Genomic DNA, 55316 nt, shown 5'->3' on the forward strand with positions numbered 1-55316 from the left:
AGGCCTTTACGGCCAGCTTTCTGATTGCGTGGTTTGTTAAATACGTAATCGCCTTTACAAAAGCTCGCCATCTCTCCATCGTCACCCCGGCCTTGAGCCGGGGTCCCGCTGCCTGATCCGGCGCAAGAAACAGCGAGACCCCGGGTCAAGCTCGGGGTGACGGGAATATTCCTGAATCGCAGCGAGCAGAACACGCGCTCCGAGCAAGGAGTAAGCTTAGCGAACGGGCCGGTATCGACAAGCTCAGCAGCCTCTCAGGATGAGCGGGTCAAGACAGTCCGGTTCCATCCTGCGCTACCGCTTGCGGCCCTGATGCCGGATGTTCGCAGGCCGGCCGCGGCGTTTCAGCTCGCGCGGACCACGCGGGCCGCGCCCCGGCCGGCCGGCATCCGATCCCGATCCCTTGCCGTCGGGCAGTTCGAAACGGAGCGCACCCGACACCGGATTGGCCTCGACCAGGCGGAGCGAAAGGCGCTGGCCGAGCGCGAAAGCAGCGCCGGTTTCGTCACCGACCAACTGCTGGCGGGTTTCGTCATAGCGGAAATATTCGCGGCCCAGGTCGCGCGCCGGGACCAGCCCGTCGCCGCCCACCCCCTCGATCGTCGCGAAGAAGCCGAAGCTCTGTACCCCGGTGATCCGCGCGTCCATCACCGACCCGACATGCTCGGACAGATAGGCCGCGACGTAGCGGTCGATCGTCTCGCGCTCGGCCTCCATCGCGCGGCGTTCCAGCCCGCTGATGACCTCGCCGATGCGCACCATTTCCGCATCCTCGGGCACCAGCCCGCCCGGCCCGAGATCGTAGGCCGCCACGAGCGCGCGATGCACGACCAGGTCGGCATAGCGGCGGATCGGCGAGGTGAAATGCGCATAGCTTCCCAGCGCCAACCCGAAATGGCCATGATTGGCGGGGCCGTAATAGGCCTGGGTCTGGGTGCGCAGCACCTGCTCCATCACCTGTGCGCGATGATCCGCCTCCACGACCTTGCCGAGAATGTGGTTGAACGTCGCGGGGCGGATCACCTGGCCGAGTGCGAATTCGATGTCGAAGGTCTTGAGATAGTCCTTGAGCGCGACGAGCTTCTCACGCGACGGCGGTTCGTGGATGCGATACATGACGGGTGCCTTTTTCGCCTCCAGCGCCTTGGCGGCAGCGACATTGGCGGCGATCATGTAATCCTCGATCAGCTTGTGCGCGTCGAGGCGCTCGCGCGGCGCGACCGACAGGATCCGGCCCTTCTCGTCCAGTACGATTCGCCGCTCGGGCAGGTCGAGGTCGAGCGGCGCGCGGGCCTCCCGCGCCTTGTTGAGCGCGTGCCAGCAGTCCCACAGCGGGGAGAGAATGTCTTTGAGCCCCTCCCCTTCAGCGGAGGGGTTGGGGTTGGAGTCATTCATCTGACGCGGCGCTGCTGGCACCGCCCCATCCCCATCCATCACCGCCTGCGCGTCCTCGTAAGCGATGTTGGCCACGATCCGCACCACCGCCCGGCTGAACCGCCAGGATTTGAGCGCCCCCGCCGCCGACACCTGCAGGTGACAGGCCAGCGCCGCGCGATCGACGCCCTCCTTGAGCGAACACACGTCCGCCGACAGGATTTCGGGCAGCATCGGCACCACGCGGTCGGGGAAATAGACCGAATTGCCCCGCTTGCGCGCCTCGCGGTCGAGCAGCGAGCCGGGGCGGACATAGAAGCTGACATCGGCAATCGCGACGATCGCGCGCCAGCCGCCGGGGTTGCCCGGATCATCGTCGGGCGCGGCCCAGACCGCATCGTCATGGTCACGCGCATCGGCCGGGTCGATCGCGACGATCGGCAGCGCGCGCAGATCCTCGCGCCCCTCGCCCAGCTCGCGCGCCGCCGACTCCCCGGCCTCCGCCAGCAGCTCGTCGGAAAAGACGTTGGGAATGCCGTGCTTGTGGATCGCGACCAGCGAGAAGCTGCGCGGCGCGAACGGATCGCCGAGCCGTTCGACGACCTTGGCCGTCATGCGTGGCGGTCGTCCCGCCCGTTCCGCAAGCACCAGGTCGCCGACCTCGGCGCCGCCCAGGTCGGAGATCGGGAAGTCGCGGCGCTCCTTCTTCTCGACGCCTTGCAACCAGTGCTTGCCGCCTTCGGCATGGACGACGCCCAGCATCAGCGCCTCGCCGCGCGCCAGCTTCTTCATCGGGTGCGCGATCCAGCCCTTGCCGGCTTCCTCGGTTCGTGCCAGCACCCGGTCGCCCGGCGCCAGCGCCGAACGCCCGCGCTCGCGAATGCGTACTCGCGGTTCGGGCACGCCTTCGGCTTCCCAGCGTTCGGGCATCGCCCACACATTGCCGCCGTCGTCGACATCGACGATGCGCAGGACCGTCACCTTGGGCAGCCCGCCCATTTTGTGAAAGGCGCGGCCGGGTGCCACGTCGATCAGCCCCTCGTCGCTCATGTCCTTCAGCAGCGCCTTGAGCGCGATCTTGTCCGGCCCACGCAGCGCGAACGCGCGCGCGATCTCGCGCTTCCCGGCCGGCTGGTCGCTCGACGCGATGAAATCCATGATCTGCTGGCGGGTCGGCAGGTTGCTGCGGCTGGACATATGCCGCTAGTGGCACAGATGGCCCCTGATCCACAGTCCAGATTGTCAGCAATTATTTGTATGATAATAGAGGGCATGTGACCCACGACCTGCTCATCATCGGCGGCGGCATCAACGGTTGCGCGATCGCGCGCGAGGCGGCGTTGCTCGGGCTGAAGGTGCTGCTGGTCGAGCGCGACGACCTGGCCAGCCACACGTCGTCGGCGTCGACCAAGCTGATCCATGGTGGGTTACGCTATCTCGAGCAATATGAGTTCAAGCTGGTCGCCGAGGCGCTGGCCGAACGCGAGCGACTCGTGGCGATCGCCCCGCACCTCATCCACCCGATGGCGTTCGTGCTGCCGCATGAGCACCAGTTGCGGCCATGGTGGATGATCCGGCTGGGGCTGGTGCTCTATGACCGGATCGGCGGCAAATCGACGCTGGCCAAGTCGCGCGGCCTGCGCGCCGCCGACATCGCCTATCGCGCGCCGCTCAAGCGCCCGGGCAAAGGCTTCGTCTATTCGGACGCCTGGGTCGACGATTCGCGCCTGACCCTGCTCAACGCGATGGACGCCGCGGCGTGCGGCGCGACGGTGCAAACCCGCACCGCGCTGGTCAGCGCACGGCGCGAAGGCGAATTGTGGCGTGCCGAGCTGTCGGATGGGCACGGCGTCACGGCACGCGCCATCGTCAACGCCGCCGGGCCGTGGGTGGCGAGCACGCTTGCGCGGCTCGGCGTCAATGCTGCCGCCGGCGTGCGGCTGGTCAAGGGCAGCCACATCGTCGTGCCCCGCCTGTATGACGGCGACCACGCCTATATCCTGCAACAGCCCGACCGGCGGATCGTCTTCGCCATCCCCTATCTCGACCGCTTCACCGAAATCGGCACCACCGACGTGCCGGTCGACGCGCCCGAGGACGCGGTGATCGACGGCGACGAGATCGATTATCTGTGCGCGGCGGTGAACCGCTACTTCACGCGCCAGATCACGCCGGCCGACGTGACCTCCACCTGGTCGGGGGTGCGCCCGCTCTATGACGACGGTGCCGACGCCGCGTCGGAAATCACCCGCGACTATGTGCTCGAACTCGACACGAGCGGCCCGCCGCTGCTGTCGGTATTCGGCGGCAAGATCACGACCGCGCGCCATCTCGCCGAGGAAGCGATGGGCAAGCTCGCCTCGACGATCGGCACGACCGTCCGGCCGGTGTCGCGCACCCGCCCGCTGCCCGGGGGCGACATTGGCAGGTTCGACACCTTTCTTGCCGACATGCGACGGCGCTACCCATTCCTGGGCGATGCGCGGTCGAATCGCATGGCGCGCGCCTATGGCGCGATGCTGATCGAGATGCTGGACGGCATCGACAGCGAGGCTGCGATGGGCCGCGATTTCGGCCACGGCCTGACCGAGGTCGAGTTGCGCTGGATGCGGACGCGCGAATGGGCGCACGACGCCGCCGACGCGCTCGATCGCCGCAGCAAGCTGGGACTGGTGATGTCGCCGGCGCAGCGCGCCCAAGTCGACGCCTGGTTCAACAGCGCCCCGCTATAGGCGGCCATCGCGCCGGGTGCCAAGCGCCCCCGCGTGGTCCCGGCGGAGGCCGGGACCGCTCACCACATCGCACACCACTGCCAGCGGCCCCGGCCTGTGCCGGGGCGACGATCAATAGGCGCGGGCGATCAAGATGCGCTCAACCGCTGGCTTGCCGGTGAAGATGCAAATGCCGCTGGCCGGTTCAGCATCGCTCGGCACGTTGCGCGCCGTCAGCTTCAGCGCCTTCAGCCGCTCGACCACCTGCGCCAGCGCCGCGCCGGTCGGGCGGCACCAGCTCACCTCGACCCAGCCGGGATAGCGGTTGCCCTCGGCGAAATGCGCCTCGATCCCGGCAAAGTCGGTGACGTCGCGGCGGATGTTCGCGTCCATCCGCGCGCGGGCTTGCGAATGGAGCGAATGCTGGACATCGGCCAGCATCGCCGCCGCGCCGCCCACAAAATCGCCGCGCGCGAGGATCGCGCTGTCGAGCTTGCCGTCGTCGCGATACAGCCGGTCGCGCCGCACGACCGACACATTGCCGCCCGCCACGTCGCGCCCGCCGACCTCGACGATCACCGGCGCGCCTTTCTTGACCCAGCCCCAGCGCTTGACCGCGGCCTTGGCCGGCCGCTGGTCGAGCAGCGCACGCACCGGCTCGCCGAACGCCGACAGCGCGGCCAGCTCGGCCTGCAGCTCGCGGCAATAGGCGAGCACCGCCTCATCCTCCGGCCCGTCGCGCAGCATCGGCACGATCACCACCTGCCACGGCGCGACGCGCGGCGGCACGCGCAGGCCGTCATCGTCGCCGTGCACCATGATCAGCCCGCCGATCATGCGGGTCGACATGCCCCAGCTGGTCGTTTGCGCCAGTTCCAGCTGCCCTTCGGCATTCTGGAAGCGGATATTCTGCGCAGCCGAGAAATTGGTGCCCAGAAAATGGCTGGTCCCGGCCTGCAGTGCCTTGCCGTCCTGCATCATCGCTTCGATCGAATAGGTCGCGACCGCGCCCGGAAAACGCTCATGCTCGGGCTTTTCACCCGCGACCACCGGCAGCGCGACGCACTCCTCGGCGAAGCTGCGATAGACCTCCAGCATCTTCATCGTCTCTTCGCGCGCCTCGGCTTCGCTGGCGTGCGCGGTATGCCCCTCCTGCCACAGAAACTCGCTGGTGCGCAGGAACATGCGGGTGCGCATTTCCCAGCGCACGACATTGGCCCATTGGTTGATGAGGACGGGCAGGTCGCGCCACGACTGGATCCAGCGGCTGAAGGCCGCGCCGATCACCGTCTCGCTGGTCGGGCGGACGACCAAAGGCTCCTCCAGCTTGGCGGCGGGGTCGGGCACCAGCCGCCCGTCCTGCTGGATCAGCCGGTGATGGGTGACGACCGCCATTTCCTTGGCGAAGCCGTCGACATGCTCGGCTTCCTTCTCGAAATAAGAGAGCGGAATGAACAGCGGGAAATAGCAATTCTCGTGCCCCGTCGCCTTGATGCGATCGTCGAGCAGTCGCTGGATACGCTCCCAGATGCCATAGCCCCACGGCCGGATCACCATGCAGCCGCGCACCCCCGATTCCTCGGCCAGGTCGCCTTCGGAAATGACGGCTTGATACCAGGCGGCGAAATCGGCCTGACGGGTGACGGGCAAAGCGTGCTTGATCATGCCCGCGGGGATTAACGCCATGGCCGCGCGGGGCAAGCGGGTTGTTCGGTCCGGCCGATCCGCCTAGGGGTTGTTTTAGCACGCTGAAAAGATGCGGACCCGGCCCGCTCAGCAAAGCTGAACTAGAGTCCCAAGGCCCAGACAATGCCCGCCGACCGCATCCTGACCGGCCTTGGCCTGCGCCTGATCGCGGTCCTGTGCCTCGCCACGATGGGCGCGCTTATCAAGCTGGTCGAGCTGCGCGGCGCGCACCTCGCCGAAATCCTCTTCTTCCGCCAGCTCGCGTCGCTGCCGATCGTGCTGATCTTCATCGCGGCGGGGGCGGAAGGTCTGCGCGGCATCTCCACCCGCCGCATCGGCGCGCATGCCGGGCGCACGATCGTCGGGCTGAGCGGCATGGTGTTCAATTTCCTGGCGGTGATCGTGCTGCCGCTGGCGGAAGCGACGACCTTTTCATTCACCGTTCCGATTTTCGCGACGATCCTGGGGGCGCTGGTGCTGCGCGAGCCGACCGGGGTGCATCGCTGGGGCGCGGTGATCGTCGGCTTCATCGGCGTACTGATCGTCGCACACCCGGGCAGCGCGGGCGGGGTCGCTGCCAGCGACGCGGCGATCGGGCTGACCGCGGCGTTGCTCGTCGCGATCGTGTCGATCCAGCTGCGCCAGCTCGGCCGGACCGAAGCCGCGGGCACCACGGTGTTCTGGTTCTCGCTCCTGTCGCTGCCGCCGCTTGGCATCGCCTATGCAATGGTCGCCGCGGCGCACGACACGCTGACCTTCGCGATCCTGGCCGCGATCGGCATCGTCGGCGGCATCGGCCAAATCGCGCTGACCGCGGCGCTGCGCTTCGCGCCCGTCTCCGCTGTCGTGCCGATGGATTATTCCAGCCTGATCTGGTCGACGCTCTATGGATGGCTGATCTTTGCCGCGCTGCCCGGTATCAGCACCGCGATCGGCGCGCCGATCATTGTCGCGAGCGGGCTCTACATCGTGTGGCGCGAACACAGGTTGCGGCGGGCAACGACGCCGCCGGTGGGGGGATGAGGGTGGAATCACACCGTGCCTTACCCCAACCGCTCATCCTGAGTAGCGACTGAGCCCTTCGACGCCGCCTGCGGCGTCGCTCAGGATAAGCTTCGGCTTTGCCGAAGGCGAAGGCGCGTATCGAAGGACACACCCGCGCTCTCGTCCTTCGATACGCCGCCCTTCGACTGCCTGCCAAGGCAGGCGCTCAGGACAGGCTTCGGCAAGCTCAGCGGCTACTCAGGATGAGCAGTCGGGAAGCATTGGAAAAAGTGACAGCCCTTAGAAACCGACCCGTCCTAATTCCGCCGCCACACCAGCATCAGATTATTCGCCGGCATCTCGAGCAGTCGTTCGCGCGCCAGGCCGTGCTGGTCGGCCACCGCGTCCATCGCCTCGACCGCGCGCAGGCCCCATCGGGGGTCGCGCGACCTGAGCGAGTCGTCGAACGCCAGGTTGGACGGCGCGGTCGGCACATCGGCGCGCGTGAACGGACCATAGAGAATGAGCGGCGCGCCCGGTGCCAGCACGCGCCCCGCGCCCGCCATCAGCCCCAGCGCGGCTTCCCACGGCGCGATATGGACCATGTTGGCGCAGAAGATCGCGTCCGCCGCCGCGGTCGGCCAGACCGGCGCGGCGGCGTCGAGTTCGAGCGGCGGCGCGACATTTTTCAGTCCTTCGCACCATGCCGCGATCGATGCGAGCGCGGCTGGATCGGGATCACTCGGCTGCCAGCGCAGGCCCGGATAGCGGCCGGCCAGATAGGCGACATGCTCGCCACTGCCCGAAGCGATTTCCAGCACCGTGCCGCCGGCGGGCAACAGGTCGGCGAGCGCATCGGCGATCGGCTCGCGGTTGCGCAGCGTCGCGGGCGCATGCTTGCGCGCCTCGGTGCCCGCTTCGGCGGCGATCCAGGGCAGCGAATCGGCCATTGCCGGCCTATTCCGCCGCTTCGGCGGGCGCGGGGTCCTTCCAGGCCAGCACCGGCTTGCGCGCAGCCTGCGTCTCGTCGAGCCGGCGGCGCGGCGCGAAATGCGGGGCGGACTTGAGGCTCGCATCCCCCGCCTTGGCACGCAGCACGACCGATCGCAGCGCGCCGATGAACTGGTCGAGCGCCGCCTTGCTCTCGGTCTCGGTCGGCTCGACCAGCATCGCGCCATGGACGACCAGCGGGAAATAGACGGTCATCGGGTGATAGCCCTCGTCGATCAGCCCCTTGGCGACATCCAGCGTCGAAAAACCCTCGGCCAGGTTCGAATCGCTGAACAGCGCCTCGTGCATGCAGGGGCCCGACGCCGCGAACGGCGCGTCCATCACGTCCTCCAGGCTGCGCAGCACATAATTGGCGTTGAGCACCGCATCCTCGGCGACCTGCTTCAGCCCGTCCGCGCCATGGCTGAGGATATAGGTCAGCGCGCGGGTGAACATGCCCATCTGGCCATGGAACGCGGTCATCCGCCCGAAGCTGTTGAGCCGCCCGCCGAAATGTTCGTTCGAGAACTCTTCGGCGCGCTCTTCCTCGATCAGGTGGATGTACCCGTCCTTGGTCCGCGCCGTGTAGGGCAGCGGTGCGAACGGCGACAGCGCCTCTGACAAGACCACCGGCCCCGAACCCGGCCCGCCGCCGCCATGCGGGGTGGAGAAGGTCTTGTGCAGGTTGATGTGCATCGCGTCGACGCCCAGGTCGCCGGGACGCACCCGCCCGACGATCGCATTGAAGTTCGCGCCGTCGCAATAGACATAGCCACCGGCGGCGTGCACCGCGTCACTGATCCGCTTCAGGTCACGCTCGAACAGGCCGCAGGTGTTGGGGTTGGTGATCATCACCCCCGCGACATCGGGGCCGAGCCGCCGCTCGAGCGCATGCACGTCGACGCGGCCCTCCGGCGTCGCCGGAATATCCTCGACCGTGAACCCCGCAAAGGCGGCCGTCGCCGGGTTGGTGCCGTGCGCGCTCTCCGGGACCAGGATGACGCGGCGATTGCCCTCGCCGCGCGCTTCCAGCGCCGCCTTGATGCACAGGATGCCGCACAATTCGCCATGCGCGCCCGCCTTGGGACTCATGGCCACGCCATGCATCCCGGTCAGGTCGATCAGCCAGAAGGCGAGTTCGTTGATGACGCCCAGCGCGCCCTGCACGGTGTCGACCGGCTGGAGCGGGTGGATGTCGGCAAAGCCGGGCAGCCGGGCCATCCGCTCGTTCAAGCGCGGATTGTGCTTCATCGTGCACGATCCCAGGGGAAAGAGCCCCAGATCGATGGCGTAATTCTGGCGGCTGAGCCGGGTATAGTGGCGCACCGTCTCCGGCTCCGACAGGCCCGGCAGGCCGATCGGCCGCGCGCGGTCCAGGCCGCCCAGGCGCGAGTTCACCGCACGCTCGTCGGCCAGGTCGACGCCGGTCGTCTCGGTCGATCCGATCTCGAAGATCAGCGCCTCGTCCAGCATCAGCGCGCGGTTGCCGGTATAGGTCGCGCTGCCGGCAGCACCGCCATCGCCGATCGCCGGGCGCCATCCGCTTGCGTTGATCGTCATGCCAGCACCTCCGTCAGGCCCGCCACCAGGGCGTCGATGTCCTCGTCCGTGACCGTTTCGGTGACCGCGACCACCAGCCCGTGGTCGAGCGCGTGCTCGTCGGGATAAAGCCGGCCCAGCGACACGCCGGCCAGGATGCGGCGTTCGGCGAGCTGGCGGACCAGCGGTCGCGCCGTGACGGGCAGGCGCACGGTGAATTCGTTGAAGAACGCATCATTGACCAGCTCGACACCGGGCACCGCGACCAGCCGCTCGGCCACCTGCACCGCACGCGCGTGATTGATCGCCGCCAGCCGGCGCAGCCCCGCCTCGCCCAGCAGCGTCATGTGAATCGAGAAGGCGAGCGCGCATAGCCCCGAATTGGTGCAGATGTTCGACGTCGCCTTTTCGCGCCGGATGTGCTGCTCGCGCGTCGACAGCGTCAGCACGAAGCCGCGCTTGCCATCGGCATCAACCGTCTCGCCGCACAGCCGCCCAGGCATCTGGCGCACCAGCTTTTCCGAGCAGGCGAACAGGCCGACATACGGCCCGCCGAACTGCAGCCCGACGCCCAGCGACTGGCCCTCGCCAACCACGATGTCCGCGCCCATTTCGCCGGGAGCGCGGATCGCACCCAGCGCCACCGGCTCGGTCACCACCGCGACGAGCAGCGCCTTCTTCGCATGGCACGCCGCCGCGAGCGTGGTCAGGTCACCGATCCGGCCGAGAATGTCGGGATACTGCACGACCACGCACGACGTATCGTCGTCGATCCGTGCGATCAGATCGTCAGTGTCGGGCATGGGATCGAGCGTCGGGACGGCAGTCACCACGTCGTCGCCGGTAAACTTCGCCATCGTCCGCGCGACCGAGACGTAATGCGGATGCAGCCCGCCCGACAGGATCGCCTTGGCCCGCCGGGTCACCCGGCGCGCCATCGTGATCGCCTCCCAGCACGCAGTCGACCCGTCGTACATCGACGCGTTGGCGACGTCACAGCCGAACAGGCGCGCGACCTGAGTCTGGAACTCGAACAGCATCTGCAGCGTGCCCTGCGCGATTTCCGGCTGATAGGGCGTATAGGCGGTCAGGAATTCGCCGCGCTGGATCAGGTGGTCGACCGTCGCCGGGACATGATGGCGATAGGCGCCGCAGCCGAGGAAGAAGGGCACGTCGCCCGCGACCAGATTCTTCGCCGCCAGCGCCTTCATATGGCGCTCGACCGCCATCTCGCTGGCATGCATCGGCAGGCCGTGGATCGGGCCGTCGAGCTGGGCTTCCGCCGGCACGTCGACGAACAGGTCGTCGATGGTGGCCGCACCGATGGTGGCGAGCATGGCGGCGCGGTCGGCCGGGGTCAGGGGCAGGTAACGCATATGATTTCCCGTTGCTCCGGCGGAGGCCGGAGCCGCAAGCAGCGGGCGCGTGCTTCGATGTCGAAGCAGCCCCGGCCTCCGCCGGGGCGACGCCGGATCACAGTTTCGCGACGAACGCCTCGTATTTGCCTTCGTCCATCAGCTCGTCGAGCTCGGACGGATCGCTCAGCGTCAGCTTGAAGAACCAGCCGTCGCCCTCCGGATCCTCGTTGACCAGCCCGGGATTGTCCTCGAGCGCCGCATTGCCCTCCAGCACGGTGCCCGACACCGGCGCATAGACGTCGGACGCGGCCTTGACCGATTCGACGACCGCAGCGTCATCGCCCTTGGTGAATTCCTTGCCCTCCTCGGGCACCTCGACGAACACCACGTCGCCCAGCTGGCCCTGGGCGTAATCGGTGATACCGACGGTGGCGACATCGCCGTCGACATCGATCCACTCATGGTCTTCGGTAAAGTATCGGCTCATATGGGCGGGCTCCTCAACGAACGTAACGATGGGGGACAAACGGCATGGCGACGATTTCGGCGCGGTGCGACTTGCCGCGCTGGGCGAGGGTCACCATCGTGCCGGCAGCCGCAAGCGCGGCGGGCACATAGGCCATCGCGATCGGCTTCTGGACCGTCGGCGCGAATCCGCCCGACGTGACGCGGCCGATCGCGCGGCCGTCGGCGTCGACGACTTCGGCGCCTTCGCGCACCGGCTGGCGCCCCTCGACGACCAGGCCGACGCGTTTGACCGCCGCGCCTTGCGCCAGCTGCGCGGCGATCCGCTCGGCACCGGCAAAGCCGCCCGCCTCGCGCCGCTTCTTCGACAAGGCAAAGGTCAGGTCCGCCTCGACCGGTGTCGTGTCGGGATCGAGGTCATGGCCATAAAGCGGCAGGCCGGCCTCCAGCCGCAGCGAATCGCGCGCGCCCAGCCCGATCGGCTTGACCTCCGGCTCGGCGCACAGCGCATCGGCGAGCGCCACCGCGGCATCGGCCGGCACCGAAATCTCGAAGCCGTCCTCGCCGGTATAGCCCGAGCGCGAGACGTGCAGCTCGACGCCCTGCCAGCGATACGTCGCGGCCTGCATGAAGGTCAGCCGCTCGACCGGCGCGCCCTCGACCGCGACCGGGACCAGCCCCAGCCGCGCCAGCGCATCGACCGCCTTCGGCCCCTGCAGCGCCAGCAGAGCGTGCTCGTCCAGGTGATTGAGCGTGATCTCGTCGGGCAGGAATTCGCGCAGATGGGCGATGTCGTCCCATTTGGTCGCGCCGTTGACCACCAGGTAGAGCGCCTCGCTTGTCGCGTCACCCACTTCGCCGTTCGCTTCGAGCGAAGTCGAGAAGCGTGTCTCGACGCTGCTCGACACGAACGGGGACGAAGCCGGGGTCAGCCGCGTGACCATCAGGTCGTCGAGCACGCCGCCATTTTCGGCAAGCAGCAGCGTGTAGCGCACCCGCCCCGGCTTCAGCGCGGAAATGTCGCCGGGCACCAGTGCCTCCAGCGCCTGCGCCGCGCCCTCGCCGGAAATCACCAGCTGGCCCATATGCGATACATCGAACAGCCCGGCGGATTCGCGCGTCCACAGATGCTCGGCCATGATGCCGTCATACTGGACCGGCATCTCATAGCCCGCGAACGGCACCATGCGGCCGCCGCGCGCGCGGTGCCAGGCGTCGAGCGGCAGCCGGTCGAGCGCGACCGCCGCGTCGTCATCCGCATCCTGAAGGTCGAGATCGCTCATCGGGCACATCCATGCAGGCAGGAGGACAATCGACACAGTATCCCTGCCGCCGCTGCGGCCCGGTCTGCATCGCCCCCTCTGTCACGGAACCTGAGAGCTTTCCCCGGGGCGAGTACCCGGGTTACCCCTTCGGTGGCCCCGGATCGGGTCCGGGGCGCTTTCCAGAGTGTCGATTTGGTCCGCGCGGTCCCGTCTGCCTGAGAGATTCCGGGGCGGTTGCTCCTTCGGCGGCGCCGTTCCCGTGACCGGTCACGACACGCTCTCCCGCGCGGCCCATGCCGGTTGCCCGCCATCGACGGGCTTACGCATGACGCGGCGCAGCAACCGAGTCAATCTGGCATTCGCGGCAAATCCGGCGACGTGGCGCAAACCGCCGCGCGGCGGCGCTCAGCGCGTGACGTTGTAGCGCAGCTGCGCCTCGGTCAGCTGAAAGCCGACCAGCGCCTCGAACGTCGCGCTCAGCACCGCCTGGCGCACCGCCGGCGTGCTGAGCGGGTCGATCGCCGCATCCTGATCGCCCGCGCGGCGGCGACGGGTCAGCTCGGCGCGGACTTCATCGGGCAGGGTGGCGGCGGCCGCGTCGATGACGGCGGTTCCGTCTCCCTTTGCGGTTGTGCGTGCCTCGCCGGGCGCAAAACGCAGCGTCACGCTGCCGACCCGCTTCGACACCACCTGCGTGCCGCCGCGGACGACGCTCACGAAATAGGGCAGCGTCACGTCACGCGCACCGTCTGCGTTCTGGCGGCTGCCCTGGACATCGAAGGTCAGGCGGCTGACGATCTCGTTGCCGGTCTGACCACATTCGGCGCGGACATTGGTGATGATCGCCGTCACGTCGATCGCGCGCGAATCGGTGCTGCCCGCAGGATTGAACAGCGTGATGTCGCCGGTACCCGCGGGCACCGCGGCGATCGGGCAGGCCGACCGCACTGCCGTGACGCCCACCCCGCCCTCGACTTCCAGGTCGCCGGTGCGCCGGCAACCGCCCAGCACCAGCATCGCGGTGAGGGCACAAAGCGCAATCGGGCGGAACTTCACTGGCAGGAACCCTCATCAAACTCGGCGCGGAATGCCGCAACACTGGACAGGCCGGGGGCGTCGGCACCCGGCCCGGAACGGGGCGCACCATAGGAACCGCCTTTCGCCCACGCAAGCAATCGCGTAGACGCTGGCCCATGACGACCGACGCCAAGCCGCAACTCGACCTGCTGATCGCCGCGCCACGCGGCTTTTGTGCCGGGGTCGACCGCGCGATCCAGATCGTCGAGCTGGCGATCGCGCGCTACGGCGCGCCCGTCTATGTCCGGCACGAAATCGTTCACAACCGCTATGTCGTTGAGAACCTGAAGGCCAAGGGCGCGGTCTTCGTCGACGAGCTGGATGAAGTGCCCGACGGCGTCACCGTCGTCTTTTCCGCGCATGGCGTGCCGAAGGTCGTTCCCGCCCAGGCGGAGGCACGCGGGCTGTCCTATCTCGACGCGACATGCCCGCTGGTTTCCAAGGTCCACCGCCAGGCCGAGCGCCTGGTCGCCGCCGGCCGCCACATCGTCTTCGTCGGCCATGCCGGCCATCCCGAAGTCATCGGGACCTTCGGCCAGGTGCCCGACGGCCGCATGTCGCTGGTCGAAACGGTCGAGGATGTCGAGGCGCTCGACGTGCCCGATCCGGAAAACCTCGCCTACCTGACCCAGACCACCCTGTCCGTCGACGATACCGCGGCGATCTGCGCGGCGCTCCAGGCGCGCTTTCCCGCGATCCTCGCGCCCAAGGCCGACGATATCTGCTACGCGACGTCCAATCGCCAGGCGGCGGTCAAGGCGATCGCCTCATCATGCGAGCGTGTGCTGGTTATCGGCGCGCCCAATTCGTCCAACTCGCTCCGGCTGGTCGAGGTCGCCGAGCGTGAAGGCACGCCGTCGCGGTTGATCCAGCGCGGCGCCGATCTCGATTTCGCCTGGCTCGACGGGGTGCGAACGCTGGGGATCACGGCCGGTGCGTCCGCCCCGGAGATCCTGGTTCGCGAAGTCGTCGATGCGATCGCGAGCCGCTTCGATGTGACCGAGCGCGAGGTGGAAGTGACGCGCGAGGCGATCGCGTTTCGGCTGCCGCGCGGGCTCGAAGCCGCCTGACGCGCGTCGCAGCGCCGGATGGCCGTCTATACGCATGTGTCCGCCGAGGCGCTCGGCGCGTTCCTGACCCGATTCGATGTCGGCGATCTCGTCTCGGCCAAGGGCATTGCCGAGGGGGTGGAGAACAGCAACTACCTGGTCGAAACCACGCGCGACCGCTTCATCCTGACGCTCTATGAAAAGCGGGTGTCGGCGGACGACCTGCCCTATTTCCTGTCGCTGCTCGATCATCTGGCGGCCAAGGGCCTGCCGGTGCCGCCGGCGATCAAGGACCGTCGGGGCCAGGCGATTCATGAACTGGCCGGGCGTCCCGCCTGCCTGATCCGCTTCCTGAAGGGCGTGTCATTGTCCCACCCCACCCCGGCCCAGGCACTGGCGGCGGGCGATGCAATGGGGCGGATGCACGCCGCCGTCGCCGACTTCACCGGCGATCGCGTCAATTCGATGGGAGAGCCGACCTGGCGCGCGCTGTATGAACGTTGCGGCATCAGCCTGGATGAAATCGCGCCGGGGCTTCACCACGATCTCGGCTTCGCGATCGGCGACCTCGCAGCAACCTGGGATCGCGATGGGCTTGACCGCTGCGCCATCCATGCCGACCTGTTTCCCGACAATGTCCTGATGCTGGGCGACGCGATCACCGGGTTGATCGACTTCTATTTCGCCTGCACCGACATCCGCCTGTACGACCTGGCGATCATGCACGCCGCCTGGTCGTTCGACGCCAGCGGCACGCACCACGATGCGGCGGTCGGTGATGCACTGATCGCCGGATACGCCCGACACTTCCCGCTGAGCGGGGCCGAGCGGGCAGCGTTCAGCGACCTAGCGGTCGGCGCGTGCATCCGCTTCACCCTTTCGCGCGCATGGGACTGGCTCAACACGCCTGCCGATGCGCTGGTGACGCGCAAGGACCCGCTCGCCTTCTGGCGGCGGCTGCGCGTCTATGATCCGAACCTCGCCGGCCTGACCCGGACGCTCGCATGACCGAGTTGCCGCTGGTCGAAATCGCCACCGATGGCGCGTGCAAGGGCAATCCGGGTCCCGGCGGCTGGGGCGCGATCCTGCGGTTCGGCGACAAGGAACGCGAGCTGTCGGGCGGCGAGCCGCTGACGACCAACAACCGCATGGAGCTGATGGCGGCGATCGAGGCGTTGCGCGCGCTCAACAAGCCTTGCCGGGTCAAGCTGACCACCGACAGCCGCTATGTCATGGACGGCCTGACCAAATGGATCCACGGCTGGCGACGCAATGGCTGGCGCACCGCCGACCGCAAGCCGGTCAAGAATGCCGAACTGTGGCAGCAGCTGCTCGCCGCCGCCGAACCGCATCGCGTCGAATGGCAGTGGGTCAAGGGGCATGCCGGCCACCCCGACAATGATCGCGCCGACCGGCTGGCCAGCGACGCTGCACTGGCGGTGGCGGCCGGCAGGACATCGCCGGCGCGCGGATGATGCGGCGATCGGAGTGCGCGCGGGGTCGAAGCCGGCGCCGCACCCTCGACACGCCCAGGGACCTTCCATATCAGCAAAGCGTTGCTGCTGCGATGCAACACACGGAGTCTGACGGGCAATGACATCCTCACCGGGGCGCGAACCGATTACCCCTGTTATCCTGTCGGGGGGATCGGGCACCCGGCTATGGCCCTTTTCCCGACCGGAAATGCCCAAGCAGTTCCTTGCCCTCGACGGCACCGAGACGATGCTCCAGGCGACCGTCAACCGCGTGCCGGTCTCCGCCGGCTTCGCGGCACCCATCGTCGTCGCGGCACAGGGTCATGCGCCATTGGTCACCGCCCAGCTGTCTGCGATCGGCGTCGACGCCGCATCGGTGATCCTCGAGCCGGTGGCGCGCAACACCGCGCCGGCCATCGCGCTCGCGGCTCTCGCGGTCGACGGTGACCCGATCCTGCTCGTCATGCCGTCCGACCATGTCATCCGGGATGTCGCCGCGTTTCATGCCGCGATCGGGCGCGCGCGCGACCTGGCCGACGATGGCTGGCTGGTCACGTTCGGGATCACGCCCGATTCGCCGCAAACCGGCTATGGCTGGATCGAGATCGGCGCGCCGCTGGGCGAAGGCACGTTCCGCGTGAACCGCTTCCTCGAAAAGCCGTCGCGCGAGCGGGCGGACGCGATGCTCGCTGCCGGTGGCCATGCCTGGAACGGCGGCATCTTTCTGTTCCGGGCAAGCGCCTATCTGAACGCGCTGGATGCCCACGCGCCCGACGTTGCGGATGCCGCGCGCCGGGCAATGGCGGTGCCGCGCACCGATGGCGCGCTGCTGCACCCGGATGCGCATGCGATCGCGTCGGCGCCGTCGATTTCGATCGACTATGCAGTGATGGAAAAGGCGCCGCAGGTGGCGGTGGTTCCGGTCGGCATGGAATGGAGCGACGTCGGCAGCTGGGACGCGCTGCACGGCATCAGCGCCTGCGACGACGCCGGGAATGTGTGTCGTGGCGATGTCGTGGCGATCGACAGCCGCGACTGCCTGGTGCTCGCCGGGGGCGCACGCGTCGCCGTTCTCGGGGTAGAGGGGCTGGCGGTCATCGTCGACGGCGACGACATCCTGATCCTGCCGCGCGCACGGTCGCAGGACGTGAAGCGCGTGACCGATGCAGTCGCGGACCGACCCGCAAGGTCCAGCCCGACCGGCTGACCGGCGAATCGAAGATGGCGGTCAGTCGCCCTCTTCGACCGGCGCGCCAGGACCGTTTTTCAGGACGGACTCGATCGCATTGCGCGCGCTGGCCTTCGAGGCATAGCCCTCGGTCCACCAGATCAGTTCCGAATTATACTTGAACTTGGCGACGAACTCGCCGGCCTTGTTCTTTTCGATCACGAACTTGTGCGCCATCGCATCGCCCCCGATTCATCGTTTCGGCACGGGAAGGATCGACGCAATCGGCGCCGACGTCAACCGGCGGTCATGCCGACGCAGCCGCCAGCCGGGCGGGTAGATAGGCGCTGGCATCGACGTCGCGCACCAGCGGTTCGGGCGTCGCGTTCAGGATCAGCGCCTTGGCAAGCTTGGCCGCCGCCGGCGCGGTCTGGATGCCGAACCCGCCCTGGCCCGCAAACCAGAAGAAGCCGGGCCGCGCGTCGTCAAAGCCATAGACGGGCAGCCGGTCGGGCGCGAAGCTGCGCAGCCCCGCCCAGCGGCGCTCGACCGCCGCGATCCGCCAGTCGACCGCCGCCTCCAGCCGGTCGATCGCCACTGCGACGTCGATCTCCTCGGGCGCGACGTCGCGCGGCCGATCGGGGATTTCGTCGTGCGGCGACAGCCAGATGCGGCCGCCGGCTTCGGGCTTGAAGTAGAATTGGTCGCGTACGTCGCGGATCAGCGGCATGTCGGACGGCGCCCCCGGCTCGACCCGCAACTGCGCCAGGGTCCGTCGCAACGGAGCGATGCCGACCGGCGGCACGCCGGCCAGCGCCGCCACCTCGTCCGCCCATGCACCCGCTGCGTTGACCAATATCCCCGCGGCGACCGTGCCCCCGGTCGTTTCCAGGTGCCACATCGCGCCCGCCCGCGCGGCCGCGATCAGCCGCGCTGAAGTCAGGATGTGCACCCCGTGCCGGCGCGCGGTGCGCAGATAGGCCCCGTGCAGCCCGCCCACATCGATGTCGCAGCAGCTTGGATCGAGCAGCCCCAGCCGCCAGTCGGGGCGCAGTCCCGGCACGAACGCGGCGGGGTCGACCGATTGGAAAATGAGCCCGACGTCGGCGAAGGTCGCGACCATGGCGTCGATCAGGGGCGCGTCGGCCTGTCTGCCGATGAAGAGTTCGCGGCGCGCCGACAGGAAGCCGGCATCGGCAACGTCGGCGGGCGGATCGCGCAGCCAGGGCCCCGACGCGGTCGTCAGCGGTTGAACCCCCGGCCCGCCATAGGTTTCCGACCAGAACGCCGCCGAACGGCCGGTCGCGTGATAGCCCGGCTGATCCTCCGCCTCGATCAGGACGACTCTTGCATGCGGGGCCAGTTCCGCCGCGACGCTCGCCCCGGCGATCCCGCCACCGACGATCGCGACGTCGAATGCCGTCATGCCATCACCGCGACGGAATCAGCCCCGGATCGGGCACGCGCGTCGAGGAACAGGTCGATTTCCGCCAGCGCGCGATTGCGCACGGCGTCGACCTCGCGCAGGATTTCATGCGCGGACTCGCGCCCGAACCGCACCACCCGATTGTCGGGCAGCCGCGCGGCGGTCGCGTGGGCCGCGCGGGGATCGACCAGCTTGTCGTGGTCGGCGATCAGCATCAGCGTCGGCACGCGGACCCCGCCCAGCATCGCCGGATCGCGCAGGTTGCGGGTCGATGCGAACGCTTCGATCACCCAGTTCCAGCTCGGCGGGCCGGTCAGCAGCTCCGGCTTCTCGGTCTGCCACCAGATCTCGTCGGCATAACGATCCGCATCGTCGGTCAGCAACGCGGCGCGGGTGTCGGTGGTATAGGGCTTCTCGTTGCCCTTCCACGCCGGACGGGCAGGATTGCCGACCCCGCCCAGCCGCCGGGCCAGCCATTCGGCGAAGCGCGGGCCGATCGGCCCGTGCAGCCCGAGCATCGGCGCGATCAGGACGGCGGCAGCGGGCGCGATCCGTTGCTCGGCGAGCGCGCGCAACACCAGGTGCCCGCCCATCGAATGTCCCATGATGACATGCGGCGCGGGCGTCTGTGCCACCCACTGCCGAAAGAACACCGCCAGGTCGTCGATGAACTGTTCGAACCGGTCGATATGGCCGCAATGCGGGTTGTCGGTCAGCCGACCCGATCCGCCCTGCCCACGCCAGTCGAACGAGGTGACGTGCCAGCCGCGCCTATGCCAATGGTCGAGCGTCTCCAGATATTTCTCGAAAATGTCGCCGCGCCCGCCCTGGAACAGGATGCTGCCGCGCGGCGCGCTATCGGACGCAGCCGGCCAGGTGAACCGGCGCAGGTCCCACCCGTCGGGCGCGCGCCAGCGATCGATCCGGGCGCCCTCGGGCACCGTGCGGCAAAGGGTTCGGTCATCGGCCATGCACGGTGGTTACGTTTTGGAAAGCCGTTCCGTCTAGGGATTTGTCCGGTGGGGAATATCGTAAACCTGATCTTGATCGTCAGCCTCGTGCTGCTGCTCGTGTCGGCGGGCGTCGAGGACGCACGCCAGCGCACGATCGCCAACTGGAAGAACGCGGCGATCGCGCTGCTCGCGATCGCGTGGTGGGTCGCCAATGGCCGCGCGCTTTGGCCCGACATCGCGCTGCAGGTCGGCGTGGCCGCCGCGGTGTTCGGGATGTTTGTGCTGGTTTTCGCGCTCGGCCAGATGGGCGGCGGCGATGTCAAGATGATCGGTGCGCTGGCGCTGTGGCTGCCCATCGAGCCCCTCGTGTGGATGCTGATTTTGATGTCGCTGCTCGGCGGTGCGCTGACGGCGGTGCTGATGCTCGAAAAATGGCTGCGCAAGCGCGAGGGCGCGATCGAGATTCCCTACGGCGTCGCGATCGCCATGGCGAGCCTGATCGCGCTGCGCGAACCGTATCTTAACCATTTCGGGTGATTGCTTAACGCTGGATCAACCGGCCCGGCGACTGAAAGGCCCTTTGCGTCATGGATGGAAGAAAGATCATTCTGCTGGTGGGTGCACTGATCGTGGCAGCGATCACGGCGTTCATGGCCCGCAACCTGATGTCGGGCACGCCCGCGCCGCAAGCGGTCGCAAACGGCGCACCCGTCGTCAAGGTCAAGGGCCCCGAGGTGCTGGTCGCCGCGCGCGCGCTGCCGGTCGGCACCATCCTCGATGCCGGCGCGCTGAAGTTTCAGCCCTGGCCGGCCGAACTGATCGAAGGCGCCTATTACATTAAGGGCACCAACGCCGACCTGAAGCAGCTACAGGGCACCGTTGTGCGCTACGCGATCCCCGCCGGCCAGCCGGTGACCCAGGGGTCACTGGTCAAGCCCGGCGATCGCGGCTTCCTGGCCGCGGCGCTCGGGCCGGGGATGCGCGCGGTCACCGTGCCCGTTTCCGCACAGTCGGCGGTGGCCGGTTTCGTGTTCCCGGGCGACCGCATCGACATCGTGCTGACGCAATCGGTCGCCGGCGGCGGCGACGGTCCGCCGCTCAAGGTGTCGGAGACAATCCTGCGCAATGTTCGCGTGCTCGCCACCGACCAGCGCACCGACAAGACGACCGACGACAATGGCAAGACGGTCGTCGAAACCTATTCGACGGTCACGGTCGAAGCCACGCCGCGCATCGCCGAAAAGCTGGCGGTCGCACAGACCGTGGGTTCGCTGTCGCTGTCGCTGCGCTCGCTGGCCGACAGCGCGGGCGAACTTGAGCAGGCGATTGCCGATGGCGAGGTGAGCGTTCCGGAAGGCGGCGATCCCGCTGCGGAAAAGGCGATGCTGGCCCGCGTGTCGGCGCGTCCGATCGAAGGCCGGGCGAGCTTTTCCACGGGTGCCGACATCTCGCGCTACCAGCGCAGCACCGTGCCGGCCAAGCCGGTCGAGGGCAATGGCGGCAGCAACGGCGCATCCGGCATTCCGGGCGCCGGACCGGTCGTGCGCATCGCACGCGGCAACAACGTGACGGAAGTCGCGACGGGGGGGAAGAATTAAGATGGCAACGCTTTCGAAGCGCATGATCGGTGCGCCGGCGATCCTGGCCCTGCTGGCCAGCACCGTCGGGACCACTGCGATGCCCGCATTCGGCCAGCAGGTCGCCAGCACGCCGCAGACGGTCCAGGTCAACACCGGCCGCGGTCGCCTGATCACGCTCGCCCAGCCGATGTCCGACCTGTTCGTCGCCGACGAAAGCGTGGCCGACGTCCAGGTCCGCTCGCCGACCCAGCTGTACATCTTCGGCAAGGGGCCCGGTGAGACGACGGTCTATGCGACGTCCAAAACGGGCAAGGTCGTTTATTCGGCGACGGTCCGGGTCGGCAACAATTTCGACTCGATCGGCCAGATGCTCAGCCTGACCATGCCCGACGCCGACGTGAAGGCGACGACGCTCAACGGCATCGTCGTGCTGACCGGCACCGTGCCGAACCCCGACGACGCGGCCGAGGCGGAGCGCCTGGTCCAGGCGTTCGTCGGCGACAAGACGCAGGTGCTGACGCGCATCCGCACCGCGACCCCGCTCCAGGTGAACCTGCAGGTTCGGATCGCCGAGGTCAGCCGCAGCTTCGTCAAGAATATTGGCGTCAACCTGGCGTCGGCGGATTCAACCGGCGGCTTCAAGTTCGGCGTGTCGCGCGGCCGTTCCTCTGCATCGCAGTTCGTGCCCGGCGGCCCGATCGGCGTCGGCAACGAAGGCAGCGATGACGTCACCGTCCTGACCGCGCCCGCGACCGGGACCGCGCTCTACGGCGCCGGCAAGCTGCTCGGGCTCGACCTGCTCGGCTCGCTCGATCTGGGCGAACGCAACGGCCAGGTGATCACGCTCGCCAATCCGAACCTGACCGCGCTGTCGGGCGAAACCGGCACCTTCCTGGCGGGCGGCGAAATCCCGATCCCGATCAGCCAGGGGCTGGGCGCAGTCTCGGTCGAATACAAGCAATATGGCGTCAGCCTCGCCTACACGCCGACGGTGCTCTCCGACGGCCGCATCTCGCTGCGCGTCCGCCCGGAGGTGTCGCAGCTGACCGCAGTCGGCGCCGTCACGCTCAACGGGACGCAGATCCCTGCGCTCACGACGCGACGCGCGGAAACGACGGTCGAGCTCGGCTCGGGCCAGAGCTTCATGATCGGCGGCCTGCTTCAGAACAACCAGGACAATTCGATCGACAAGGCACCCGGCCTTGGCGACGTGCCCCTGCTCGGTTCGCTGTTCCGCTCGAACTCGTTCCAGCGCAACGAAACCGAGCTGGTGATCGTCATCACCCCGTATCTGGTCAAGCCTGTCGACGCGTCGCAGATCGTGCTGCCGACCGACGGCTACCGCTCGCCCAACGATGCGGAGCGGCTGTTGCTGGGGCAGACTTCGGTCGGCCAGACCGGCGAGAAGCGGCCGATGCCGAGCGTCGCGCCGTCGACCAGCGCCGCGCCGACGATCGGTGCCGTCGCCCCGCTCCCGACCGGCCCGACGCTGCCGCAGGCAAGCCCGTCCGAAAAGGCGATCAACCCACGGGGCAAGGCAAAATCGGCCGCGCCCGGTTTCAGCGCGAATTGATCCGGTGATGATCATGGAGGCACGGAAAATGTCACGTTCTCTTCTTCCCGGCGCAATCGCCGCCGCCCTGCTCGTCTCCGGCTGTTCGGGTTATCGCGGCATCGAATCGGCCAATCAGCCGGTCGTCCAGCGCACCGATTATGCCATCGACCTCGCCACCAGCGGCGACGCGCTCGCCGCCGGCGAGGCAAGCCGCCTGGCGGGATGGCTCGCGTCGCTGCGCGCGCAATATGGCGACGATATCGCGGTCGACGATCCGACCGCCTCCGCCGGCATCCGCCGCGCGATCGCGGAAGAGGCCAAGACCTATGGGCTGGCGGTCAGCGATGCGGCACCGGTCACGGTGGGCGCGGTCGCACCGGGGACGGTGCGCGTGCTGTTGAGCCGTTCGTCCGCGAGCGTGCCCAATTGCCCCAATCATTCCAACACCTCGGCGCCGACATTCGCCGCGTTGACGTCGTCAAACTATGGATGCGCGGTCAATTCCAACCTCGCCGCCATGGTCGCGCGTCCGCAGGACCTGGTTCGCGGCCAGCCGGGCGCGACCACGACCGATCCGGCGACGGCGGTCAAGGCGATCGGCACCTATCGCAAGGCGACGCCGACCGGCGCGGGCGGCCTGAAATCCGAATCGACCGGAGGCAAATAAGATGAACGCGCCATGGAACCCCGGCCGCACCGCCAACCGTGAACCCTTCGTCGCATTCGTCTGCGACGAAATCACCGCCGAGGCGGTTCGCCCGATTGCGGTCGAACAGGGCTGGTCGGCGGAAAAGGTCAACAAGGGCGGGCTGCGCAACGCCGTGCAGACGCTGTCGGTATCGGCAAGCCCGCACGTCCTGTTCGTCGACCTGTCGGAATCGGGCGATCCCCTCAACGACATCAACGCGCTCGCCGAAGTATGCGAGCCCGGCACGGTCGTGATCGCGGCCGGCCAGGTCAACGACGTCCGCCTCTATCGCGATCTCGTGGCCAGCGGCATCCAGGATTACCTGTTGAAGCCGCTCAATCCCGACATGCTGCGCGACGCATTCTCGAACGCACAGGCGCTGCTCAACGCGCCCAAGCTTGCCGATACGGGGTCGGAACGGCCGCATTGCTCGATCGCGGTGATCGGCGTGCGCGGCGGCGTCGGGGCATCAACCGCCGCCACCTCGATCGCATGGCTGCTCAGCGAAAAATCCCAGCGCAACACCGCGCTGCTCGACCTCGACGTGCATTTCGGCACCGGTGCGCTGGCGCTCGACCTCGAGCCCGGTCGCGGGCTGACCGACGCGATCGAAAATCCGAGCCGCATCGACGGGCTGTTCATCGAACGCGCCATGGTGCGCGCCTCCGAACGGCTGGCGGTGCTGTCGGCGGAAGCGCCGATCAACTCGCCGGTGATGACCGATGGCGGGGCCTTCTACCAGCTGCAGGAGGAGATGCGCGGCGCGTTCGAATGCACCGTCATCGACCTGCCGCGCGCGATGCTGATCCAGCACCCGCATCTGATCGCCGATGTGCAGGTGGCCGTGGTGGTGACCGAGTTCACGCTCGCCGCCGCACGCGACACGATCCGCGTGCTGTCGTGGTTCAAATCGAACGCGCCCCAGACCCAGGTCATCGTTCTGGCCAATCGCGTCCATCCGGCCGCGCAGCTGGAGATCAGCCGCAAGGACTTTGAAGGCTCGATCGAGCGCAAGGTCGATCACGTCGTTCCGTTCGACCAGAAGCTGACCGCCAACGCGGCCAAGCTGGGCAAGACCGTGGCCGACGCCGGCAAGGGTTCGAAGACGATCGTGCCGCTGGTCACGCTGTCCCAGCAGCTGGCCGAGATCGGCGACAATGCCGATCCCGATCAGAAGGCGGCGAAGGGCAAGAAGGGCGGCGCGAAGCCGGGCGACGGTGCCGCCTCGCTGCTGGGCAAGATCGTCGCGTTCAAGCCGAAAATGCCGGGCAAGGCCGCCCGCAAATGACCGTGATCGCGTAACCGCGATCACGATGCACGACAGGAAGAGGCGAAGGGGCGACGGGCAATGATGGCGATGATCCTGGTGACGGCAGGAATGTTGTTCACCCTCTTGCTGATTTTCTTTGCCTTGTCGGGGCCGTCGACGGCGCGCGCGGGTTCGCGCCGCCTGACCAGCGTGCGCGTGCGCCATTCCGAAAGCGCGGGCGGGGCGCTCGTCGAGGCGCAGATGCGCCGGATCGCGGCGGTCAAGGCGACCAGCATGGACCTGGCGATCGGGCGATTCCTGCCAAATCCGGCACAGCTTGCGAAGCGCCTGGCAATGACCGGGAAATCCTGGACGGTCGGCCAGTACGGGATGGCATCGGCCGCGGTGCTCGCGGTGGTGTTCGCGCTGTTGTGGCTGCGCGGCCTCCCGGTGCTGCTGGCGCTGATGGTCGGCGCCTTTGCGGGCACCGGGCTGCCGCACATGGTCGTCGGCTTCTTCGTCAAGCGCCGGGTCAACAAGTTCACCGCCAAGTTTCCCGATGCGATCGAGCTGCTCGTCCGCGGCCTGCGCTCGGGCCTGCCCATCACCGAGACGATGGGCGTCGTCGGTCAGGAAGTGCCCGGCCCGGTCGGTGAGGAATTCCGCGCGGTGTCCGACAAGATGAAGATCGGCAAGACGCTCGATCAGGCGCTGCAGGAAACTGCGGAGCGGCTGGGCACGCCCGAGTTCCAATTCTTCGTCATCACCATCGCCATCCAGCGCGAAACCGGCGGCAACCTGGCCGAAACGCTCGCCAACCTGGCCGACGTGCTGCGCAAGCGCAGCCAGATGAAGCTGAAGATCAAGGCGATGTCGTCGGAATCGAAGGCGTCGGCCTATATCGTCGGATCGCTGCCCTTCATCGTCTTCGGGCTCATCTGGTTCATCAATGCGACCTACATGCAGAACTTCTTCATCGATCAGCGGCTGATGATCGCCGGTGGCGGCGGGCTGGTGTGGATGAGCATCGGCGCCTTCATCATGGCGAAGATGGTCAATTTCGAAATCTGAAGGCGCGGATCATGGAATCAACTCCCGGCCCTACCCTGTTCGGTGTCGACGTCTTCTGGGTCGCGACGGTCCTTGCGGGCGTCGCCACCTTCGCGGTGCTCGTCGCGCTCTATGCCGTCACGACGGTGCGCGACCCGATGACCAAGCGCGTCAAGGCGCTCAATGACCGTCGCGAGCAGCTGAAGGCCGGCATCACCGCCTCGACCTCGAAGCGGCGGGCCAAGCTGGTCCAGCGCAACGATACGACCGATCGCATCCGCGACTTCCTGTCGTCGCTCAAGGTGCTGCAGGACGAGCAGGTCAAGGCCGCGCAGATCAAGCTGATGCAGGCGGGCATCCGGTCGAAGGATTACGCCGTCGCGGTCATTTTCGGCCGGATGATGCTGCCGATCTTCATCGGTGGCACGATGCTGTTCCTGGTCTACGGGACCGAGATGTTCGCCGACTGGAGCCCGCTCAAGGCCTATGGCGTCGTCGCGATCAGCTTCATCGGCAGCTACAAGGCGCCCGACATCTACCTGTCGAACAAGATCCAGAAGCGGTCGGACGCGATCCGCAAGGGATTGCCCGACGCGCTCGACCTGCTGGTGATCTGCGCGGAGGCGGGGCTGACCGTCGATGCCGCGTTCCACCGCGTCGCCAAGGAACTGGGCCGCGCCTATCCCGAACTGGGCGAGGAATTTTCGCTGACCGCGATCGAGCTCGGCTTTCTGACCGACCGGCGCCAGGCGTTCGAGAATCTGGCGACGCGCATCAAGCTGGACGCGATCCGGGGCGTGGTCACCACCATGATCCAGACCGAGAAATACGGGACGCCGCTCGCCTCGGCGCTGCGCGTGCTGTCGGCCGAATTCCGCAACGAACGCATGATGCGGGCGGAGGAAAAAGCCGCGCGCCTGCCCGCGATCATGACGGTGCCGCTGATCCTGTTCATCCTGCCGGTGCTGTTCATCGTCATTCTGGGTCCGGCGGCCTGTTCGATCAGCGATGCGCTGATGTGACGACCGGTCCGGCGTCGGAACGAGTTGCCGCGTTGGCGGGTTAGATCGCCGGAACCCAACCGGGAGATGGCGAGATGCTGGTGCAGACCCCCACCCAAGTCGTGATGCTCGTGCTCTGCGTGTTCGCCGGCTGGCTGCTCGGCCTGGCGAGCACGTCGGGCGGGCGCAAATGGAAGTCCCGCTTCAAGGCGCTCGAGCTCGAGCATCGCCGTTACCGCACCGAAGCCGAGCGCGCCGCGCAGGAAAAGGATGCGCATATCCGCGAGATCGAGGCCGATCGCGACCGGCGCATCGCGGCGATCGAAAACGAGCATCGCCGCAATCCGGCCACGGCGGCCGGAACGGTCATCCCCGTCCGCACGCCGCCGGGCCGCGACGCGGGGGGCAGCTGGCGCGACTGGTTCGGCCGGGCGCGGGACAACCTGTCACGCATCGAGGGCATCGACGAGACGCTGGAGCGCAAGCTCAACGTGCTGGGCATCAAGAGCTTTCGCGACATCGAGACGCTGACCGACGACGACGAAGCCGCGGTCGAGGACGAAACCCAGCTCGCCCGCGGCACGATCACGCGCCAGGACTGGCGGGGACAGGCCCGCGCGCTGCGTGCGGGCGTCGACGAGATGGACCGCCGGCGGGTCTGAGGTGGCGTAAAGTCTGGAGCGTCGCCCCGGCGAAGGCCGGAGCCTGTGGCAGATGAAGCGCGGCACTTGCAAGAGGCCCCGGTTTCCGGGGTTCCCGGCAAAGGACTACTTTGCGGGGTCCCCTGCGCCGGGGCGACGATAGGTGACTATCCCCGCCCCTTGAGCGCCGCCTGGGCCGCCGCCAGGCGGGCGATCGGCACGCGGTAGGGGCTCGCGCTGACATAATCGAGGCCGATCGTCTCGCAGAATGCGATGCTCGCCGGATCGCCGCCATGTTCGCCGCAAATGCCGAGCTTGATGTCGGGGCGGGTCGCGCGGCCGCGTTCGGCGGCAATCTCGATCAGCTCGCCCACGCCCTCGATGTCGAGGCTGACGAACGGATCGCGGGCGTAAATGCCCTTGTCGACATAGGTGCCCAGGAAACGCGCGGCGTCGTCGCGGCTGACGCCCAGCGTCGTCTGGGTAAGGTCGTTGGTGCCGAAGCTGAAAAACTCGCCGATCTCGGCGATCTCGCGCGCCTTCAATGCCGCGCGCGGAAGCTCGATCATGGTGCCGACGAGATAGTCGACCGTGCGGCCCTTTTCGGCGAACACCGCCTGCGCCGCCTGATCGACCACCGCCTTCATCAGCTCGAGCTCGCGCCGGGTGGCGACCAGCGGGATCATCACCTCCGGGATGGGGGCCGCGCCCGACTTCACCGCGACCTCGATCGCGGCCTCGAAGATCGCGCGGGCCTGCATCTCGTAGATTTCGGGGTAGCTGACCCCCAGCCGGCAGCCGCGATGGCCGAGCATCGGGTTGACTTCGTGCAGCTCGCTCGCGCGCCGCTTCAGCGTCTCGATGCCGACGCCGGCGGCTTCGGCGACTTCGGCGAACTCGGCCTCCTCATGCGGCAGGAATTCGTGCAGCGGCGGATCGAGCAGACGGATGGTGACGGGCAGGCCCGCCATCACCTCGAAAATCTCGATGAAGTCGGCGCGCTGTTCGGGCAGCAGCTTGTCGAGCGCGGCGCGACGGCCCTTCTCATCCTCGGCCAGGATCATCTGGCGCACCGAGGTGATGCGCGAGCTTTCGAAGAACATATGCTCGGTGCGGCACAGCCCGATGCCCTCCGCGCCGAAATCGCGCGCGGTGCGGCAGTCGAGCGGGGTTTCGGCGTTGGTGCGCACCTTCAGCCGCCGGACCTGATCGGCCCATTCCATCAGCGTGCCGAAATCGCCGGCCAGCTCCGGCTGCACGGTCGGCACCGCGCCGAGCATAACCTCGCCGGTCGCGCCGTCGATCGTCAGGATGTCGCCCTCGCGCACCTCGCGCCCGCCGACGGTGAAGCGGCGCTCGCGCGGGTTGATCGACAGCGTGCCCGCGCCCGAAACGCAGGGCCGGCCCATGCCGCGCGCGACGACCGCGGCGTGGCTGGTCATGCCGCCCCGCGCGGTCAGGATGCCGCGCGCCGCGTGCATGCCGTGAATATCCTCCGGGCTGGTTTCGATCCGCACCAGGATCACCGCCTCGCCCAGCTCGGCGCGGCGCTCGGCGGTGTCGGCGTCGAACACGACCGCGCCCGATGCCGCACCGGGGCTGGCGGGCAACCCCTTGGTCAGCACGTCGCGGGGGGCGGCGGGATCGAGCGTCGGGTGCAAGAGCTGGTCGAGCGCGGACGGATCGACCCGGGCGACCGCTTCCTCGCGGGTAATCAGGCCGTCATTGGCCATGTCGACCGCGATCTTCAGCGCCGCCTTGGCGGTGCGCTTGCCCGACCGGGTCTGAAGCATCCACAGTTTCGCGCGCTCGACGGTGAACTCGATGTCCTGCATGTCGCGATAATGGCGCTCGAGCAGGTCGAAGACCGATGCCAGCTCGGCATAGGTTTCCGGCATGGCTTCTTCCATGCTCATCGGCTTGGCCCCGGCCGTTTCGCGGGCTGCGCGGGTCAGATATTGCGGGGTGCGGATGCCCGCCACCACGTCCTCGCCCTGCGCGTTGATCAGGAACTCGCCATAATAGGCGGCGTCGCCGGTCGAGGGATCGCGCGTGAACGCCACGCCCGTCGCCGACGTGTCCCCCATATTGCCGAACACCATCGCCTGGACATTGACCGCGGTGCCCCAGTCGCCGGGGATGTTGTTGAGCTTGCGATAGACCTTGGCGCGTTCCGACTGCCACGATCCGAACACCGCGCCGACCGCACCCCACAACTGGTCATGCACGTCCTGCGGGAACGGCTTGCCCCACAATTCCTGGACGATCGATTTATATTCGTCGACCAGCCGCTTCCAGTCGTCGGCGGTCAGATCGGTGTCGAGATAATGGCCGTTGTCTTCCTTGGCGATTTCCAGCGCTTCCTCGAACCGGCCATGGTCGAGTTCGAGCACGACGTCCGAATACATCTGGATGAAGCGGCGATAGCTGTCCCAGGCGAAGCGTTCGTCGCCGCTGACCGTCGCCAGCCCGACCACGGTTTCGTCGTTGAGGCCGAGGTTGAGGACGGTGTCCATCATGCCGGGCATCGAGACGCGCGCGCCCGAGCGGACCGAGACGAGCAGCGGATCGGTGGCGTCGCCGAACCGCTTGCCCGTAATCCCCTCGATATGCGCGATGCCGTTGGCGACTTCGGCCCGCAGGCTGTCAGGGAAGGCCTGGCCTTCCTCGTAATAGCGCGTGCACATTTCGGTGCTGATCGTGAAGCCCGGCGGCACCGGCAGGCCGATCGATGCCATTTCGGCGAGGTTCGCGCCCTTGCCGCCCAAGAGGTTCTTGTCGCCGCGCCCGCCATCGGAAACGCCGCCGCCGAACCGGTACACATATTGGGTCATCTGGATCGTCCTGTGCTTGAATCGGTGTCCTGCTCCCGGGGAGGAAAGGCGGATGCCGATCGGCGAAGTTATGGCAAGTTGCGGGCTGTGCGCGATTTGCTCCCTATCCCTCGATCCGCGAGAAATCAGCGACCCGATGCACCGCCGCGCGCATCCGCGCCAGCAGGTTGAGCCGCGCGGTGCGCTTCACCGGATCAGGATCGTTGACGGTGACGGTGTCGAAGAACGCATCGATCGGCGCGCGCAGCGAGGCGAGCGCCGCCATCGCGCCGGCAAAATCCTCCGCCTCCACCGCGCGGATCGCGGCAGGCTCCGCCGCATCGAGCGCCCGCATCAGCGCATCCTCGGCCGGTTCGGGCGTGTAGGACAGGATGCGCGCGCGTTCGGAGCGGGCATATTCGGCAGCGATCTCACGCGAGGCGGGATCGTCGACCTCGGAGAAGGGGTCCTCCTCGCCGGTCTGGGGGAGCTTTGTGGCGGACGCAGCCGTCGCCCCGCCACCAAGCGTCGCCCCGGCGGAGGCCGGGGCCGCTGCGTTCGGGAGCGCGCCATTGCCACCGGCCCCGGCCTCCGCCGGGGCGACGCCCTCCTTCTTGAGGATGTTCGCCGCCCGCTTGTACCCGGCGAGCAGGTTCGCCCCATCCGCCGTCTCGACGAACGCCTGCAACGCATGAACACGCGCGAGCAAACGGACGAGATCGTCCTCGCCGCCAAGCGCGAACACCGCGTCGATCAGGTCATGGCGGACGCCCGCCTCGCGCTGCTGGACCTTGAGACGGTCGGCGAAGAAGTCGAGAATATCGGCTACGGCTGGTCGAACACGGCTTATGATCAGATCGGATTTCGCTTTTTCAGAAAGCTGTTTTTCGGTGAAGTTTGAGCGGATTTCTTCCAAGTCCAGTCTCGTAACCGCCAAGCCGGCTGCTGCTCTCGCCTCGAAGTAGGCATTCGCTAAGGCAGCAGCCTGCGCGCCGATCCGACGACCATGAAGCGCAATCGCAAGCGTCAAAACCGGTCTAAGCGGGAGTCTAATCAAACCACGTTCAATCGTTGCCCAAATTGCCAATGCCGCGCGACGTAGAGCGAACGGATCGCGCGAACCTGTCGGCGGCATGTTCTCAAAGAAAAACGCCGCAATCGTATCCAGCTTATCCGCCAAGCTGACCGCCACCGTCACCGGATCGGTGGGCACGTCGTCGCCCTGGCCGACCGGCTTGTAGTGGTCGCGGATTGCGGTGGCGACGCGGGGGTCTTCGCCTTGCGCGGCGGCGTAATAGCCGCCCATCAGGCCCTGCAGCTCGGGGAACTCGCCGACCATGCCGGTGACGAGATCGGCCTTGCACAGCCGGGCGGCGCGTTCGGCGAGGTCCGCCAGTTCCTCGCGCGACAAGTCCTCCCCAAGCTTGTCTTGGGGAGGGGGACCGTCCGCAGGACGGTGGAGGGGCGGCGGTGGCACACCGCCGTCTGCGACGGCGGCCCCTCCACCACGCTGCGCGTGGTCCCCCTCCCCGAGCAAGCTCGGGGAGGATTTGACGATCCCTTCCGCGCACAGCCAGCGGGCGAGTTTGGCGACGCGGTCGACCTTGTCGGCCACCGTCCCGAGCTTTTCGTGGAAGACGATCTTTTCGAGCTTCTTCGCCTGTTCCTCGAGTGGCACCTTGAGGTCGGTGTCGTAGAAGAAGCGCGCGTCGGACAGGCGGGCGGCGAGTACTTTCTGGTTGCCAGCGACGATGCGCACGCCGCCGTCGCTGGCGGCGATGTTGGCGACGCAGATGAAGGCGTTGGCGAGTTGGCCGCTGCCATCGGCACACACGAAATATTTCTGGTTCACGCGCGCGGTGAGCTGGATCACTTCGGGCGGCACGCTGAGGAAATCGGGGTCGAAGCGGCCGAGCAGCGGCACGGGCCATTCGGTCAGCCCGGCATTCTCCGTGACCAGCCCCTCATCCTCGATCAGTTCGAGGCCGGCTTCGCGCGCCAGCTCGGCGGCGCGGGTGCGGATGAGGTGGCGGCGCTCGTCCTGATCGACGATGACGTGCGCGGCGCGCAGCGTTTCGGCATAGGTGGCGGCATCGGTGATCTCGACCGCGCCCTGATGGTGGAAACGATGGCCGGCGGTGGTGCGCCCGGCGCGGATGCCGGCGACGTCGCACTCGATCACGTCATCGCCGAACAGCGCGACAATACCCTGGAGCGGGCGGACCCAGCGTAAACTTTCAGTTGACAGCGACGCCGCGCCCCAGCGCATCGACTTGGGCCAGGGAAAGGCGCGGACGATCGCGGGGATCGCGTCGGCCAGCACGTCCGCCGTCGCGCGGCCAGGGCGGTTGACGACGGCGAACAGGGTGGCGCGGCCCTTGACGTCGCGGGTCTCCAGCGCGTCGCGGGTCAGGCCCGCCTTGCGCAGGAAGCCGTCGATCGCCGCATCGGGCGCGTCGGCGGGCGGGCCTTTCAGCTCCTCGCTGACCGCCTGCGTCTCCGCCGGCAGGCCCCGCGCGATCAGGGTCAGGCGGCGCGGGGTGGCGTAGGTGACGATCCCGGTCGCGCTCAAGCCCGCGGTCGCCAGTTCGGCAACGAACAGCTTTTCCAGATCGGCGCGCGCGCGATCCTGCATCCGCGCGGGGATTTCTTCGGAGAGGAGTTCGAGCAGGAAGTCGGTCATTTGGGTTCACGCGAAGGCGCGACGGCGCAAAGGGAAGAAGGGGGTTCACGCAGAGCCGCAGAGGACGCGGAGATGAGACCAAGCCGAAATGGCGCGCCAGCGCCGGCGATGTTTGGCTCCGTCGGCGGGAAAAGGCCGCTGCGCGGCAACGGGAACCGACTGCTCTGCGTCCTCCGCGCCTCTGCGTGAACCAAAGCCTTCGCGCCTTCGCGCCTTCGCGTGAACCAAATCCCGCTCACGCCGACCACCCGTTCCGCTCCATCCACGCGGCGCACGCGCCCTTGGCGAGATCGCGGACCCGGCCGATATAGGCCTGGCGCTCGGCGACCGAGATGACGCCGCGCGCGTTCAAGAGGTTGAAGATGTGGCTCGCCTCGATCGCCTGCTCATAGGCCGGGATGGGGAGCTTGGCGGCGAGGCAGTTCTCGCACTCGGCGGCAGCCTTGCGGAACAGGTCGAACAGCGTGTCGGCGTCGGCGACCTCGAAGTTCCAGGCGCTCATCTGGCGTTCGTTCTCGAGGAACACGTCGCCATAGGTGAAGGCGGGCACATTCCCGTCGGCGTCGTTGAACGCCAGGTCGTACACCGAATCCTTGTTCTGGATGTACATGGCCAGGCGTTCGAGGCCGTAGGTCAGCTCGCCCGCCACCGGCTTGCAGTCATAGCCGCCCATCTGCTGGAAATAGGTGAACTGGGTCACCTCCATCCCGTCGCACCACACTTCCCAGCCCAGCCCCCACGCGCCGAGCGTCGGGCTTTCCCAGTCATCCTCGACGAAACGGATGTCGTGGAGATTGGTGTCGATACCGATCGCCGCCAGGCTGCCGAGATACAGCTCCTGAAGGTTCGGCGGGCTGGGCTTCAGGATCACCTGATACTGGTAATAATGCTGGAGCCGGTTGGGGTTTTCGCCATAGCGGCCATCCGTCGGGCGGCGACACGGTTGGACGAAGGCGGCGTTCCACGGATCGGGGCCGAGCGCGCGCAGCGTCGTCGCGGTGTGGAACGTCCCCGCGCCCATCCGCATGTCATAGGGCTGGAGAATCAAGCAGCCGTGACGGCTCCAGTAATCGTGGAGCGTCAGGATCATGCGCTGGAAGCTGAGAGGCGATGAGCTCAAGCGTCTGCCGTTCGCGGTTGCAATAAAGGGTGTCGCGGTCGCTTTGGCGCAGGCGGGAACGGGGGTCAATGGCGTGCGGGGGGACGACGCGCTATGGCGGGACGGATGATCGCCCCCGCCAAACACCTGCTCGCGCTTGCCGCGCTCGCCATTGCCGGTCCATCGGGCGAAGCGGTGGTGCGCGATGTCGACCCCGCCTTATGGGTCGCGCGCGACGCCGACACCACCATCTACCTGTTCGGCACGGTGCACCTGTTGAAGCCGGGGCTGAGCTGGTTCGACGAGGCGGTGGCGGATGCGTTCGCACGCGCAGATACGCTGGTGCTCGAGATCGCGACACCCGACCCGGCGGAGATGCGGACGCTGACCGACCGCTACGGCACGCTGGGCGACGGCCCGCCGCTGTCGGCGCGGCTGCCCGCGGGCTATGCGGAGAAGCTCGCCGCCGCGACCCGCGCGATCGGCTATCCCGCGGGCGCGTTCGAGCGCAGCCGGCCGTGGGTGGTCGCCTCCGCCCTGTCGGTGCAGCCGCTGTCGGGGCATGGCTATGACCGCGCGCTGGGGGTCGAGGCGGTGCTGACCGACGCAGCGGCGCGCGCGGGCAAGCCGGTCGAGGCGCTGGAGACGCTGGAGGACCAGTATCGCATTTTCGCCGACCTGCCCGACGCGACGCAGATCGAGATGCTGACCCGCGTGCTGGACGGGCAGGACCAGGTCGAGGTCGCGACCGACCAGGCGGTGGCGGCGTGGAGCAAGGGCGACGAACGCGGGCTCGCGCGCGTGCTGGCGGACGACATGGCGCAGACGCCGGCCAGCGTCCGCGACCGGCTGGTCGACCGGCGCAACGCCAACTGGGCGACGTGGATCGCGGCGCGGATGGCGCGGCCGGGCACGGTATTCGTCGCGGTCGGATCGGGGCATCTGGCGGGCAAGGGCAGCGTCCAGCGATTGCTGGCGAAGCGCGGGGTGAAGGTGACGCAGGTACGATATTGAGAGGCCAACACCCAATCCTTGCCATCCACCCCCTTTTGCCCCTATAGGCGCGCGCTTGCCGTGGCGGGGTCATCCCTGGAGGCTCGCCATGGCATGATTGGAAACACAACCGCATCCGGAGATAGCAAATGAGCGAACAGCTTACGCTGTCGGCCGAGACGCGCGATCGGGTTGGCAAGGGAGCCTCCCGTTCGCTTCGTCGCGAAGGCCGCGTCCCCGCCGTGATTTACGGCAACAAGCAGGATCCCCAGCCGATCCACGTCAACGAACGCGAGCTGATGAAGCTGCTGATGAGCGGCCACTTCATGAACTCGATCGTGATGGTCGACGGCGTCGGCAAGTCGGCGATCCGCACGCTGCCCAAGGACGTGACCTTCGATCCCGTCTCCGACCGTCCGGTCCATGTCGATTTCCTGCGCATCTCCGAGCATGCGACCGTCACCGTCGCGATCCCGGTGGTGTTCGTCGACGAAGAGGAATCGCCCGGGCTGAAGCGCGGCGGCGTGCTCAACATCGTCCGTCACGAACTCGAACTGGTGTGCGACGCGGCCGAAATCCCCGATCATGTCGACGTGTCGGTCAAGGGCCTGGACGTGGGCGAATCGCTCCATATCTCCGCCGTCACGCTGCCCAAGGGCACCAAGTCGGCGATCGACGACCGCGACTTTACCATCGCGACGATCGCGGCGCCGTCGGCGCTGAAGTCGGCCGAGGGCGAAGCGGCCGCGGAAGCCGAAGCCGCGGGCGCGTAATCCGACTTACGTCACCCCGGCGCAGGCCGGGGCCGCTGGCTAATGAAGCGACCTTCAATAGGGCGCTCAAATGGCCAGAGGTCCCAGCCTACGCCGGGACGACGTGCTGGTGCCAGCCGCAGTAGCGAGAGACTCAGCCATGCAGCTTTGGGTGGGGCTCGGCAATCCCGGCCCGCAATATGCGATGCACCGGCACAATATCGGCTTCATGGCGGTCGACGCCATCGCCGAAGTCCATGGCTTCTCCGCGCCGAAAAAGGCATTCCAGGGCTGGGTGCAGGAAGGGCGCATCGGCGCGCACAAGCTGCTGCTGCTCAAACCCGCGACCTATATGAACGAAAGCGGGCGTTCGGTGGGCGAGGCGCTGCGCTTCTACAAGCTCACCCCCGCCGACCTGACCGTCTTCTATGACGAGCTCGACCTGGCACCCTTCAAGGTCAAGGTGAAGCATGGCGGCGGGGCTGCCGGCCACAACGGCATCCGGTCGATCGACCAGCATATCGGCCCCGAATTCCGCCGCGTGCGGCTCGGCATCGGCCATCCGGGGCACAAGGACCGGGTGACCGGCCATGTGCTCGGCAATTTCGCCAAGGCGGAGATCGAGCCACTGTCCGACTTGCTGGGCGCAGTTGCTGCCGAAGCGCCGTGGCTGGCGGACGGTGATGACGTCCGCTTCATGAACGACGTCGCGTTGAGGTTGCAGGATTGATGCCCACCCGCTCGCTCTTCGCCACGCAATTCTACGACGCCGATCTGGGCGACGCTGCGCTGATCGCCGAGCTCGAGGGCGCGTGCCTGGATCTGGCCGAGGCCGACCGCGCGGGGCGGGCGTGGTCGCGCGATCATGGCTATCGCGGCTATACCAGCTATGCGTCGCTCAACGACCTGCCTCAGCGCGACCCGCGCTTTGGCGATCTGGTGCGGCACCTTAACCGCCACGTCGCCGCGTTCGCCCGCGACTGTGCGTTCGAGCTGGGCGGCAGGAAGCTCAAGCTCGACAGTCTGTGGGTCAACGTCATGAAGCCCGGCGCGACGCACAGCGGGCACATCCATCCGCATTCGGCGGTGTCGGGCACCGTTTATGTCACGGTGCCGCCGGGTTCGGGCGCGCTGAAGCTGGAGGACCCGCGCCTGCCGATGCTGATGGCCGCGCCGCCACGCACCCCCGACGCGCCCGAGCGGCTGCGCAGCTTCGTCTATGCCGAACCGCGCGCGGGCGCGGTCTTCCTGTGGGAAAGCTGGCTGCGCCACGAAGTGATGCCCCATGCCGGCAAGGGCGAACGGATCAGCATCAGTTTCAACTATCGTTAGCCGCCGCGCGCCGCGCGACTTGGCATCCGCACCCGCTTCGGCCTATCGGGCGGGACATCATTCTTCCGAAATCAGGATCATCTCATGGGCTTTCGCTGCGGCATCGTCGGGCTCCCCAATGTCGGCAAATCCACGCTGTTCAACGCGCTGACCGAGACCGCGGCGGCGCAGGCGGCGAATTATCCATTCTGCACGATCGAGCCCAATGTCGGCAATGTCGCGGTGCCCGATCCCCGGCTGCACCAGCTGGCCGAGATCGCCAAGTCGGCCAAGATCATCGAGACCCAGCTCGGGTTCGTCGACATCGCGGGACTGGTGCGCGGGGCGAGCAAGGGCGAGGGGCTGGGCAATCAGTTCCTGGGCAATATCCGCGAGGTCGACGCGATCGTCCACGTCCTGCGCTGTTTCGAGAATGACGACATCCAGCATGTCGATAACCGCGTCGATCCGATCGCGGATGCCGAGACGGTCGAGACCGAGTTGATGCTGGCCGACCTGGAAAGCCTGGAAAAGCGCGTGCCGGCCTTCGTCAAGAAGGCGCAGCAGGGCGACAAGGAGGCCAAGGTCGCCGCCAGCGTGCTGGGCCAGGCGCTCGACCTGCTGCGCGACGGCAAGCCCGCGCGACTGACCGCGCCCAAGGACGTCGACGAAGCGCGCGTGCTGGCGCAGGCGCAGCTGCTGACCGCCAAGCCGGTGCTGTACGTGTGCAACGTCAACGAGGAAGACGCCGCCGAGGGCAATGCGCTGTCGGCCAAGGTGTTCGCCAAGGCGGAGGCGGAGGGCGCGCAGGCCGTCGTCGTCTCCGCCGCGATCGAGGCCGAGATCGCGACCATGCCGGTCGAGGACCGCGCCGAGTTCCTGGCCGAACTGGGGCTGGCGGAGACCGGCCTCGCCCGCGTCATCACTGCGGGGTACAAGCTGCTCCACCTGCTGACCTTCTTCACCGTCGGGCCGAAGGAAGCGCGCGCCTGGACGGTCGAAGCAGGTGCCAAGGCGCCTCAGGCGGCCGGCGCGATCCACAGCGATTTCGAACGCGGCTTCATCCGCGCCGAGACGATCGCGTTCGAGGACTATGTCGCGTTCAAGGGCGAGGCCGGCGCGCGCGACGCGGGCAAGCTGCGCGCCGAGGGCAAGGAATATGTCGTCCAGGACGGCGACGTGATGCTGTTCCGCTTCAACGTGTGAACACGCCGTTGCTGCAACCGGCATCAGGACTCGGGCGTGTCCGGTTCGATCGGGAATCGCTGGTCTAGCCAGGCCAGCCAATCATCCTGTAGCGCGTTCAGATCGCGCGGCAGCTCGCCCTTGGGCTCGGCGTTGGCCAGCCATGCCGCCATCGTCTCGCCGCGGCCAAAAGCTGCACCGATGCGCGCGAAGATTGCCGGATCCTTGGTCCGGGCGACAAGATATTCCGCGGTTAGGGTTGCCTGCAGATAGTAATGAATCGCGGATTCGGCGAACTTCTCCGCCTCTGGTCCCGATGATGCCCGGATCATCATCCCTTCTTTTGGCGTCGCGCCCGGATTTTCCTTTTGCATGGCGGCAATCAGCGCACGTCCGCGCTCGGCCCCCGGATGCGTTGACGCGAAGAAAGCGGGCAGATCGACCAGCGCATTGTCGGGCGCGGTCGACAACGATCCACTTGCGCGCAGCTTGCGATAGCGGTCCCCGAATTGGCTGATGCGCGGACCCGCCAGATTTTCGGGCTCCATCAGCACGGCCGCCGTTTCGTCCATCCAGTCCGGCCCGGCACCGCCGTAATGGCCGCCTTCGCGCGCCGTGCCGGGCCAGAATGCTTCGACATACCACATATGCCCCAACTCGTGCGCGATCACGCCCGGCTGCTGCGCGCCCGCCACGCCCGCACGGCGCGCCTTCACTTTGGTAAGCGCTTCCTGAACCAATGGCTCGCGTGCGTCGGCGGGCATGTCAGCGGTCTGCGCCTCGACCGCGCGTCGCACCGACGCTTCGATCTGGAGGTCGAATCCCTTTGGCGACAGATAAGGCAATACCGCCGTGAATCCGGCGGCCTTCAACGACGCAAAGGTCTCCCCGCCCACATTGCCGTCGGTCGTCTCGACGACGGCATAACGCGCGGGCGCACGGTTGAAGCGCGCGCGGAAGCGGCCAACGCCAGCTTCTGCATCGGCGAGCAGGAGCTGTGCCCGCGCCGCATCATCCGCGATCGCCACGCCATCGGCTGATTCAGCGCAGGCACGGCTGCCCGCAACTTCCGCCGCCGCGGCGCACAAGCCGCTGGCGTGAACCGGCAGCGACCCGCCAAATGCCGCAGACAAAACCAATACGAGAGACGTCAAGCGCAACACACACCCTCCAGCCATAAGTGATTACATCTGTAATCCTGTTTACAGTTGTGGTCGGATGTCAAGGGGATGGCGAGCCGCCGGATCGTCGTTGATCTCGGGAATGACGTATCCGGCGATGGTGACGATGCTATGCAGGTCCCGGCTTTGGCAGGGAAACCGACTCCATGATCTATTTTGAGGATATTGTACCCGGAACGCGTCGTTCCTTTGGCAGCTATCTGGTCACGCGCGAGGAAGTGCTGGGCTTTGCCGAACGCTACGACCCGCAACCCTTCCATTTGTCCGACGGCGCGGCTGCGCAAACCCATTTCGGGCGGCTGGCAGCGAGCGGCTGGCACACCTGTGCGATGACCATGTCGATGCTGGTCAAGCACATGAGCGAGCAGGAGCCCGCCGCGTCGCTGGGCGCGGCGGGGGTGGACGAACTGCGCTGGCTGAAGCCCGTCTATCCCGGCGACACGCTGCGCTGCGAGACCGAGGTGATGGAGACGCGCGCATCGCGCAGCCGCCCCGAAATGGGGACGGTGCGCAACAAGATGACCGTGTTCAACCAGCATGATGAGCCGGTGATGACCTTTACCGCGATCGGGCTCTACCGGACGCGAAGCGGGGCGGCAGCGGGCTGATCAATCGCGGCGGTCGCGGCGGTTTTCGCGGCGAAGCGCGCGCCGATCCTGGCGATATTCGCGGCGAAACTCGCGCCGGTCCTGGCGGCGTTCGGCGCGGAACTCGGGCCGGCTCACCGCGCCGCGGCGGAAATCGGCGCGGTCGTCGCGGCGGTCGCGGCGAAACGCGCGCTCGTCCTGGCGGCGATCGCGCGTGAAGTCGCGCCAGTTCTCACGGATCTCGCGCCGGTCGCCCCGCCAGCCGCCCCGACGCGCTTCCCAATAGCTGCGCTGCGCGCCGTTCCAGCGATAGGGCCGACGATAGCTGTCATAGACGAAATACCCGCTGCCGGGATAATAGAAGCCGTCATGCCAGCCCCAATAAGGATCGCCGAACCCGCTGGCATATCCCGGGCCGTAAGCGCCGGCGACGCCATAACCGACCGACACGCCGCCATAGCCATAATCATTGCCGTAACAGGCACTGAGTCCGACCGCCGCCACCGCAACGAGGCCGATCGTCTTGATCCGCGAAATCCACATCGCATCCACTCCAGGAAGTTCTTGAGGAAATTAAAGCACTTGGTGATTGAACCGATGCTGAACCCCCTGGAGCCGGAGCGCCGATCAGCTTGTCGGAAAGCGTTGATCGAGCCAGGCGAGCCAGTCGGCCTGCATCGCCTTCAACTCGCGCGGCAGCGTGCCCTTGGGCTCGGCATTGGCCAGCCACTGCTCGATCGTTTCGCCGCGGACAAAGGCTTCGGCGATGCGCGCGAAGATCTGGCGGTCGCCGGTCCGCTCGACCAGGTACTGGGAGGCAACGGCCGACTGGAGGTAGAAGCGCACACCTCCCTCGGCGATCTTGCGGGCCTCTTCGCCCGAGATCACCCGAAAACTGTCATTGCTCGATCTGATTCCGGCATTCTTGTTTAGCTGTTGGACCTGCTGGTGAGCCGGATGGGTTTCTGAGAAAAAATTGTTCAGGTCGATCATCAGTTTCGTGTTCTCATCCGCATTTGTCGGATCGGCGCGATAGCGATTGTATCGCTGAGCAAATTGCTTAACGCGGTCGTCGATGCTGTCCGGGGCTTCCATCAGCACCGCGGCCATTTCGTCCAGCCAATCCGGGCTTGGCCCACCATAATGCTTGTCTTCGCTCAGCGTCGAATTGGGCCAGTACCCTTGCCAATACCAGTAATGACCCAGCTCGTGCGAGACGGCGGCAAGCTCGATACGCGCACGCGTGGCCGGACTCATCTGACGATCGACGGCAGTTTGCACGGCGACATCAATCTCGGTCTGCGGGCGGCCGACCATTTGCGCCGACACCCCGCGGCGGATCGACGCTTCGACCTGCGCACGATATGTCCGGTCGGAGAGCCACGGCAGCACCACCGGGAATCCGCCCTTGCGCAGCCCCGCGACGCTTTCCCTTGAAACCAGTCCTTTAGCTGCTTCAGCGACCGCATAACGGAGAGGTTGCCGACCGAAATTCGCCTTGAACCGCTCAACGCCGCCCTCAGCCAGCTCAAGCAGCCGCCGGGCGCGGGCGGCATTGCTCGCCAGCGCCACGCCGTTGGCGCTTTCTACGCATTCTAGATCAGGCAGGATCGAACTGGCCTGATCGCAGAGCCTGGCCTGTCCGGCCAAAGCAGGGGCGCTTGAACACGCGATCGCGCTCAGCGCCAGCACGATACGGCCAACCGGTCGAGAAAGAGACATTCATCCTCCATCGCTAAAACTGACTACAGTTGTAGTCGTTAGCGATGTAGCGATGACTACAGATGTAGTCAATAATGTGTGGGGGTGCGGTTCTGCCTCAATGCCCCTCGAACGCGACCAGCGCGTGGACGGCGATCCCATCGCTGCGCAGTGCATCGGCCCCGCCCAGTTCGGGCAGGTCGATGACGAAAGCGGCCTGGGTGACGACCGCGCCGGCCTTGCGCAGCAGGCGGACGGCGGCGCGGGCGGTGCCGCCGGTGGCGATCAAATCGTCGACCAGCAGCACGCGCGCGCCGGGCACCAGCGCGTCGGCGTGAATCGCGATGCGGTCGGTGCCGTATTCGAGCGCGTAATCCTCCGCGATCGTCGCGCCGGGCAGCTTGCCGTCCTTGCGGATCAGGAGCACGCCCGCCCCCAGCGCGAGCGCCAGCGCGGGGGCGAAGACGAAACCGCGCGCCTCGATGCCCGCGACCAGATCGACCGGACCGTCGACCCCGGCCAGCAGCCGCTCGACCGTCAGTGCCAGCCCCTCGCCGTCGAGGAGCAGCGTGGTGATGTCGCGGAACTGGATGCCGGGCTTTGGAAAATCCGGGATGGTGCGAATGCGGCTGCGGATGTCGTGATTGTCGCTCATGTCGATGTCGCCCCCCGGAAACGAAAACACCCCGGCCAGCCGACCGGGGTGCTTTCAGCCTTGCCCAAGCCAGGCGCGCGCCGCAAGCGGGCGCGCGCCGGTCGGTCTCAATGCTTCACGTCGCGCCAGATGTTGCGATAGGCACCATAGGCCAGCGCGGTGAAAATCAGGATGAAGATGATCGCGGCAAGACCCGCCTGGTGCCGCACTTCGAGCTTGGGCTCCGCGGTCCAGACGAGGAAGGCGGCGACGTCCTTGGACATCTGGTCGATGGTCGGGTTGGTCCCGTCGGCATAGGTCACCTGACCATCCGCGGCGAGCGGCGGCGCCATCGCCAGATTGAGCGTCGGGAAATAGGGGTTGTGGTTCAGCCCCTCCGGCACGGTGAAGTCGGGAAACTTCTTGAGCAGCTCGGCCGACGGATCGCGATAGCCGGTCAGCAGCGAATAGATGTAATCCGCGCCGCCTTCGCGCGCCTTGGCCATCAGCGAGAGATCCGGCGGGATCGCGTTATTGTTGGCCGCCCGCGCCGCGACGTCATTGGCCCAGGGCGACGGGAAATGGTCGGCGGGCGTGTTCTTGCGAGTCGCCGCTTCGCCGGTTTCCGGGTTCACCGATGCCTGTTCGACCGCCCACTGGTCGGCGATCGCCTTCACTTCGGCCTCGTTGTAGCCGAGCGCGGTCAGGTCGCGGAATGACACCAGCTTGAGCGAGTGGCAGGCCGAGCAGACTTCCTTGTAAACCTGGAAGCCGCGCTGGAGCTGGGCGAGGTCGAACTTGCCCATCATGCCGTCGGACGACAGGTTGGCGTGGCGGGGTTCGAGATGGAATTCCTCCGCCGCCGATTCCTCGGCCGGCTCCGCCATCAGCGAGCCGGCCAGGCCCAGCACCAGCACGAAGGCGAAGCCCAGGCCGATCAGGATCGAAATGATGCGAGTCATCGTCAATGGGGTCCTTTATTCGGCCGGAACCGGCTGGGCGCTGCCGCCGCCGATCGCGCTCTTGGTCGGGCCGGTGCCGCCTTCGCCCTTCAGCACCGCTTCGGTAATCGAATTGGGCAGCGGGCGCGGCCGCTCCATCATCGACACGAGCGGCAGCAGGACGAGGAAGTGGATGAAATAATAGGTGGTCGCCACCTGACCCAGGATGACGTTGCGCGTCGTCGCCTCCGCCCCGCCGACAAAGCCGAGCAGGAAGACATCGGCGACCAGCACGAAGAACAGGACGCGATACACCGGCCGGAAATTGGACGAACGCACCGGCGAGCTGTCGAGCCAGGGCAGGAAGAACAGGAGCAGGATCGAGCCGAACATCGCGACCACGCCCCACAGCTTCGCCGGCAGGATGAAGTCGACGGTGAACGACTTCAGGATCGCGTAGAAGGGCAGGAAATACCATTCGGGCACGATGTGCGCGGGCGTCGAAAGCGGGTTCGCCTGGATGTAATTGTCCGGGTGACCGAGCAGATTCGGCTGGAAGAAGATCAGGAAGGCGAAGACGAGCAGGAACACGCCCAGCCCGAAGCCGTCCTTCGCGGTGTAATAGGGGTGGAAGGGCACAGTGTCCTGCGGCCCCTTCACCTCGACGCCGGTCGGGTTGTTCGACCCCGGAATGTGCAGCGCCCAGATGTGCATCACGATCACGCCCGCGATCACGAAGGGCAGCAGATAGTGGAGCGAGAAGAAGCGGTTGAGCGCAGCCGCATCCGGCGCATAGCCGCCGAGCAGCCAGATGCGCAGCGTTTCGCCGACCAGGGGGATCGCCGAGAAGAAGCCGGTGATGACCTGCGCCCCCCAGAAGCTCATCTGGCCCCAGGGAAGCACATAGCCCATGAACGCGGTCGCCATCATCAGCAGGAAGATGACCACGCCGAGCAGCCAGATCATCTCGCGCGGGGCCTTGTACGACCCGTAGTAGAGCCCGCGCGCCATGTGGATGTAAACGACGATGAAGAACATCGACGCGCCGTTGGCGTGGGCATAGCGCAGGAACCAGCCCTGATTGACGTCGCGCATGATGTGTTCGACCGACGAGAACGCGGTGTTCACGTCCGTCGAATAATGCATGGCGAGCACGATGCCCGAGATGATCTGGATCGCGAGCGCGGCACCCGCGAGCACGCCGAAATTCCAGAAGTAATTGAGGTTGCGCGGCACCGGATAACCCGCGCCGACCGCGCCATAGACCAGGCGCGGGAGCGGCAGGCGCTCATCCAGCCACTTGGTGAAGCCGCTCTTCGGCTCGTACTGCTTTGCCCAGGGAAAGCTCATCGCGTCGATCCTTTGATCCCTAGTGTGCTCAACCGACCACGATCGTCGTGTCGGAGGTAAAGGTATATTCGGGCACCGCCAGATTGGTCGGTGCCGGGCCCGAACGGATGCGGCCCGCGGTGTCATAGGCCGAGCCGTGGCACGGGCAGAAATAACCGCCGAACGGCCCCTTGTTTTCGCCCTCGCCCGCGCCCAGCGGCACGCAGCCCAGATGGGTGCAGACGCCCAGCGTCACCAGCCAGTTCTGCTTGCCCTCCTTGGTCCGCTGCGCCAGCGTCTGCGGATCGCGCAGCTCGCTCATCGGTGCGGAATTGGCGGCGGCGATTTCCTGCGGCGTCAGGTTGCGCACGAACAGCGGCTGCTTGCGAAAGCTCGCCTTGATCGCCTGGCCCGGCTGCACCGGCGACAGGTCGACCTCGGTCGAGGATTGCGCCAGCACGTCGGCCGACGGGTTCATCGAGTTAATCAGCGGCAGCGCGATCACGCCCGCACCGACCCCCGCAAACGCCACCGCGCCGATCGACAGATAGTCGCGGCGGCGGGGATTTTCGATCGGATCGTCGTGCTTCGCGTGCGAGTCGCCGACGGCAGCCTGTTCAACCGTAGCCATTCATCAAGCCCTTGAACTTACGTAAGCGGCGGGGATTCGCCGCGTGGAAGAAGCCGGCGCAGCATTCATGGCACGCACGGCCGCAAACCGGGTCGTTGGCGGCCTGTTAGCCGGTGCCGATCGGCTTTGCCAATAGCAATTTGACGAGTCCGTGACAGGGCGGCGGACCGCACTTGCCGCCCCGTCCCCGCCGATCCTATGGCGGCGCGATGCGGATCGCGCTCTTTCAACCGGAAATCGCCGGCAATGTCGGCACCATCCTGCGGCTGGGGGCGTGCTTCGCCACGCCGGTCGACCTGATCGAACCGCTGGGCTTTCCGTTCTCCGACCGCGCGCTGGCGCGGGCGGGCATGGATTATCGCGATGCCGCACAGGTGACGCGCCATGTCGACTGGCCGGCGTTCCGTCCGACGGTGCCCGGCCGGCTGGTGCTGCTGACCACGCGCGCAACGCTGACGCTGCCGGCGATGCGGTTCCAGCCCGACGACACGCTGCTGATGGGATCGGAAAGCGCGGGCGTACCCGATCATGTCCACGCCGCATGCGACGCGGCCGTCCGCATCCCGATGCGCGCGGGATGCCGGTCGCTGAACGTCGCGGTCGCGACGGGGATCGCGCTGGCCGAGGCGCTTCGGCAGACGGAAACATGGCCCGAGACATGACAGCGGCGATACGCGCCCTGTAACATTATATCGATACGGCCACTGGTCTATGCCCGGGCCGGGTTCAGGGAGATGGTACGATGGGATCCTTCAACGGCAAGCGCCACGTGGCGTCATGGGCACTGCCGGTGCTGATCGCCATGACCGCGACAGGGGCGGTTGCCGCAATGGCCCGCACTCCGGATGCCCGTACGATACCCGCGGATCATCGCGTCAGCTTCACGATCGAACATCGCGGCATGCAGCTCGGCGCGCCGACGCTGAACGTGGTGCCGGGGCGACGCGCCGAGATCGCGGTCGGTGGCGCGCATGGCTACCGCCTCGCAACGACGCTGCACGCGGTTGCGGGCGCCGCGACGCCGCAGTTCCGACTGGAAACCGAAATCGCCCTGGCCGACGCTAGCGGCTTTCGCGTGGTCGCCACCCCCGTCCTGACGCTCGCCGCCGGGCGCGCCGTGACGATCGAAACGCGCAGCGGCGATGGCCCGGGCGATGTGCTGCGGGTCAGTGCAACGGTCGAAGCCTTACCATCTTCTGGAAACTGAGCGGGCCCCCGCCGCAACCGCAAGCTTCCGCTCGACTTTGCGTCGGGGTGCGCGATATGGATCGCGGCCATGAACGAGCTTGACGCGCAGCAAGGCGCCGCCCGCACCTGGTTTGAACATTTGCGCGACCTGATCTGCGCCGAGTTCGAGGCGATCGAACGCGAAGCGGGATCGGATGCGCGCTTCACCTATACGCCGTGGGACCGCACTGACCCGTCGGGCGCGCCGGGCGGCGGCGGGGTACAGGGCCTGATGAAGGGCCGGGTGTTCGAGAAGGTCGGGGTCAACGTGTCGACCGTCGGCGGCACGTTCGAGGGCGACTTCGCCAAATCCATCCACGGCGCGGGCGAGGACCCGAGCTTTTTCGCCACCGGCATCAGCCTGGTCGCGCATCTCGCCAATCCGCACGCGCCCGCCGTGCACATGAACACCCGGTTCCTCAACACGACCAAACGCTGGTTCGGCGGCGGCGCGGACCTCAATCCGCCGATCCCCTATGACGACGATACCGCCGCATTCCATGCGCGGATGAAGGCGGCATGCGATGCGCACGACCCCGCATATCACCCACGGTACAAGGCATGGGCGGACGAATATTTCTACATTCCCCACCGCAAGGTCCATCGCGGCGTCGGCGGTATCTTCTACGATCATCTGGAGGGGGATTTCGACGCCAACCTGGCGTTCACCCAGGATGTCGGCCGCGCGTTCCTGGACATCTATCCGCAACTGGTGCGGCGGCGCATGGACATGCCCTTTACCGATGCCGAAAAGGCGCAGCAGCTCGCCTGGCGCGGGCGCTATGCCGAGTTCAACCTGGTCTATGACCGCGGCACGCTGTTCGGGTTGAAGACCGGCGGCAATATCGACGCGATCCTGATGAGCCTGCCGCCAGTCGCCATCTGGGAATAAGCGCGCGGTGATGACGCCGGTTGCCGACGATCATCTCGCGACGGTCGTCACCACGCTGGAGATGCACGCGCGGCCGCGGCCCCGCCCGCTGCCGGCGTCGCCGCTGCGGCTGGTCGCATGGCCGAAGCCGGCGCCCGACGCCTATCGCACGCTGTTCCGCAGGGTGGGCGGCCCGTGGCTTTGGTATTCGCGGCTGGTCATGCGCGACGCGGAGCTGGTCGCGGCGACGCACCGCGACGAGACCCAGGTTCATGCGGTGATCGACCCCGCGGGGATCGAGGTCGGGCTGCTCGAACTCACCCATCCCGAGCCCGATTGGTGCGCGCTCGATTATTTCGGGCTGGTGCCGGAGCTGACCGGGCGGGGCCACGGCAACTGGCTGATGCAGCTGGCGATGGCGATGGCGTGGCGGCCGGAGGTGACGATGGTGCGCGTGAATACCTGCACGCTCGACCATCCCGCCGCGCTGGGATTCTACCGGCGGCACGGCTTTGTCGCGGTCAAGCGGACTGTCGAGACGTTCCGCGATCCGCGCGTCACCGGCGTCCTGCCCGCCGATGCCGCGCCTCAGATCCCGTGCCTGGCGGCCAGCCGGCGATAGACCGCGACCTGCGCGAGAAGGGTGACGAGCGTGACCGCGCTGACCACCAGCGCCGCCAGCACCGCGGCGGGCGCGCGCGCGATGGCTTCGGGCAAGGCAGGGCTGGCGAACAGCGCGCCGATCAGTGCGGCGATGATCTGGCCGCCCTGGCCGGCAAGCACCAGCAGGGCCAGCAGCGCAAGCAGCCGCCAGCCCTGGCCCTGCGTCGCGTCGATCGCATCGCGCGCGACGTCGAGCACGGGGTGGTCGGCACGCGCGACCAGCGCCGGTCCGACCAGGAAGGTGCGGCCAAGGATGAACAGCCCCGGCACGACGAAGAGGAACAGCCCGGCGAATGTCGCCAGCCCCATCAGCACCATGGCCGCCATGTAGCGCGGCAGAAGGATCGCGAGGCGCCGCATCGCCGCGCCGACCGTCGGGCGGGCGGGATCGAGATAGAGCGACAGCACCGTGACCGACGCAACCCAGCCGACGCCGGTGCGGATCAATATCCAGTGCAGGTTGGCCGAGAGATAGGCGAACAGCGCCGCCTGGGCCTGGGCGGCGGTCGCATCGGGGGCGGAGGGTGGCGGCTCCGGCAATGCAAGCAGGAGCGCGAAGGACGGCAGGAACACGAACAGCCCGATCAGGGGCCACAGGACGGGGCGATCGCGGCGCCACAGCGCCCCGGCCTCGGCCAGGACGCCGGCCAGGGAAAGCCTCATCCGGCCGGCTCCGCCAGCGGATCGACGGGTACCGACGCGTGCCGCGCGACCGCGGCGACATAGAGCCGGGCGACGAACACCGTCTGCACGACGGCCAGCCCGGTGGCGACCAGCGCGGCGACCAGCGCGATCAGCACGTCCGCGACGGTGAGCACCCCGTCTCCGCCCGCCACGATTTTCAGCAACGCGCCCAACCCCGCCGAAACGCCGAGCGTCAGGAAGATGGCGACGATCGCGAACAGGATGATGACCCCGATGATCTTGAGCGTCATCCCGCGGGTCAGCGACCAGGACCGGCGGATCGCCCCGAGGCCGATCGGCGCGTCGACCAGCGCCGGCATGACCAGGATCAGCCGCGCGGCGAGGAAGAAGAAGACCGGCATCAGCACGATGACGTAGAGTGCGGACCATGCGGCCGCGACCGGCGGCAATTCGGGCTGCGCCGCGCCGGTGCTCGCCGCGACCATGTTGAAGCCATAGGCGGCGAGGATGAGGACGATCGGCACGAACAGCAGGAGCATCGCGGCGGCAAGGACCAGCGACACCCCGATGATCGGGAGGAAGCGACGAAGCCCGCGCGCGCGCGCGGCGGTGGCCCCGGCATCTGGATCAAGCACGAGCGCGGTCAGCATGGTCTGGCCGACGACGCCCGCCAGCGCCGCGATCACCCCGATAACGGCGAACACGATGGCCGCCACGGCTTCCGCGTCGGTCGCCGGCTTCTCCATCACCGCGCCGATCGCCTGGGGGATGAAGATGAACGGGATGACGATCGCGAGCACCGCGCCCAGATTGTCGCTGACGAACTCCATCGACCGGTCCCAGACCGCGTCCATATTGACCATGCGCGACATACCCCTCACTTGATCGCCCGACACGTTCCTCTAGCCGCCGGCCGGACACTTGCCAATGCACGCCGCTCCATTCCCGCGTGACGCGACCGAAACGCTGATCGACGGCGTCGCCTGGCGCACGACCCCGGGGCTGACCCCCTATCCGAAGTCGCTGGCCGAGATGACGGCGCGCGCCGAGGCGATCGCGGCGGGGACGGCAGGCGAGCTGATCTGGCTGCTCGAACACCCGCCCGTCTATACCGCGGGGACCAGCGCCGACCCCGCCGAGCTGATCGATCCGCGCTTTCCGGTCCATGCCGCCGGACGCGGCGGGCGCTATACCTATCACGGGCCGGGGCAGCGGATCGGCTATCTGATGCTCGATCTGGCCGCGCGGGGGCGCGACGTCCGCCGGTTCGTTCACGCGCTCGAGCATTGGCTGATTGCGACGCTGGCCGCGCTCGACATTCCGGCCTTTGCAGTGCCCGACCGGATCGGGATCTGGACGCACGATGCCGACGGCGTGGAGGCCAAGATCGGCGCGATCGGGATCCGCGTGAAGAAATGGGTGACGCTGCACGGCTTTTCGATCAACCTGGCACCCGACCTGACTCATTTCACGGGGATTGTGCCGTGCGGCATCGCCGAATATCCCGTGACCAGTGCCGCCCTGCTTGGCCGGCGCATTGACAACGCGGCCTTTGATGCTGCACTTGCGCTTGCGTACCCAGATTTTGTCCAGGCGCTCGGTAACACTAAAAAAAACGAGGCTTGAGGGTCACCCGCGTTTGTGTCTAACGTCCACACCGGTTTGGGTTATCAGACCAAAGGGTCGTCCAAATCCATTATCTAGGGAGCTTCTACATGCGTGCACTCATTTCCAAGGTCGCGACGGTTTCGATGATCGCCGGCGCGGCGCTGCTCGTCTCGGCATGCGGTGAAACCACCGAAACCCCGGCCGCAAACACCACCGTCACCGACCTCAATTCGACCGACGCGATGATGGACGGCACGATGACCGACAACATGACCGCCGTCGACGGCGCGATGGGCAACGACGCCATGATGGCCAACGACGCCATGATGTCGAACGATGCGATGATGTCGAACGACGCGATGTAATTCGCGCGACATTCGTGCAAGATCGAATTGGGGCCGTCCGGGCGACCGGGCGGCTCTTTCGATTCCGGCCGGATGGCGTGCGACATGAACGGGCCGTTCAGGAAAAAGCGGTTGGCGGGCGCACAAAAATCCCTAACGATCCGCGCAGGCAAAAAATCGGCGCGCCGCCACCAACGGTCGGGGTCGAGTGTGAGAGGAAGCGATGAGCGTGTTGCGTAGCTGGCGGCTGTGGACCGCCGCCATCCTGCTGGGATCCACCGTGGCGGCACCCGCCCAGGCCCAGTTCTTCTTCAAGCCCAAGGACCTGCGCGGCGCGCAGGTGACGGGGGCGGAACCCGGCATGGTCAGCCAGACTCTGCCAGACGCCACGCCCGCCGAATACCAGGCGGCGCTGGTTTGGAACCTGCGCGCGGCGCTGAATGTCGCGGCGCTGCAATGCCAGTTCGAGCCCGGACTGCTGACGCTCGACAATTACAACGCCGTTCTGGTCGACCATAAGGACGAGCTGCAGGCGAGCTTCAGGACGATCGAGGGCTATTTCCTGCGGAAGAACCCCAAGAATGCGCGCGCCGCCCGTACCGCGTTCGACAGCTATCAGACACGGGTCTATGCCGCGTTTTCGGCGGTGTCGGCGCAGTATATCTTTTGCCTGACCGCCGGATCGGTGGGTCGCGACGCGATCTTCGCGCCGCGCGGCAGCTTTCACAAGGTCGCGCAGAACCGCATGGTCGAGATGCGGGGCGCGCTGGTGCCCTGGGGCGAGCAGCAATTCACCAGCGCCAAGCACCTCGCCACGCCCAGCCCACTGCCGACGCGCTTCGCCGACGAAAGCTGCTGGCGGCGCAATGTGTGGCAGGATCGCCGCTGCGGGCCGTTCCGCGCGTCCTGACCGGACGCCGCGCAGCCCCTTAACGCAGGCCGAGCAGCTTGTGCGTCTGAAGCGACAGGCGCCAGCCGGGCCGGGCCAGCACGAGGTCGATCGCGGCGCGGACATGGTCGGCGGGATCGGCCCCGTCGACCGGGTCCATCGGCTGGACCAGGAAATGATCGAAACGCCACGCGGCCAGCGCGTCGGGGTCGTGCCCGGCCTGGGGCCAGACCAGCTTGAGCTCGTTGCCCGACCGCTGCACGACGTCGCTCCCCGCCTTGGGGCTGACGCAGACCCAGTCGATGCGCGGATGGACGGGCAGCGTGCCGTTGGTCTCGATCGCGATCTCGAACCCCTCGGCATGGAGCGCGTCGACCAGCGCATCGTCGACCTGGAGCATCGGTTCGCCCCCGGTCAGCACGACGAAGCGGCGCGCCGGATCGTCGCCCCAATGCGCGACGACCGATGCAGCCAGTATGGCGGCGTCGGCGAAACGCCCCCCGCCCGCGCCGTCGGTGCCGACGAAATCGGTGTCGCAGAAGCGGCAGACCGCCGTCGCGCGATCGGCCTCGCGCCCCGACCAGAGGTTGCAGCCGGCAAAGCGGACGAACACGGCGCGGCGACCGGCCTGCATCCCCTCCCCCTGCAGGGTCAGGAACATTTCCTTGACGGCATAGCGCATCGCGCGGTCAGGGCCGGACGACATAGTCGGTGGGATCGGGCAGCCCGGCGTCGGCAAAGCCCTTGGCCCGCAGGCGGCAGCTGTCGCAGCGGCCGCAATGCCGCCCGCCCGGCGCGGGATCGTAGCAGGACCAGCTGATCCCGGCGTCGAGGCCGAGCCGGTCGGCTTCGCGCACGATATCGGCCTTGGTCATGTGCTGGAGCGGCGCGTGGATGGTGAAGGGTTGCCCCTCGACCCCGGCGCGCGTCGCCAGTTCGGCCAGCCGCGCGAACCCGGCGATGAATTCGGGACGGCAATCGGGATAGCCCGAATAATCGAGCGCATTGACCCCGATGAACAAATCGCGCGCGCCCGCGGCCTCCGCCCAGCCCAGCGCGAGCGACAGGAAGATGGTGTTGCGCGCGGGCACATAGGTGACCGGAATGCCCGGGCCGACGCCCGCCTTGGGCACGTCGATCGCATCGGTCAGCGCCGAACCGCCGAACTGGCGCAGGTCAAGCGGCAGGATGACGTGGCGTTCGGCACCGAGCAGCATCGCGACCCGGCGCGCGGCGGCCAGTTCGACCTGGTGGCGCTGATTATAGTCGATCGACAGCGCGAACAGGCGATAGCCGCCCTCCCGCGCGAGCGCGGCGGCAACCATCGAGTCGAGCCCGCCCGAGACGAGGACGACGGCAATCGGAGCTTGGGTCATGCGCGCAGCCGCTACGCCGAACCGGGCGCGACCGCAATGCGCGGCGTGCCCGCGCACTGATTACGCGAATTGCGCAGTCGACGGGCGACGCGGCGTCGCGGACTTGTTCACCGCCACGGGCGAAAAGGCGCGACATGAACCGCCCCTTCTCCCTGCGCGACCTCGCCCCGCCCGGCCCCCCGTCCTGGCACGAACGCCGGCTCGACAAACGCCACCGCATCCGCGTGACCGGGGGCATCCGGCCGGTGCGCGGCCGCATGATCCCGGTCGAGGTCACCGACCTGTCGGCGACGGGATGCCGCATCGACACCGACCTGTTCCGGCCGGGCGAGATGGTCTGGATCGCGGTGCCGCCGCTGGCGCCGATGATGGCGTGGATCCAGTGGCGGCGCGGCGGACAGGCCGGGTTGCGCTTTGAACGTGCACTGCACCGGTCGGTCCTGGCGCACCTGGTCCAGCGGCATCGTCCACCGGGCGGGAGCCGCGACGACCGGCTCCGTCCGGTGCCGGCACCCGTGGCCACCGGTCAGAGGTAGCGCGCGGCCAGGATGGGGCCGGTGGTACCTTCGCGCACGACGAGCGCATAACGGTCGGCGCCGCGCACGGCGCGCTGTTCGGGCATGATCGTGATCCGCTGCTCGCCGCCCTTCCACCGCGCCAGCTCGCGCTCGCCGGTGAAGACGTTGCTGTAGCGGATCTTGCGCCCGCCATTTTCGCCGTTGGCGATGTTGACGTCGACCTGGCGGCGCAGCGCGACCAGGGTAACGCGTGCCTCGCGGGCCGGCTTGCCGTTGATCGTGACCTGGGTCGGGCCATTGCCCGCGCGCTGGATCGCAATCGCGGGCTGCGGCTGCTTCGATGCCTCGATGATCATCTGCTTGATCTTGTCGCCCCGCCCGCCGACGACGCCGCTGCGGCCCTGGACAACCGATTGCGGGGTGTAGACCCCGGCACCGGGGATCTTGCGGCCGGCATAGGCGCGCTGGAGATTGGTATTCTCCTCACGCGCGAGCGTGTCCTTCCAGCCCAGCCGATCCCAATAGGTCACGGGCCGGGTGATCGCGACGACCGACGGGTCCGCCGCCAGGATCGCCTGAACATGATCGGCCGGCGGACAGGACGAGCAGCCCTGGCTGGTGAACAGCTCGACCGCGACCGGCATCGCGGGGTTGCCGGCCGGGGGGGCCGGCGGCGTCGACGCCGCGGGCTGGGTGGCCCAGGCGATCGCGCCGGCGGCAACCAGGGTGAGCGATCCGACGATCTTCTTCATGTGCGTCATATGCGTGCATTCCCATGATGCGGCCCGGCGCATGCCGGGCAGGATGCCCCCGGTTCGGCACCGGGGGGCAAATGGTTACGCGCTCACCAGCGCAACAGCCGCGGCCCGACCAGCCGGCCGATACCCGCGCTGACCGCCACCGCGAGCGTGTACCAGATCGCCGCGAAATGGACCGAATTGCTGGGGCAGTGCAGGTTGTAGGCAAAGGTGCCGAGCGCGCCCGCCGCCAGCCCGACGAGCCAGCCGGCGCGCGCGGCATCGGTCACCGCGCCGCGCCGCAGCCAGGCGATCAGCCCGCCACCGATCAACAGCGCGCTCGCCAGGCTGACCGCGAAACAGACGATCACGTCCGGCCCGGCGATCTCGTTCACCGGCATCGTACCGGTGCGCAGCATCGTCGTCGCGCTGGCAAGCGGCAGCAGCGCGCCCGCCAGCAGCGTCCAGCGCCAGCCGTCGCGGCGTCCGCCGATTTCCGGCCGGGCGCTTCCCACCACCGTTGCCATCGCGGCAAGGCCGATCAGCAGCAGCAGGCCGGAACGGACCAGTACAAGCTCCGCAGGCTGGAGCATCACGATGTCATAGCGCAGCCCGGTGACCAGCGCGGTCGCGACGATCGCGGCCAGCGTGCCGCCCAGGGTGACGATCATTCCCACGCGCGGCGACGTGCGCCGCACGGGGCGCAGGTCCGCGACAAGATCGTCGATGGTACGCTCAGTCATCCTATTCACTCTCGATATGTCGGGCGAGCTTCTTCAGCCCGCGATGGATGTTGACCTTGACCAGCGAGGGCGACTGCCGGCTGGCGGCCGATGCCTCCGCGATCGAAAGCCCTTCGATCTTGACCAGCCGGATCGCTTCCGCCTGGGCGGCGGGCAGATGCGCGAGCAGCCGGTCGATGCTGATCCGTGCGACCGAATCGGATTCAAACCCGTCAAAGCCGATATCGCCGACCATTTCCTGTTCACCCGCGCGATAGACGCGGCGCAGCTGATCCACCCAGCGGTAGCGCGCGATCGCGGCCAGCCACGGCAGATAGGGCCGCGCGGGATCATAGGTGGCGCGCTTGGCATGGATCGAGATCAGCGTTTCCTGGATCAGGTCGTCGACCTGTCCGGGCGCGATCCGCCGGTCGAAATAGCGTTTGAGCCACAGACGGCTGGCATCGAGCACCGCGCGATACGCCGCCGCATCGCCCGCCTGCGCGCGCGCCATCAATTGTCCCAGCGCCTGTTCGCCCGCCTTCATGCCCGTTTCCGCACAGCTAACGACGAGGGTTCGCCGCGGCGCCCG

The 55316-nt window shown here is 67.5% G+C and carries 56 protein-coding genes and 1 riboswitch; of the genes, 28 read left to right on the top strand and 28 right to left on the bottom strand.

The features are described 5' to 3' along the window. Positions 1 to 294: 294 nt before the first annotated feature. Complete coding sequence (locus tag AX676_RS11525; protein WP_066481128.1) at positions 295 to 2571, bottom strand: ribonuclease R family protein; 2277 nt, start codon at positions 2569 to 2571, stop codon at positions 295 to 297. A gap of 77 nt (positions 2572 to 2648) precedes the next feature. Here AX676_RS11525 and glpD point away from each other — a divergent pair, with 77 nt between their 5' ends. Further along, positions 2649 to 4106, top strand: a complete 1458-nt coding sequence (gene glpD, locus AX676_RS11530; protein ID WP_066481129.1) for a glycerol-3-phosphate dehydrogenase — start codon at positions 2649 to 2651, stop codon at positions 4104 to 4106. A gap of 111 nt (positions 4107 to 4217) precedes the next feature. Here glpD and AX676_RS11535 read toward each other — a convergent pair whose 3' ends face one another. Then, on the bottom strand, positions 4218 to 5750 hold the full coding sequence (locus AX676_RS11535) for an aminoacyl--tRNA ligase-related protein (RefSeq protein WP_066481136.1): 1533 nt from the start codon (positions 5748 to 5750) through the stop codon (positions 4218 to 4220). Positions 5751 to 5894: 144 nt separating this feature from the next. Between AX676_RS11535 and AX676_RS11540 the strand changes: the two genes are divergently transcribed. Further along, entirely contained in the window at positions 5895 to 6794 is a 900-nt protein-coding gene (locus tag AX676_RS11540) for a DMT family transporter (RefSeq protein ID WP_066481133.1), read from the top strand. 278 nt (positions 6795 to 7072) lie between these two features. On the opposite strand, the gene AX676_RS11545 is transcribed toward AX676_RS11540, so the two are convergent. The 6 genes from AX676_RS11545 to AX676_RS11570 form a co-directional block, all read right to left on the bottom strand. Beyond that, the gene (locus AX676_RS11545) at positions 7073 to 7705 is read right to left on the bottom strand and encodes a DUF938 domain-containing protein (RefSeq protein WP_066481029.1); all 633 of its coding nucleotides are present in this window, start codon (positions 7703 to 7705) and stop codon (positions 7073 to 7075) included. Between the two features lie 7 nt (positions 7706 to 7712). Then, positions 7713 to 9305, bottom strand: a complete 1593-nt coding sequence (gene gcvPB, locus AX676_RS11550) for an aminomethyl-transferring glycine dehydrogenase subunit GcvPB (protein WP_066481033.1) — start codon at positions 9303 to 9305, stop codon at positions 7713 to 7715. Continuing rightward, positions 9302 to 10660, bottom strand: coding sequence for an aminomethyl-transferring glycine dehydrogenase subunit GcvPA (gcvPA, locus tag AX676_RS11555; protein ID WP_066481035.1), 1359 nt, complete (start codon positions 10658 to 10660; stop codon positions 9302 to 9304). Before gcvPA ends, gcvPB begins: the two co-directional genes overlap by 4 nt. A 97-nt stretch (positions 10661 to 10757) precedes the next feature. Beyond that, a complete protein-coding gene (gene gcvH, locus AX676_RS11560) occupies positions 10758 to 11129 on the bottom strand; it encodes a glycine cleavage system protein GcvH (RefSeq protein ID WP_066481040.1) in 372 nt (123 codons plus the stop codon). Positions 11130 to 11142: 13 nt separating this feature from the next. Then, positions 11143 to 12390: a glycine cleavage system aminomethyltransferase GcvT gene (gcvT, locus tag AX676_RS11565; protein WP_066481042.1), complete on the bottom strand. Its 1248-nt coding sequence runs from the start codon at positions 12388 to 12390 to the stop codon at positions 11143 to 11145. Positions 12391 to 12564: 174 nt separating this feature from the next. Further along, a riboswitch (glycine riboswitch) is annotated at positions 12565 to 12667 on the bottom strand. A gap of 110 nt (positions 12668 to 12777) precedes the next feature. Then, entirely contained in the window at positions 12778 to 13428 is a 651-nt protein-coding gene (locus AX676_RS11570) for a hypothetical protein (protein ID WP_443025996.1), read from the bottom strand. 137 nt (positions 13429 to 13565) lie between these two features. On the opposite strand from AX676_RS11570, the gene ispH reads away from it, so the two are divergent. From ispH to AX676_RS11590, 4 genes are all read left to right on the top strand, one after another. Beyond that, on the top strand, positions 13566 to 14519 hold the full coding sequence (ispH, locus tag AX676_RS11575; protein WP_066481044.1) for a 4-hydroxy-3-methylbut-2-enyl diphosphate reductase: 954 nt from the start codon (positions 13566 to 13568) through the stop codon (positions 14517 to 14519). Positions 14520 to 14537: 18 nt separating this feature from the next. Beyond that, on the top strand, positions 14538 to 15506 hold the full coding sequence (thrB, locus tag AX676_RS11580; protein ID WP_066481046.1) for a homoserine kinase: 969 nt from the start codon (positions 14538 to 14540) through the stop codon (positions 15504 to 15506). After that, complete coding sequence (rnhA, locus tag AX676_RS11585) at positions 15503 to 15973, top strand: ribonuclease HI (protein WP_066481048.1); 471 nt, start codon at positions 15503 to 15505, stop codon at positions 15971 to 15973. Before thrB ends, rnhA begins: the two co-directional genes overlap by 4 nt. Positions 15974 to 16091: 118 nt before the next feature. After that, entirely contained in the window at positions 16092 to 17180 is a 1089-nt protein-coding gene (locus AX676_RS11590) for a mannose-1-phosphate guanylyltransferase/mannose-6-phosphate isomerase (protein WP_082731012.1), read from the top strand. A 21-nt stretch (positions 17181 to 17201) separates the two neighbouring features. On the opposite strand, the gene AX676_RS17395 is transcribed toward AX676_RS11590, so the two are convergent. The 3 genes from AX676_RS17395 to AX676_RS11600 all read right to left on the bottom strand — a co-directional run bounded on the left by AX676_RS17395 (position 17202) and on the right by AX676_RS11600 (position 19538). Further along, complete coding sequence (locus AX676_RS17395; RefSeq protein ID WP_082731011.1) at positions 17202 to 17378, bottom strand: YegP family protein; 177 nt, start codon at positions 17376 to 17378, stop codon at positions 17202 to 17204. Positions 17379 to 17448: 70 nt separating this feature from the next. Further along, complete coding sequence (locus tag AX676_RS11595) at positions 17449 to 18567, bottom strand: NAD(P)/FAD-dependent oxidoreductase (RefSeq protein WP_066481051.1); 1119 nt, start codon at positions 18565 to 18567, stop codon at positions 17449 to 17451. Beyond that, complete coding sequence (locus AX676_RS11600; protein ID WP_066481052.1) at positions 18564 to 19538, bottom strand: alpha/beta fold hydrolase; 975 nt, start codon at positions 19536 to 19538, stop codon at positions 18564 to 18566. The genes AX676_RS11595 and AX676_RS11600 overlap by 4 nt, the downstream gene beginning before the upstream one ends. 48 nt (positions 19539 to 19586) lie before the next feature. On the opposite strand from AX676_RS11600, the gene AX676_RS11605 reads away from it, so the two are divergent. The 8 genes from AX676_RS11605 (at position 19587) to AX676_RS11640 (ending at position 27305) form a co-directional block, all read left to right on the top strand. Further along, complete coding sequence (locus AX676_RS11605; protein WP_197417117.1) at positions 19587 to 20057, top strand: A24 family peptidase; 471 nt, start codon at positions 19587 to 19589, stop codon at positions 20055 to 20057. A gap of 50 nt (positions 20058 to 20107) precedes the next feature. After that, a complete protein-coding gene (gene cpaB / locus AX676_RS11610) occupies positions 20108 to 21118 on the top strand; it encodes a Flp pilus assembly protein CpaB (protein WP_066481053.1) in 1011 nt (336 codons plus the stop codon). A gap of 1 nt (position 21119) precedes the next feature. Beyond that, positions 21120 to 22673, top strand: a complete 1554-nt coding sequence (locus AX676_RS11615; protein ID WP_066481054.1) for a type II and III secretion system protein family protein — start codon at positions 21120 to 21122, stop codon at positions 22671 to 22673. A 28-nt stretch (positions 22674 to 22701) separates the two neighbouring features. Next, a complete protein-coding gene (locus AX676_RS11620; RefSeq protein ID WP_231726086.1) occupies positions 22702 to 23322 on the top strand; it encodes a CpaD family pilus assembly protein in 621 nt (206 codons plus the stop codon). A gap of 1 nt (position 23323) precedes the next feature. Then, positions 23324 to 24631, top strand: coding sequence for a pilus assembly protein CpaE (locus AX676_RS11625; protein WP_066481056.1), 1308 nt, complete (start codon positions 23324 to 23326; stop codon positions 24629 to 24631). Positions 24632 to 24694: 63 nt separating this feature from the next. Next, positions 24695 to 25663: a type II secretion system F family protein gene (locus tag AX676_RS11630; RefSeq protein WP_443025997.1), complete on the top strand. Its 969-nt coding sequence runs from the start codon at positions 24695 to 24697 to the stop codon at positions 25661 to 25663. Positions 25664 to 25674: 11 nt separating this feature from the next. Beyond that, the gene (locus tag AX676_RS11635) at positions 25675 to 26664 is read left to right on the top strand and encodes a type II secretion system F family protein (protein WP_066481058.1); all 990 of its coding nucleotides are present in this window, start codon (positions 25675 to 25677) and stop codon (positions 26662 to 26664) included. Between the two features lie 74 nt (positions 26665 to 26738). Beyond that, the gene (locus tag AX676_RS11640; protein ID WP_066481061.1) at positions 26739 to 27305 is read left to right on the top strand and encodes a hypothetical protein; all 567 of its coding nucleotides are present in this window, start codon (positions 26739 to 26741) and stop codon (positions 27303 to 27305) included. Between the two features lie 146 nt (positions 27306 to 27451). Here the strand turns inward: AX676_RS11640 and ppdK are convergent, their stop codons facing one another. The 3 genes from ppdK to AX676_RS11655 all read right to left on the bottom strand — a co-directional run bounded on the left by ppdK (position 27452) and on the right by AX676_RS11655 (position 33870). Beyond that, a complete protein-coding gene (gene ppdK / locus AX676_RS11645) occupies positions 27452 to 30118 on the bottom strand; it encodes a pyruvate, phosphate dikinase (protein WP_066481063.1) in 2667 nt (888 codons plus the stop codon). Positions 30119 to 30221: 103 nt separating this feature from the next. After that, positions 30222 to 32780 carry a glycine--tRNA ligase subunit beta gene (gene glyS / locus AX676_RS11650; protein WP_066481065.1) on the bottom strand — a complete coding sequence of 853 codons (2559 nt, stop codon included), beginning with the start codon at positions 32778 to 32780 and terminating at the stop codon, positions 30222 to 30224. A 235-nt stretch (positions 32781 to 33015) separates the two neighbouring features. Beyond that, the gene (locus AX676_RS11655; protein WP_066481066.1) at positions 33016 to 33870 is read right to left on the bottom strand and encodes a glycine--tRNA ligase subunit alpha; all 855 of its coding nucleotides are present in this window, start codon (positions 33868 to 33870) and stop codon (positions 33016 to 33018) included. A gap of 135 nt (positions 33871 to 34005) precedes the next feature. Between AX676_RS11655 and AX676_RS11660 the strand changes: the two genes are divergently transcribed. The 5 genes from AX676_RS11660 to ychF all read left to right on the top strand — a co-directional run bounded on the left by AX676_RS11660 (position 34006) and on the right by ychF (position 38141). After that, positions 34006 to 34893 carry a TraB/GumN family protein gene (locus tag AX676_RS11660; RefSeq protein WP_066544390.1) on the top strand — a complete coding sequence of 296 codons (888 nt, stop codon included), beginning with the start codon at positions 34006 to 34008 and terminating at the stop codon, positions 34891 to 34893. 128 nt (positions 34894 to 35021) lie between these two features. Beyond that, entirely contained in the window at positions 35022 to 35645 is a 624-nt protein-coding gene (locus tag AX676_RS11665; protein WP_066481070.1) for a 50S ribosomal protein L25/general stress protein Ctc, read from the top strand. A 139-nt stretch (positions 35646 to 35784) separates the two neighbouring features. After that, on the top strand, positions 35785 to 36354 hold the full coding sequence (pth, locus tag AX676_RS11670; protein WP_066481072.1) for an aminoacyl-tRNA hydrolase: 570 nt from the start codon (positions 35785 to 35787) through the stop codon (positions 36352 to 36354). Further along, the gene (locus AX676_RS11675; protein WP_066481073.1) at positions 36354 to 36956 is read left to right on the top strand and encodes a TIGR02466 family protein; all 603 of its coding nucleotides are present in this window, start codon (positions 36354 to 36356) and stop codon (positions 36954 to 36956) included. Before pth ends, AX676_RS11675 begins: the two co-directional genes overlap by 1 nt. Before the next feature lie 84 nt (positions 36957 to 37040). Further along, positions 37041 to 38141 carry a redox-regulated ATPase YchF gene (ychF, locus tag AX676_RS11680; RefSeq protein WP_066481074.1) on the top strand — a complete coding sequence of 367 codons (1101 nt, stop codon included), beginning with the start codon at positions 37041 to 37043 and terminating at the stop codon, positions 38139 to 38141. 23 nt (positions 38142 to 38164) lie between these two features. Here the strand turns inward: ychF and AX676_RS11685 are convergent, their stop codons facing one another. After that, complete coding sequence (locus tag AX676_RS11685) at positions 38165 to 39148, bottom strand: hypothetical protein (protein WP_066644499.1); 984 nt, start codon at positions 39146 to 39148, stop codon at positions 38165 to 38167. Between the two features lie 299 nt (positions 39149 to 39447). Here AX676_RS11685 and AX676_RS11690 point away from each other — a divergent pair, with 299 nt between their 5' ends. Further along, entirely contained in the window at positions 39448 to 39909 is a 462-nt protein-coding gene (locus AX676_RS11690) for a MaoC family dehydratase (RefSeq protein WP_066481077.1), read from the top strand. Here the strand turns inward: AX676_RS11690 and AX676_RS18110 are convergent, their stop codons facing one another. The 6 genes from AX676_RS18110 to petA form a co-directional block, all read right to left on the bottom strand. Beyond that, complete coding sequence (locus AX676_RS18110) at positions 39910 to 40431, bottom strand: hypothetical protein (protein WP_197417118.1); 522 nt, start codon at positions 40429 to 40431, stop codon at positions 39910 to 39912. Between the two features lie 84 nt (positions 40432 to 40515). Further along, a complete protein-coding gene (locus tag AX676_RS11700) occupies positions 40516 to 41610 on the bottom strand; it encodes a hypothetical protein (protein ID WP_156437786.1) in 1095 nt (364 codons plus the stop codon). A gap of 97 nt (positions 41611 to 41707) precedes the next feature. Further along, positions 41708 to 42244 carry an adenine phosphoribosyltransferase gene (locus AX676_RS11705; RefSeq protein WP_066481116.1) on the bottom strand — a complete coding sequence of 179 codons (537 nt, stop codon included), beginning with the start codon at positions 42242 to 42244 and terminating at the stop codon, positions 41708 to 41710. Positions 42245 to 42351: 107 nt separating this feature from the next. Continuing rightward, positions 42352 to 43185: a cytochrome c1 gene (locus AX676_RS11710; protein WP_066481079.1), complete on the bottom strand. Its 834-nt coding sequence runs from the start codon at positions 43183 to 43185 to the stop codon at positions 42352 to 42354. Between the two features lie 15 nt (positions 43186 to 43200). Further along, complete coding sequence (locus AX676_RS11715; protein WP_066481080.1) at positions 43201 to 44514, bottom strand: cytochrome b; 1314 nt, start codon at positions 44512 to 44514, stop codon at positions 43201 to 43203. A 28-nt stretch (positions 44515 to 44542) separates the two neighbouring features. Beyond that, the gene (petA, locus tag AX676_RS11720) at positions 44543 to 45124 is read right to left on the bottom strand and encodes a ubiquinol-cytochrome c reductase iron-sulfur subunit (RefSeq protein WP_066481082.1); all 582 of its coding nucleotides are present in this window, start codon (positions 45122 to 45124) and stop codon (positions 44543 to 44545) included. A 209-nt stretch (positions 45125 to 45333) separates the two neighbouring features. Here petA and AX676_RS11725 point away from each other — a divergent pair, with 209 nt between their 5' ends. The 4 genes from AX676_RS11725 to AX676_RS11740 all read left to right on the top strand — a co-directional run bounded on the left by AX676_RS11725 (position 45334) and on the right by AX676_RS11740 (position 47844). Further along, positions 45334 to 45786: a tRNA (cytidine(34)-2'-O)-methyltransferase gene (locus AX676_RS11725; protein ID WP_066481083.1), complete on the top strand. Its 453-nt coding sequence runs from the start codon at positions 45334 to 45336 to the stop codon at positions 45784 to 45786. An 80-nt stretch (positions 45787 to 45866) separates the two neighbouring features. Next, a complete protein-coding gene (locus tag AX676_RS11730) occupies positions 45867 to 46331 on the top strand; it encodes a hypothetical protein (RefSeq protein WP_066481084.1) in 465 nt (154 codons plus the stop codon). Between the two features lie 69 nt (positions 46332 to 46400). Continuing rightward, positions 46401 to 47243: an oxygen-dependent coproporphyrinogen oxidase gene (hemF, locus tag AX676_RS11735; protein WP_066481086.1), complete on the top strand. Its 843-nt coding sequence runs from the start codon at positions 46401 to 46403 to the stop codon at positions 47241 to 47243. Between the two features lie 10 nt (positions 47244 to 47253). Further along, positions 47254 to 47844 carry a GNAT family N-acetyltransferase gene (locus AX676_RS11740; protein ID WP_066481087.1) on the top strand — a complete coding sequence of 197 codons (591 nt, stop codon included), beginning with the start codon at positions 47254 to 47256 and terminating at the stop codon, positions 47842 to 47844. Here AX676_RS11740 and AX676_RS11745 read toward each other — a convergent pair. Then, positions 47811 to 48548 carry a hypothetical protein gene (locus AX676_RS11745; RefSeq protein WP_066481088.1) on the bottom strand — a complete coding sequence of 246 codons (738 nt, stop codon included), beginning with the start codon at positions 48546 to 48548 and terminating at the stop codon, positions 47811 to 47813. The genes AX676_RS11740 and AX676_RS11745 overlap by 34 nt on opposite strands. Then, entirely contained in the window at positions 48545 to 49411 is an 867-nt protein-coding gene (locus AX676_RS11750) for a glycerophosphoryl diester phosphodiesterase membrane domain-containing protein (RefSeq protein ID WP_156437787.1), read from the bottom strand. Before AX676_RS11750 ends, AX676_RS11745 begins: the two co-directional genes overlap by 4 nt. 46 nt (positions 49412 to 49457) lie before the next feature. Between AX676_RS11750 and lipB the strand changes: the two genes are divergently transcribed. The 3 genes from lipB to AX676_RS11765 all read left to right on the top strand — a co-directional run bounded on the left by lipB (position 49458) and on the right by AX676_RS11765 (position 51392). After that, positions 49458 to 50156, top strand: a complete 699-nt coding sequence (gene lipB, locus AX676_RS11755) for a lipoyl(octanoyl) transferase LipB (RefSeq protein WP_082731314.1) — start codon at positions 49458 to 49460, stop codon at positions 50154 to 50156. Positions 50157 to 50245: 89 nt separating this feature from the next. Then, positions 50246 to 50503: a hypothetical protein gene (locus AX676_RS11760; protein ID WP_066481090.1), complete on the top strand. Its 258-nt coding sequence runs from the start codon at positions 50246 to 50248 to the stop codon at positions 50501 to 50503. A gap of 202 nt (positions 50504 to 50705) precedes the next feature. Beyond that, positions 50706 to 51392, top strand: coding sequence for a hypothetical protein (locus AX676_RS11765; RefSeq protein WP_066481092.1), 687 nt, complete (start codon positions 50706 to 50708; stop codon positions 51390 to 51392). Positions 51393 to 51411: 19 nt separating this feature from the next. Here AX676_RS11765 and queE read toward each other — a convergent pair whose 3' ends face one another. Both queE and queC read right to left on the bottom strand, forming a co-directional pair. Then, positions 51412 to 52053: a 7-carboxy-7-deazaguanine synthase gene (gene queE, locus AX676_RS11770; protein ID WP_066481121.1), complete on the bottom strand. Its 642-nt coding sequence runs from the start codon at positions 52051 to 52053 to the stop codon at positions 51412 to 51414. 7 nt (positions 52054 to 52060) lie between these two features. Further along, positions 52061 to 52747, bottom strand: a complete 687-nt coding sequence (gene queC, locus AX676_RS11775) for a 7-cyano-7-deazaguanine synthase QueC (RefSeq protein WP_066481093.1) — start codon at positions 52745 to 52747, stop codon at positions 52061 to 52063. A gap of 134 nt (positions 52748 to 52881) precedes the next feature. Between queC and AX676_RS11780 the strand changes: the two genes are divergently transcribed. Next, complete coding sequence (locus AX676_RS11780) at positions 52882 to 53283, top strand: PilZ domain-containing protein (protein WP_066481094.1); 402 nt, start codon at positions 52882 to 52884, stop codon at positions 53281 to 53283. Here AX676_RS11780 and AX676_RS11785 read toward each other — a convergent pair. The 3 genes from AX676_RS11785 to AX676_RS11795 form a co-directional block, all read right to left on the bottom strand. Beyond that, positions 53274 to 54026 carry a DUF1223 domain-containing protein gene (locus AX676_RS11785; RefSeq protein WP_066773265.1) on the bottom strand — a complete coding sequence of 251 codons (753 nt, stop codon included), beginning with the start codon at positions 54024 to 54026 and terminating at the stop codon, positions 53274 to 53276. The two genes, AX676_RS11780 and AX676_RS11785, sit on opposite strands and share 10 nt — an antisense overlap. An 83-nt stretch (positions 54027 to 54109) precedes the next feature. After that, entirely contained in the window at positions 54110 to 54745 is a 636-nt protein-coding gene (locus AX676_RS11790) for a DUF1109 domain-containing protein (protein ID WP_066481100.1), read from the bottom strand. 1 nt (position 54746) lies between these two features. Next, positions 54747 to 55271, bottom strand: coding sequence for a sigma-70 family RNA polymerase sigma factor (locus AX676_RS11795; RefSeq protein ID WP_066481101.1), 525 nt, complete (start codon positions 55269 to 55271; stop codon positions 54747 to 54749). Positions 55272 to 55316 lie beyond the last annotated feature (45 nt).

The sequence above is a fragment of the Sphingomonas sp. CCH21-G11 genome (assembly GCF_001555965.1).
Taxonomy (GTDB): domain Bacteria; phylum Pseudomonadota; class Alphaproteobacteria; order Sphingomonadales; family Sphingomonadaceae; genus Sphingomonas.

What these genes read in the sequence shown, in the direction of transcription:
- AX676_RS11780 (WP_066481094.1), top strand. Translation starts at nt 52,882, where the DNA reads ATGAACCGCCCCTTCTCCCTGCGCGACCTCGCCCCGCCCGGCCCCCCG.
- AX676_RS11715 (WP_066481080.1), bottom strand. Translation starts at nt 44,514, where the DNA reads ATGAGCTTTCCCTGGGCAAAGCAGTACGAGCCGAAGAGCGGCTTCACC.
- ychF (WP_066481074.1), top strand. Translation starts at nt 37,041, where the DNA reads ATGGGCTTTCGCTGCGGCATCGTCGGGCTCCCCAATGTCGGCAAATCC.
- pth (WP_066481072.1), top strand. Translation starts at nt 35,785, where the DNA reads ATGCAGCTTTGGGTGGGGCTCGGCAATCCCGGCCCGCAATATGCGATG.
- glyS (WP_066481065.1), bottom strand. Translation starts at nt 32,780, where the DNA reads ATGACCGACTTCCTGCTCGAACTCCTCTCCGAAGAAATCCCCGCGCGG.
- AX676_RS11765 (WP_066481092.1), top strand. Translation starts at nt 50,706, where the DNA reads ATGAGCGTGTTGCGTAGCTGGCGGCTGTGGACCGCCGCCATCCTGCTG.
- AX676_RS11705 (WP_066481116.1), bottom strand. Translation starts at nt 42,244, where the DNA reads ATGAGCGACAATCACGACATCCGCAGCCGCATTCGCACCATCCCGGAT.
- AX676_RS11640 (WP_066481061.1), top strand. Translation starts at nt 26,739, where the DNA reads ATGCTGGTGCAGACCCCCACCCAAGTCGTGATGCTCGTGCTCTGCGTG.
- AX676_RS11545 (WP_066481029.1), bottom strand. Translation starts at nt 7,705, where the DNA reads ATGGCCGATTCGCTGCCCTGGATCGCCGCCGAAGCGGGCACCGAGGCG.
- AX676_RS11710 (WP_066481079.1), bottom strand. Translation starts at nt 43,185, where the DNA reads ATGACTCGCATCATTTCGATCCTGATCGGCCTGGGCTTCGCCTTCGTG.
- AX676_RS11525 (WP_066481128.1), bottom strand. Translation starts at nt 2,571, where the DNA reads ATGTCCAGCCGCAGCAACCTGCCGACCCGCCAGCAGATCATGGATTTC.
- AX676_RS11630 (WP_443025997.1), top strand. Translation starts at nt 24,695, where the DNA reads ATGGCGATGATCCTGGTGACGGCAGGAATGTTGTTCACCCTCTTGCTG.
- lipB (WP_082731314.1), top strand. Translation starts at nt 49,458, where the DNA reads ATGCACGCCGCTCCATTCCCGCGTGACGCGACCGAAACGCTGATCGAC.
- AX676_RS11590 (WP_082731012.1), top strand. Translation starts at nt 16,092, where the DNA reads ATGACATCCTCACCGGGGCGCGAACCGATTACCCCTGTTATCCTGTCG.
- AX676_RS11620 (WP_231726086.1), top strand. Translation starts at nt 22,702, where the DNA reads ATGTCACGTTCTCTTCTTCCCGGCGCAATCGCCGCCGCCCTGCTCGTC.
- AX676_RS11760 (WP_066481090.1), top strand. Translation starts at nt 50,246, where the DNA reads ATGCGTGCACTCATTTCCAAGGTCGCGACGGTTTCGATGATCGCCGGC.
- AX676_RS11665 (WP_066481070.1), top strand. Translation starts at nt 35,022, where the DNA reads ATGAGCGAACAGCTTACGCTGTCGGCCGAGACGCGCGATCGGGTTGGC.
- ppdK (WP_066481063.1), bottom strand. Translation starts at nt 30,118, where the DNA reads ATGACCCAATATGTGTACCGGTTCGGCGGCGGCGTTTCCGATGGCGGG.
- AX676_RS11635 (WP_066481058.1), top strand. Translation starts at nt 25,675, where the DNA reads ATGGAATCAACTCCCGGCCCTACCCTGTTCGGTGTCGACGTCTTCTGG.
- AX676_RS11660 (WP_066544390.1), top strand. Translation starts at nt 34,006, where the DNA reads ATGATCGCCCCCGCCAAACACCTGCTCGCGCTTGCCGCGCTCGCCATT.
- hemF (WP_066481086.1), top strand. Translation starts at nt 46,401, where the DNA reads ATGAACGAGCTTGACGCGCAGCAAGGCGCCGCCCGCACCTGGTTTGAA.
- AX676_RS11700 (WP_156437786.1), bottom strand. Translation starts at nt 41,610, where the DNA reads ATGTCTCTTTCTCGACCGGTTGGCCGTATCGTGCTGGCGCTGAGCGCG.
- AX676_RS18110 (WP_197417118.1), bottom strand. Translation starts at nt 40,431, where the DNA reads ATGTGGATTTCGCGGATCAAGACGATCGGCCTCGTTGCGGTGGCGGCG.
- gcvH (WP_066481040.1), bottom strand. Translation starts at nt 11,129, where the DNA reads ATGAGCCGATACTTTACCGAAGACCATGAGTGGATCGATGTCGACGGC.
- AX676_RS11745 (WP_066481088.1), bottom strand. Translation starts at nt 48,548, where the DNA reads ATGAGGCTTTCCCTGGCCGGCGTCCTGGCCGAGGCCGGGGCGCTGTGG.
- AX676_RS11725 (WP_066481083.1), top strand. Translation starts at nt 45,334, where the DNA reads ATGCGGATCGCGCTCTTTCAACCGGAAATCGCCGGCAATGTCGGCACC.
- ispH (WP_066481044.1), top strand. Translation starts at nt 13,566, where the DNA reads ATGACGACCGACGCCAAGCCGCAACTCGACCTGCTGATCGCCGCGCCA.
- AX676_RS11655 (WP_066481066.1), bottom strand. Translation starts at nt 33,870, where the DNA reads ATGATCCTGACGCTCCACGATTACTGGAGCCGTCACGGCTGCTTGATT.
- queC (WP_066481093.1), bottom strand. Translation starts at nt 52,747, where the DNA reads ATGACCCAAGCTCCGATTGCCGTCGTCCTCGTCTCGGGCGGGCTCGAC.
- AX676_RS11730 (WP_066481084.1), top strand. Translation starts at nt 45,867, where the DNA reads ATGGGATCCTTCAACGGCAAGCGCCACGTGGCGTCATGGGCACTGCCG.
- AX676_RS11625 (WP_066481056.1), top strand. Translation starts at nt 23,324, where the DNA reads ATGAACGCGCCATGGAACCCCGGCCGCACCGCCAACCGTGAACCCTTC.
- AX676_RS11690 (WP_066481077.1), top strand. Translation starts at nt 39,448, where the DNA reads ATGATCTATTTTGAGGATATTGTACCCGGAACGCGTCGTTCCTTTGGC.
- thrB (WP_066481046.1), top strand. Translation starts at nt 14,538, where the DNA reads ATGGCCGTCTATACGCATGTGTCCGCCGAGGCGCTCGGCGCGTTCCTG.
- AX676_RS11600 (WP_066481052.1), bottom strand. Translation starts at nt 19,538, where the DNA reads ATGGCCGATGACCGAACCCTTTGCCGCACGGTGCCCGAGGGCGCCCGG.
- petA (WP_066481082.1), bottom strand. Translation starts at nt 45,124, where the DNA reads ATGGCTACGGTTGAACAGGCTGCCGTCGGCGACTCGCACGCGAAGCAC.
- queE (WP_066481121.1), bottom strand. Translation starts at nt 52,053, where the DNA reads ATGCGCTATGCCGTCAAGGAAATGTTCCTGACCCTGCAGGGGGAGGGG.
- AX676_RS11795 (WP_066481101.1), bottom strand. Translation starts at nt 55,271, where the DNA reads ATGAAGGCGGGCGAACAGGCGCTGGGACAATTGATGGCGCGCGCGCAG.
- gcvPA (WP_066481035.1), bottom strand. Translation starts at nt 10,660, where the DNA reads ATGCGTTACCTGCCCCTGACCCCGGCCGACCGCGCCGCCATGCTCGCC.
- AX676_RS11675 (WP_066481073.1), top strand. Translation starts at nt 36,354, where the DNA reads ATGCCCACCCGCTCGCTCTTCGCCACGCAATTCTACGACGCCGATCTG.
- AX676_RS11535 (WP_066481136.1), bottom strand. Translation starts at nt 5,750, where the DNA reads ATGATCAAGCACGCTTTGCCCGTCACCCGTCAGGCCGATTTCGCCGCC.
- gcvPB (WP_066481033.1), bottom strand. Translation starts at nt 9,305, where the DNA reads ATGACGATCAACGCAAGCGGATGGCGCCCGGCGATCGGCGATGGCGGT.
- AX676_RS17395 (WP_082731011.1), bottom strand. Translation starts at nt 17,378, where the DNA reads ATGGCGCACAAGTTCGTGATCGAAAAGAACAAGGCCGGCGAGTTCGTC.
- AX676_RS11740 (WP_066481087.1), top strand. Translation starts at nt 47,254, where the DNA reads ATGACGCCGGTTGCCGACGATCATCTCGCGACGGTCGTCACCACGCTG.
- gcvT (WP_066481042.1), bottom strand. Translation starts at nt 12,390, where the DNA reads ATGAGCGATCTCGACCTTCAGGATGCGGATGACGACGCGGCGGTCGCG.
- AX676_RS11785 (WP_066773265.1), bottom strand. Translation starts at nt 54,026, where the DNA reads ATGACGCACATGAAGAAGATCGTCGGATCGCTCACCCTGGTTGCCGCC.
- rnhA (WP_066481048.1), top strand. Translation starts at nt 15,503, where the DNA reads ATGACCGAGTTGCCGCTGGTCGAAATCGCCACCGATGGCGCGTGCAAG.
- cpaB (WP_066481053.1), top strand. Translation starts at nt 20,108, where the DNA reads ATGGATGGAAGAAAGATCATTCTGCTGGTGGGTGCACTGATCGTGGCA.
- AX676_RS11595 (WP_066481051.1), bottom strand. Translation starts at nt 18,567, where the DNA reads ATGACGGCATTCGACGTCGCGATCGTCGGTGGCGGGATCGCCGGGGCG.
- AX676_RS11540 (WP_066481133.1), top strand. Translation starts at nt 5,895, where the DNA reads ATGCCCGCCGACCGCATCCTGACCGGCCTTGGCCTGCGCCTGATCGCG.
- AX676_RS11790 (WP_066481100.1), bottom strand. Translation starts at nt 54,745, where the DNA reads ATGACTGAGCGTACCATCGACGATCTTGTCGCGGACCTGCGCCCCGTG.
- AX676_RS11615 (WP_066481054.1), top strand. Translation starts at nt 21,120, where the DNA reads ATGGCAACGCTTTCGAAGCGCATGATCGGTGCGCCGGCGATCCTGGCC.